Annotated in this window: 56 protein-coding genes (2 of these 56 running past the window's edge); 44 read left to right on the forward strand and 12 right to left on the reverse strand. The window is 67.4% G+C overall.

Annotation, left to right across the window (positions count from 1 at the left end; genetic code table 11):
• The 3 genes in view from HWX87_RS23790 to HWX87_RS23800 are tightly spaced (at most 48 nt apart) and all read left to right on the forward strand, a layout consistent with a single transcriptional unit that may run on beyond the window.
• Positions 1–762, forward strand: partial view of a D-alanyl-D-alanine carboxypeptidase family protein gene (locus tag HWX87_RS23790; RefSeq protein WP_176049572.1) — the 3' portion only. 549 nt of this gene lie to the left of the window's left edge; only the last 762 of its 1,311 coding nucleotides appear in the window; its start codon lies beyond the left edge, outside the window; its stop codon occupies positions 760–762.
• Between the two features lie 48 nt (positions 763–810).
• The gene (locus HWX87_RS23795) at positions 811–1,737 is read left to right on the forward strand and encodes a D-amino acid aminotransferase (RefSeq protein ID WP_176049573.1); all 927 of its coding nucleotides are present in this window, start codon (positions 811–813) and stop codon (positions 1,735–1,737) included.
• The gene (locus tag HWX87_RS23800) at positions 1,737–2,045 is read left to right on the forward strand and encodes a YbeD family protein (RefSeq protein WP_011353335.1); all 309 of its coding nucleotides are present in this window, start codon (positions 1,737–1,739) and stop codon (positions 2,043–2,045) included. Before HWX87_RS23795 ends, HWX87_RS23800 begins: the two co-directional genes overlap by 1 nt.
• On the opposite strand, the gene HWX87_RS23805 is transcribed toward HWX87_RS23800, so the two are convergent.
• A complete protein-coding gene (locus tag HWX87_RS23805; RefSeq protein WP_176049574.1) occupies positions 2,029–3,021 on the reverse strand; it encodes a transcriptional regulator GcvA in 993 nt (330 codons plus the stop codon). The genes HWX87_RS23800 and HWX87_RS23805 overlap by 17 nt on opposite strands.
• Before the next feature lie 102 nt (positions 3,022–3,123).
• On the opposite strand from HWX87_RS23805, the gene HWX87_RS23810 reads away from it, so the two are divergent.
• From HWX87_RS23810 to HWX87_RS23835, 6 genes are all read left to right on the forward strand, one after another.
• Positions 3,124–3,450, forward strand: coding sequence for a DUF2917 domain-containing protein (locus tag HWX87_RS23810; RefSeq protein WP_176049575.1), 327 nt, complete (start codon positions 3,124–3,126; stop codon positions 3,448–3,450).
• A gap of 83 nt (positions 3,451–3,533) precedes the next feature.
• Positions 3,534–4,280, forward strand: a complete 747-nt coding sequence (gene lipB, locus HWX87_RS23815) for a lipoyl(octanoyl) transferase LipB (RefSeq protein WP_176049576.1) — start codon at positions 3,534–3,536, stop codon at positions 4,278–4,280.
• Positions 4,273–5,265, forward strand: a complete 993-nt coding sequence (gene lipA / locus HWX87_RS23820; RefSeq protein WP_176049577.1) for a lipoyl synthase — start codon at positions 4,273–4,275, stop codon at positions 5,263–5,265. Before lipB ends, lipA begins: the two co-directional genes overlap by 8 nt.
• A 252-nt stretch (positions 5,266–5,517) precedes the next feature.
• Positions 5,518–6,534 (forward strand): taurine ABC transporter substrate-binding protein, encoded by a 1,017-nt coding sequence (gene tauA, locus HWX87_RS23825; protein ID WP_176049578.1) that lies wholly within the window; start codon positions 5,518–5,520, stop codon positions 6,532–6,534.
• A gap of 28 nt (positions 6,535–6,562) precedes the next feature.
• Positions 6,563–7,360: an ATP-binding cassette domain-containing protein gene (locus tag HWX87_RS23830; RefSeq protein WP_176049579.1), complete on the forward strand. Its 798-nt coding sequence runs from the start codon at positions 6,563–6,565 to the stop codon at positions 7,358–7,360.
• Positions 7,360–8,319: an ABC transporter permease subunit gene (locus HWX87_RS23835; protein WP_176049580.1), complete on the forward strand. Its 960-nt coding sequence runs from the start codon at positions 7,360–7,362 to the stop codon at positions 8,317–8,319. The genes HWX87_RS23830 and HWX87_RS23835 overlap by 1 nt, the downstream gene beginning before the upstream one ends.
• A 54-nt stretch (positions 8,320–8,373) precedes the next feature.
• Here the strand turns inward: HWX87_RS23835 and ggt are convergent, their stop codons facing one another.
• Together ggt and HWX87_RS23845 are read right to left on the reverse strand one after the other, a co-directional pair.
• Complete coding sequence (gene ggt, locus HWX87_RS23840; protein WP_176049581.1) at positions 8,374–10,248, reverse strand: gamma-glutamyltransferase; 1,875 nt, start codon at positions 10,246–10,248, stop codon at positions 8,374–8,376.
• A gap of 71 nt (positions 10,249–10,319) precedes the next feature.
• On the reverse strand, positions 10,320–11,282 hold the full coding sequence (locus HWX87_RS23845; protein WP_176049582.1) for a LysR family transcriptional regulator: 963 nt from the start codon (positions 11,280–11,282) through the stop codon (positions 10,320–10,322).
• Between the two features lie 248 nt (positions 11,283–11,530).
• On the opposite strand from HWX87_RS23845, the gene HWX87_RS23850 reads away from it, so the two are divergent.
• The 9 genes from HWX87_RS23850 (at position 11,531) to HWX87_RS23890 (ending at position 24,656) form a co-directional block, all read left to right on the forward strand.
• Positions 11,531–13,663, forward strand: coding sequence for a 3-hydroxyacyl-CoA dehydrogenase NAD-binding domain-containing protein (locus HWX87_RS23850; protein WP_176049583.1), 2,133 nt, complete (start codon positions 11,531–11,533; stop codon positions 13,661–13,663).
• A gap of 29 nt (positions 13,664–13,692) precedes the next feature.
• Entirely contained in the window at positions 13,693–14,901 is a 1,209-nt protein-coding gene (locus HWX87_RS23855) for an acyl-CoA dehydrogenase family protein (RefSeq protein WP_176049584.1), read from the forward strand.
• Between the two features lie 14 nt (positions 14,902–14,915).
• Positions 14,916–16,052 carry an acyl-CoA dehydrogenase family protein gene (locus HWX87_RS23860; RefSeq protein ID WP_176049585.1) on the forward strand — a complete coding sequence of 379 codons (1,137 nt, stop codon included), beginning with the start codon at positions 14,916–14,918 and terminating at the stop codon, positions 16,050–16,052.
• Between the two features lie 30 nt (positions 16,053–16,082).
• Positions 16,083–17,288: a CaiB/BaiF CoA-transferase family protein gene (locus tag HWX87_RS23865; protein ID WP_176049586.1), complete on the forward strand. Its 1,206-nt coding sequence runs from the start codon at positions 16,083–16,085 to the stop codon at positions 17,286–17,288.
• A 123-nt stretch (positions 17,289–17,411) separates the two neighbouring features.
• Positions 17,412–17,717 carry a DUF485 domain-containing protein gene (locus HWX87_RS23870; RefSeq protein ID WP_176049587.1) on the forward strand — a complete coding sequence of 102 codons (306 nt, stop codon included), beginning with the start codon at positions 17,412–17,414 and terminating at the stop codon, positions 17,715–17,717.
• An 11-nt stretch (positions 17,718–17,728) separates the two neighbouring features.
• Positions 17,729–19,414 (forward strand): cation acetate symporter, encoded by a 1,686-nt coding sequence (locus HWX87_RS23875; protein ID WP_176049588.1) that lies wholly within the window; start codon positions 17,729–17,731, stop codon positions 19,412–19,414.
• A 353-nt stretch (positions 19,415–19,767) separates the two neighbouring features.
• A complete protein-coding gene (locus tag HWX87_RS23880) occupies positions 19,768–21,057 on the forward strand; it encodes a dicarboxylate/amino acid:cation symporter (RefSeq protein ID WP_176049589.1) in 1,290 nt (429 codons plus the stop codon).
• A gap of 4 nt (positions 21,058–21,061) precedes the next feature.
• Positions 21,062–23,131, forward strand: a complete 2,070-nt coding sequence (locus HWX87_RS23885) for an ATP-binding protein (RefSeq protein ID WP_244137735.1) — start codon at positions 21,062–21,064, stop codon at positions 23,129–23,131.
• A gap of 169 nt (positions 23,132–23,300) precedes the next feature.
• On the forward strand, positions 23,301–24,656 hold the full coding sequence (locus HWX87_RS23890; protein WP_176049661.1) for a sigma-54 dependent transcriptional regulator: 1,356 nt from the start codon (positions 23,301–23,303) through the stop codon (positions 24,654–24,656).
• 104 nt (positions 24,657–24,760) lie between these two features.
• On the opposite strand, the gene HWX87_RS23895 is transcribed toward HWX87_RS23890, so the two are convergent.
• A complete protein-coding gene (locus HWX87_RS23895) occupies positions 24,761–25,297 on the reverse strand; it encodes a TlpA disulfide reductase family protein (RefSeq protein WP_124819691.1) in 537 nt (178 codons plus the stop codon).
• Positions 25,298–25,458: 161 nt separating this feature from the next.
• Here HWX87_RS23895 and HWX87_RS23900 point away from each other — a divergent pair, with 161 nt between their 5' ends.
• Positions 25,459–26,031 (forward strand): hypothetical protein, encoded by a 573-nt coding sequence (locus tag HWX87_RS23900; RefSeq protein ID WP_176049590.1) that lies wholly within the window; start codon positions 25,459–25,461, stop codon positions 26,029–26,031.
• A 333-nt stretch (positions 26,032–26,364) separates the two neighbouring features.
• On the opposite strand, the gene HWX87_RS23905 is transcribed toward HWX87_RS23900, so the two are convergent.
• Complete coding sequence (locus HWX87_RS23905; RefSeq protein ID WP_176049591.1) at positions 26,365–27,963, reverse strand: YifB family Mg chelatase-like AAA ATPase; 1,599 nt, start codon at positions 27,961–27,963, stop codon at positions 26,365–26,367.
• A gap of 261 nt (positions 27,964–28,224) precedes the next feature.
• Positions 28,225–28,476, reverse strand: coding sequence for an accessory factor UbiK family protein (locus HWX87_RS23910; RefSeq protein WP_006489451.1), 252 nt, complete (start codon positions 28,474–28,476; stop codon positions 28,225–28,227).
• A 355-nt stretch (positions 28,477–28,831) separates the two neighbouring features.
• Here HWX87_RS23910 and HWX87_RS23915 point away from each other — a divergent pair, with 355 nt between their 5' ends.
• The 7 genes from HWX87_RS23915 to ptsP all read left to right on the forward strand — a co-directional run bounded on the left by HWX87_RS23915 (position 28,832) and on the right by ptsP (position 36,260).
• Positions 28,832–29,170: a P-II family nitrogen regulator gene (locus tag HWX87_RS23915; protein ID WP_006398175.1), complete on the forward strand. Its 339-nt coding sequence runs from the start codon at positions 28,832–28,834 to the stop codon at positions 29,168–29,170.
• A 37-nt stretch (positions 29,171–29,207) separates the two neighbouring features.
• Entirely contained in the window at positions 29,208–30,722 is a 1,515-nt protein-coding gene (locus tag HWX87_RS23920; RefSeq protein ID WP_176049592.1) for an ammonium transporter, read from the forward strand.
• Between the two features lie 245 nt (positions 30,723–30,967).
• Positions 30,968–32,257: a glutamate--cysteine ligase gene (gene gshA, locus HWX87_RS23925; RefSeq protein ID WP_176049593.1), complete on the forward strand. Its 1,290-nt coding sequence runs from the start codon at positions 30,968–30,970 to the stop codon at positions 32,255–32,257.
• A gap of 27 nt (positions 32,258–32,284) precedes the next feature.
• Positions 32,285–33,241, forward strand: coding sequence for a glutathione synthase (gene gshB / locus HWX87_RS23930; RefSeq protein ID WP_176049594.1), 957 nt, complete (start codon positions 32,285–32,287; stop codon positions 33,239–33,241).
• Between the two features lie 231 nt (positions 33,242–33,472).
• Complete coding sequence (locus HWX87_RS23935; RefSeq protein ID WP_176049595.1) at positions 33,473–33,943, forward strand: PTS fructose transporter subunit IIA; 471 nt, start codon at positions 33,473–33,475, stop codon at positions 33,941–33,943.
• A 73-nt stretch (positions 33,944–34,016) separates the two neighbouring features.
• Entirely contained in the window at positions 34,017–34,286 is a 270-nt protein-coding gene (locus HWX87_RS23940) for an HPr family phosphocarrier protein (RefSeq protein WP_011353292.1), read from the forward strand.
• Positions 34,287–34,487: 201 nt separating this feature from the next.
• On the forward strand, positions 34,488–36,260 hold the full coding sequence (ptsP, locus tag HWX87_RS23945) for a phosphoenolpyruvate--protein phosphotransferase (protein WP_176049596.1): 1,773 nt from the start codon (positions 34,488–34,490) through the stop codon (positions 36,258–36,260).
• Between the two features lie 68 nt (positions 36,261–36,328).
• Here the strand turns inward: ptsP and HWX87_RS23950 are convergent, their stop codons facing one another.
• The 3 genes from HWX87_RS23950 to gpmA form a co-directional block, all read right to left on the reverse strand.
• Positions 36,329–37,081, reverse strand: a complete 753-nt coding sequence (locus HWX87_RS23950) for a HesA/MoeB/ThiF family protein (RefSeq protein ID WP_176049597.1) — start codon at positions 37,079–37,081, stop codon at positions 36,329–36,331.
• A 105-nt stretch (positions 37,082–37,186) separates the two neighbouring features.
• On the reverse strand, positions 37,187–38,734 hold the full coding sequence (locus HWX87_RS23955; RefSeq protein WP_176049598.1) for a S41 family peptidase: 1,548 nt from the start codon (positions 38,732–38,734) through the stop codon (positions 37,187–37,189).
• Between the two features lie 256 nt (positions 38,735–38,990).
• Positions 38,991–39,737: a 2,3-diphosphoglycerate-dependent phosphoglycerate mutase gene (gpmA, locus tag HWX87_RS23960; RefSeq protein WP_176049599.1), complete on the reverse strand. Its 747-nt coding sequence runs from the start codon at positions 39,735–39,737 to the stop codon at positions 38,991–38,993.
• Between the two features lie 134 nt (positions 39,738–39,871).
• Between gpmA and HWX87_RS23965 the strand changes: the two genes are divergently transcribed.
• The 5 genes from HWX87_RS23965 (at position 39,872) to HWX87_RS23985 (ending at position 42,782) form a co-directional block, all read left to right on the forward strand.
• Entirely contained in the window at positions 39,872–40,294 is a 423-nt protein-coding gene (locus HWX87_RS23965) for a rhodanese-like domain-containing protein (protein WP_124452157.1), read from the forward strand.
• Positions 40,291–40,551 (forward strand): glutaredoxin 3, encoded by a 261-nt coding sequence (gene grxC / locus HWX87_RS23970; RefSeq protein ID WP_176049600.1) that lies wholly within the window; start codon positions 40,291–40,293, stop codon positions 40,549–40,551. Before HWX87_RS23965 ends, grxC begins: the two co-directional genes overlap by 4 nt.
• A gap of 107 nt (positions 40,552–40,658) precedes the next feature.
• On the forward strand, positions 40,659–41,141 hold the full coding sequence (secB, locus tag HWX87_RS23975) for a protein-export chaperone SecB (RefSeq protein WP_011353285.1): 483 nt from the start codon (positions 40,659–40,661) through the stop codon (positions 41,139–41,141).
• A gap of 25 nt (positions 41,142–41,166) precedes the next feature.
• On the forward strand, positions 41,167–42,165 hold the full coding sequence (locus tag HWX87_RS23980) for an NAD(P)H-dependent glycerol-3-phosphate dehydrogenase (protein ID WP_176049601.1): 999 nt from the start codon (positions 41,167–41,169) through the stop codon (positions 42,163–42,165).
• 92 nt (positions 42,166–42,257) lie between these two features.
• Positions 42,258–42,782, forward strand: a complete 525-nt coding sequence (locus tag HWX87_RS23985; RefSeq protein ID WP_176049602.1) for an O-acetyl-ADP-ribose deacetylase — start codon at positions 42,258–42,260, stop codon at positions 42,780–42,782.
• Positions 42,783–42,816: 34 nt separating this feature from the next.
• Here the strand turns inward: HWX87_RS23985 and trmL are convergent, their stop codons facing one another.
• Positions 42,817–43,287 carry a tRNA (uridine(34)/cytosine(34)/5-carboxymethylaminomethyluridine(34)-2'-O)-methyltransferase TrmL gene (gene trmL / locus HWX87_RS23990; RefSeq protein WP_176049603.1) on the reverse strand — a complete coding sequence of 157 codons (471 nt, stop codon included), beginning with the start codon at positions 43,285–43,287 and terminating at the stop codon, positions 42,817–42,819.
• A gap of 105 nt (positions 43,288–43,392) precedes the next feature.
• Entirely contained in the window at positions 43,393–44,190 is a 798-nt protein-coding gene (locus HWX87_RS23995; RefSeq protein WP_176049604.1) for a phosphoribosyltransferase family protein, read from the reverse strand.
• A gap of 81 nt (positions 44,191–44,271) precedes the next feature.
• Here HWX87_RS23995 and HWX87_RS24000 point away from each other — a divergent pair, with 81 nt between their 5' ends.
• From HWX87_RS24000 to HWX87_RS24035, 8 genes are all read left to right on the forward strand, one after another.
• Positions 44,272–45,237 (forward strand): methyltransferase domain-containing protein, encoded by a 966-nt coding sequence (locus HWX87_RS24000; RefSeq protein WP_176049605.1) that lies wholly within the window; start codon positions 44,272–44,274, stop codon positions 45,235–45,237.
• Between the two features lie 195 nt (positions 45,238–45,432).
• A complete protein-coding gene (locus HWX87_RS24005; RefSeq protein WP_059233125.1) occupies positions 45,433–45,957 on the forward strand; it encodes a DUF2244 domain-containing protein in 525 nt (174 codons plus the stop codon).
• Between the two features lie 57 nt (positions 45,958–46,014).
• Positions 46,015–47,616 (forward strand): cytochrome c oxidase subunit II, encoded by a 1,602-nt coding sequence (gene coxB / locus HWX87_RS24010; protein WP_176049606.1) that lies wholly within the window; start codon positions 46,015–46,017, stop codon positions 47,614–47,616.
• Positions 47,617–47,659: 43 nt separating this feature from the next.
• A complete protein-coding gene (gene ctaD, locus HWX87_RS24015) occupies positions 47,660–49,267 on the forward strand; it encodes a cytochrome c oxidase subunit I (protein ID WP_021163746.1) in 1,608 nt (535 codons plus the stop codon).
• Positions 49,268–49,347: 80 nt separating this feature from the next.
• Positions 49,348–49,488 carry a cytochrome oxidase small assembly protein gene (locus tag HWX87_RS24020; RefSeq protein ID WP_006760728.1) on the forward strand — a complete coding sequence of 47 codons (141 nt, stop codon included), beginning with the start codon at positions 49,348–49,350 and terminating at the stop codon, positions 49,486–49,488.
• A 35-nt stretch (positions 49,489–49,523) separates the two neighbouring features.
• Entirely contained in the window at positions 49,524–50,132 is a 609-nt protein-coding gene (locus HWX87_RS24025; RefSeq protein WP_059233127.1) for a cytochrome c oxidase assembly protein, read from the forward strand.
• 16 nt (positions 50,133–50,148) lie between these two features.
• The gene (locus HWX87_RS24030) at positions 50,149–50,349 is read left to right on the forward strand and encodes a DUF2970 domain-containing protein (RefSeq protein ID WP_021163748.1); all 201 of its coding nucleotides are present in this window, start codon (positions 50,149–50,151) and stop codon (positions 50,347–50,349) included.
• Between the two features lie 152 nt (positions 50,350–50,501).
• A complete protein-coding gene (locus tag HWX87_RS24035) occupies positions 50,502–51,359 on the forward strand; it encodes a cytochrome c oxidase subunit 3 (protein WP_059233128.1) in 858 nt (285 codons plus the stop codon).
• A gap of 174 nt (positions 51,360–51,533) precedes the next feature.
• Here HWX87_RS24035 and HWX87_RS24040 read toward each other — a convergent pair whose 3' ends face one another.
• Entirely contained in the window at positions 51,534–51,743 is a 210-nt protein-coding gene (locus tag HWX87_RS24040) for a twin transmembrane helix small protein (RefSeq protein ID WP_174952993.1), read from the reverse strand.
• An 84-nt stretch (positions 51,744–51,827) separates the two neighbouring features.
• Between HWX87_RS24040 and HWX87_RS24045 the strand changes: the two genes are divergently transcribed.
• The 5 genes in view from HWX87_RS24045 to HWX87_RS24065 are tightly spaced (at most 60 nt apart) and all read left to right on the forward strand, a layout consistent with a single transcriptional unit that may run on beyond the window.
• Complete coding sequence (locus HWX87_RS24045; RefSeq protein WP_244137737.1) at positions 51,828–52,538, forward strand: SURF1 family protein; 711 nt, start codon at positions 51,828–51,830, stop codon at positions 52,536–52,538.
• 60 nt (positions 52,539–52,598) lie between these two features.
• The gene (locus tag HWX87_RS24050; protein WP_176049608.1) at positions 52,599–53,225 is read left to right on the forward strand and encodes a cytochrome C oxidase subunit I; all 627 of its coding nucleotides are present in this window, start codon (positions 52,599–52,601) and stop codon (positions 53,223–53,225) included.
• Positions 53,226–53,250: 25 nt separating this feature from the next.
• The gene (locus HWX87_RS24055) at positions 53,251–54,363 is read left to right on the forward strand and encodes a COX15/CtaA family protein (protein ID WP_176049609.1); all 1,113 of its coding nucleotides are present in this window, start codon (positions 53,251–53,253) and stop codon (positions 54,361–54,363) included.
• 8 nt (positions 54,364–54,371) lie between these two features.
• Positions 54,372–55,274, forward strand: a complete 903-nt coding sequence (gene cyoE, locus HWX87_RS24060) for a heme o synthase (protein WP_176049610.1) — start codon at positions 54,372–54,374, stop codon at positions 55,272–55,274.
• 18 nt (positions 55,275–55,292) lie between these two features.
• Positions 55,293–55,553, forward strand: partial view of an SCO family protein gene (locus HWX87_RS24065; protein WP_176049611.1) — the start only. It continues 357 nt past the right edge of the window; 261 of the gene's 618 nt are visible here — the first part of the coding sequence; its start codon is at positions 55,293–55,295; its stop codon lies off the right edge, out of view.

Consider the following 55,553-nt stretch of genomic DNA (forward strand, 5'->3'; position numbering starts at 1 on the left):
AGCGAAGGGCAGTTCGTCACGCTGATGAACGACGAGGCGCAGCGCCTCGGCATGAAGGGGACGCACTTCGCCGACGTGAACGGCATGCCCGACCCGAACCACTACACGACGGCCGGCGACCTCGCGAAGCTGTCCGCGCACCTGATCCGCGATTTTCCGCAGTACTACAGCATCTTCTCGGAGAAGGAATTCAAGTACAACAACATCCGCCAGGGCAACCGCAACCGCCTGCTGTGGCTGGATCCGACGGTCGACGGCCTGAAGACGGGCCATACGCAGGCGGCCGGCTACTGCCTGATCGCGTCGGCGAAGCGCGCGATTCCGGGTGTGGACGGCCAGCGCCGCCTGGTGTCGGTGATGATGGGCGAGCAGAAGGAAGGCGAGCGCACGCAGGACAGCATGAAGATGCTGAACTACGGCTACAGCGCATTCGATTCGGTGCGCCTGTTCAAGGGCGGCCAGGCGATGTCGACGCCGCGCATCTACAAGGGCAAGGAAAACACCGTGCAGGTCGGCGTGAAGGGCGACCAGTGGGCGACCGTGCCGCGCGGCCTCGGCGACAAGGTCAAGACCGAAGTCGACGTGAACGCGCCGCTGATCGCGCCGCTCGCGGAAGGCCAGCAGGTCGGCACGGTGAAGATCGTCGCCGACGGCAAGACGCTGTCCGAATTCCCGGTCGTCGCGCTGCAGGCGGTGCCGGAAGCGGGTATCTTCGGGCGTATCTGGGACTCGATCCTGCTGATGTTCAGCAAGAAGAAGTAAGCACGACGGGCCTTTGTTTTTACGACTTCATCCCCATCTGTCATTGCTATGAGCCAAGCCGAATTCGAACCGATCGTCTACCTCAGCGTCTCGGCGCAGGAGGAACTGGTGCCGCTGTCGGAAGCCCGTGTCCCGGTGCTCGACCGCGGGTTCATCTTCGGCGATGGCGTGTATGAAGTCGTCCCCGTTTATGCCCATGACGGCGCGCACGTGCCGTTCCGGATCGACCAGCATCTGGCGCGGCTCGCGCGCAGCCTGAAGAAGATCGGCATCGACGATCCGCACGACGCGGCCGGCTGGCGCGCGTTGATCGAGCGCGTGGTCGAGGCCAATGCCGAAGGCCTCGGCGACGGCAACGCGCTCGTCTACCTGCAGGTGACGCGCGGCGTCGCGAAGCGCGGCCACGCGTTCCCCGCGAACGCGGTGCCGACGGTGTTCGCGATGACGAGCCCGCTGCGCCTGCCGCCGGAAGAAGAGCGCGCGAAGGGCGTGCGCTGCGTGACGGCCGAGGATCGCCGCTGGCTGCATTGCGACATCAAGTCGATCTCGCTGCTCGGCAACGTGCTGATGGCGCAGCATGCGGCGGAACACGATGCGTTCGAGACGCTGCAGTTGCGCGACGGCTACCTGACCGAAGGTTCGTCGTCGAACGTGTGGATCGTGAAGAACGGCGAGCTGCTCGCGCCGCCGCGCAGCAACAAGATCCTCGAAGGGATCCGCTACGCGCTGATCGAGGAGCTGGCCGACGCATGCAAGATCCCGTTCGTCGCGCGCGAGATCAGCGAAGTGGAGTTGCGCGCGGCCGACGAGATCATGATCACGTCGGCCACGAAGGAAGTGCTGCCCGTCACGTCGCTCGACGACCTGCCCGTCCAGGGCGGCAAGCCGGGCCCCGTGTTCGCGGCGTTGTATGACGCGTACCAGCGTGCGAAGGCACGCGAGTTTGAACAGTTTGACCTAACCCGGAGAAAATGATGAGCGAACCGACCAAAACCATCGAGGTGACCGGCGCGATCGATACCCGGAAGGAGTCGCTGCTGGAGTTTCCGTGCGATTTCCCGATCAAGATCATGGGCAAGGCGCACCCGGAGTTCAAGGACACGATCTTCAAGGTCGTGGCCGTTCACGACAACGAGATCGATGTCGAGAAGATCGAGGAGCGCGCGTCGAGCGGCGGCAATTACACCGGCCTCACGATCACCGTGCGCGCGACGAGCCAGGAACAGCTCGACAACATCTACCGCGCGCTGACCGGCCATCCGATGGTCAAGGTCGTACTCTGAGCGAAAGCGCCTTCCATCCTCCTTCCTGCGCGCACTCGGCGGGGGTCTTCCCCGCCGCGCGCCGCGCGTCCAGCTCGTCGCACAGCCGCTTGAATTCGGCGACTTCCTGAAGCAGCCAGGTCCTGAACGCCTGCACGCGCGGCGTGTTCAGAAGCGGCGGCGGACACACGAAAAAATAGTGCCACGGGCTCGGCCCGTCGATGTCGAACAGGCGCACGATGCGCCCGTCGAGCAGGTCGTGTACTGCGAGCGAGCGGCGCACCAGCGCGATGCCCTGGCCGTCGATCGCGGCCAGCAGCAGGTTCGACGAATCCTGGTACAGAATCCCCCGTTTCGGCTCGGTCAGCGTCTTGAGTCCGGCCGCGTCGAACCATGGCCGCCACAGCTCGTCATCCGAGCGCAGCAGGTTGTAGTGCGCGAGGTCGGCAGGCGTTTGCGGCAGCTTGCCGCCGTTCAGCGTCGGCGAGCACGCCGGAAAGAACACCTCGTCGAACATCGGCTCGACATGCAGCCCCGGATAGTTGCCATGGCCGAAGCGGATCGCGAGGTCGACGTCGTCGCGTGCGAAATCGGTGAGCGAGTTGGTCGACTGCAGCTCGACGTCGATTTCCGGGTGCCGCTCGATGAACGAGCCGATGCGCGGCGTGATGAAGCGCGCGGCGAACGACGACAGCATCGACACCACGAGCCGCCGGTCGCGGTCGCTCGCGCGCACGTCGCGCGTCGCGTCGGCGATCACCATCAGCGCGGTGCGGATCTGCTGCGCGTAGCGCATGCCGGCGTCGGTCAGGCACAGCCGCTTGCCGTTGCGCGTGAACAGCTGCACGCCGAGTTCCTCTTCGAGCGCGCGAACCTGGTGGCTGACCGCGCCGTGCGTGACGTACAGCTCGTCGGCGGCGCGCGAGAAATTCTCGTGACGGGCGGCGGCTTCGAACGCGCGAATCGCGTTCAGCGCAGGTAGCTGGCGGAGGTCCATTTGCTAATTTTCCTCACATCGACGTGAAAATTGGTCGTTTTGTCGGACGCCTTGAAGTGACTACGATTGTAGCCATCGAAGCATTTATTGGCGGAGGCGATCATGCAAGAAATTTCTTCAAGCATCACGTTCGAAATCCCGGTGGGCGAAACGGTGCCGATGAAGGTGCAACGCAGCACGCGGCTGATCGTTCAATGCGGGCCGGTCTGGGCCACGCGCAGCAACGACGTCGACGACTACTTCCTGGTCGATGGCGAAACGCTGAAGCTGCGCCGCGGCGAGCGGCTGTGGCTCAGCGCGGAAGGCCGGGAGGGCGCGCGCGTCGCGTTCTCGGTGTCGCGGCCGCCCAGGGAAGTGGCGCTCGGCGGGCTGGCGCGCCTGCGCGAACGCGTAACCGCGCTGATCCACGACGGCTGGCGTACGGTCTGACCTTCATTTCATCCGACGGATACTGACAATCCGTCCCTTTCCAAGCCCGGCGAGACCCATGGGTTTTCGGTAAACTACCGCCCATGTCCGTTTCGCCGGTTTCCATCGTGTCCACGCCTGTCGCCGTTTCCGCATCGCCCGCCGACTCCCCGGCCCAGCCGGTCACCGTGCGCTGGCGGGGCCTCGAGGCCTACGAGACGAGCTTCGACGCGATGCGCGCGTTCACCGACACGCGCACGGCCGACACCGGCGACGAGATCTGGGTGGTCGAGCATCCGCCCGTCTACACGCTCGGCCAGGCCGGCGACCCGGCCCACCTGCTGGTGGCCGACAGCGGCGTGCCGCTCGTGAAGGTCGACCGCGGCGGACAAATCACCTACCACGGCCCCGGCCAGATCGTCGTCTACCTGCTGCTGGACCTGCGCCGGCGCAAGCTGATGGTGCGTACGCTCGTGACGAAGATCGAGGAGGCCGTGATCGAAACCCTCGCGGCGTATAATCTCGCTTCGGTCCGCAAGGCGGGCGCGCCCGGGATCTACGTGGCGTCCGGCGTGCACGAGGGCGCGAAAATCGCGGCCCTCGGCCTGAAGATCCGCAACGGCTGCAGCTATCACGGGCTGAGCCTGAACGTGAAGATGGATCTGCGCCCGTTTCTTGCGATCAACCCGTGCGGCTATGCCGGACTGGAAACTGTCGACATGGCGAGCCTCGAGGTTGCCGCCGACTGGAACGACGTCGCCCATACGCTGGTGCGCCGTCTGATCGCCAACCTCGACGGCGCATCCGCGGCCGCCGACAAGCCGCAGGCACTGGAACAATCGAATGACTGACGTTACCGCTTCTCCCGCACCGGCCGATTCGGCCGCCCCCGCTGCGTACGATCCGACCGCCAAGCAGAAGGCGCAGGCGAAGACGGCGCGCATCCCGATCAAGGTCATTCCGATCGAGAAGCTGAAGAAGCCCGAGTGGATCCGCGTGAAGGCGGCCACCGGCAGCTCGCGCTTCAACGAGATCAAGACGATCCTGCGCGAGCACAACCTGCATACGGTGTGCGAGGAAGCGAGCTGCCCGAACATCGGCGAATGCTTCGGCAAGGGCACCGCGACGTTCATGATCATGGGCGACAAGTGCACGCGCCGCTGCCCGTTCTGCGACGTCGGCCACGGCCGTCCCGATCCGCTCGACGCGGATGAACCGAAGAACCTCGCGCGCACGATCGCCGCGCTGAAGCTCAAGTACGTGGTGATCACCAGCGTCGACCGCGACGACCTGCGCGACGGCGGCGCCGCCCACTTCGTCGAGTGCATCCGCGAAACGCGCGCGCAGTCGCCGGACACGCGCATCGAGATCCTGACGCCGGATTTCCGCGGCCGTCTCGATCGCGCGATCTCGATCCTGAACGCCGCGCCGCCCGACGTGATGAACCACAACCTCGAAACGGTGCCGCGCCTGTACAAGGAAGCGCGCCCGGGTTCGGACTACGCGCACTCACTGAAGCTCCTGAAGGACTTCAAGGCGCTGCATCCGAACGTCGCGACGAAGTCGGGCCTGATGGTCGGCCTCGGCGAGACGGAAGAGGAAATCCTGCAGGTGATGCGCGACCTGCGCGCGCACGACGTCGACATGCTGACGATCGGCCAGTACCTGCAGCCGTCCGAGCACCACCTGCCGGTGCGTGCGTACGTGCATCCGGATACCTTCAAGATGTACGAGGAAGAGGCGTACAAGATGGGCTTCACGCACGCGGCCGTCGGCGCGATGGTGCGGTCGAGCTATCACGCCGATCTGCAGGCGCACGGGGCAGGCGTGGTCTGAGCGTCGCGATCCCGCTGCTGTCTCACGCAGTCGAAAAAAGCCCGCAGCGATGCGGGCTTTTTTGTTGGTGCTGCCGCCATCCGTGCTCCTGCACGGCAACCGCCACCCGACCGGACACGCGATCCGGTCGAACGTGGAAAGCAAAGCTGAAACGGCATCGATAGCTTCGCAGGATAAGTTCGCTCCCGCCGCGCGCAAAGCTCCTATAGTCGGCTCTCCCGCAGCATTGCCCGCATTCCGAAGGAGAGCCGCATGTCCCGTTTCAGCTTCATCCGCCGCGCCGTCGTCGCGCTGACCGCCTTTGCCGCGCTCGGCGCGGCGCACGCCGAATCGCGCGAAGTCGTGATCGCGTACCAGGACATGGTCGTGCCGTGGCGCTACGCGCAGGCGAGCGGTGAAGTCGAAAAGGCGACCGGCTACAAGGTCACGTTCCGCAAGCTCGACAGCGGCGCTGACGTGATCCGCGCGCTTGCGTCGGGCTCCGTGCAGCTCGGCGAAGCCGGGTCGAGCCCGATCGCGGCGGGTCTCTCGCAGGGGCTCGACATCTCGCTGTTCTGGGTGCTCGACAACATCAACGACGCCGAGGCGCTCGTCGCGCGCAACGGCTCGGGCGTCACGAACCTCGCAGCGCTGAAGGGCAAGAAGATCGGCGTGCCGTTCGTGTCGACCTCGCACTTCCATACGCTCGTCGCGCTGCAGGCCGCGGGCGTCAATCCGAACGACGTGAAGATCGTGAACCTGCGTCCGCCCGAAGTCGCGGCGGCGTGGGCGCGCGGCGACATCGACGCGACCTATATCTGGGATCCGGTGCTCGCGAAGGTCAAGCAGTCGGGCACCGTGCTCACGACCTCGGGCCAGGTTGCGAAGGAAAGTGGCAAGGCGACCTTCGACGGCTTCGTCGTGAGCCGCAAGTTCGCGCGCGAGAACCCCGAGTTCGTCACGCGCTTCGTGAAGGTGCTCGCGGCCGCCGATGCCGACTACCGCGCGCATGCGGCTGCCTGGAAGGTCGGCTCGCCGCAGGTCGCCGCGGTCGCGAAGGTATCGGGCGCGAACGCACAGGACGTGCCGGCCAGCCTCGCGCTCTACGCATTCCCGACGGCGGCCGAGCAGGCGTCGCCGACGTGGCTTGGCGGCGGCGCGCAATCGGGCGCCGCGAAGTCGCTCGCGGCCACGGCCACGTTCCTCAAATCGCAGGGCACGATCCAGACGGTGCTCGCCGACTATTCGGCCGGCGTCGATCCGCAGTTCGTGCAGAAGGCCGCACGCTGAGCGCGGCGATCATCATGGAGTCCCGAGCATGAGCACGCTGGAAGTCCGGCAGGTATCGGTTGCCTATCCGGGTGAGCGCGGCAGGCCGACGACGCAGGCGCTCGCACGCGTCGACCTGCGCATCGATGCCGGCGAGTTCGTCGTCGCGCTCGGCGCGTCCGGCTGCGGAAAGACGACGCTCCTGAACTGCATGGCCGGCTTCGTCGCGCCGACGACGGGCGACGTGCGCGTCGACGGCGTGCCGGTCACGGGCCCCGGCGCCGATCGAGGCGTCGTGTTCCAGAAATACGCGCTGCTGCCGTGGCTCGACGTGCTCGACAACGTCGCGCCCGGGCTGCGTTTCGCGCGCGTGTCGAAGGCCGAGCGCGAAGCGCGGGCGCGGCAGATGCTCGCGCTCGTCGGGCTCGAGAACCATGCGCGTGCGCGCGTGTACGAGCTGTCGGGCGGGATGCAGCAGCGTGTCGGCATCGCGCGTGCGCTCGCGAGCGATCCGCGCGTGCTGCTGATGGACGAGCCGATGGGCGCGCTCGATGCGATGACGCGCGGCACGATGCAGGCGCTCGTGCTCGACGTGTGGGCGCGCACCGGCAAGACGGTGTTCTTCATCACGCACGACGTCGAGGAGGCGCTGTTCCTCGCGACACGTCTCGTCGTGATGACGCCGGGCCCCGGCCGTATCGCGGAAACGTTCGAGCTGCCGTTCGCGCGTCGCTACGTCGAGTCGCGCGATGCGCGCGCAGTGAAATCGTCACCGGACTTCATCGCGTGGCGCGAGCGGCTGATCGCGTACCTGCATCGCGACGAGGCGGTTGCGGAGCCTGCGTGATGAACGAACTCGCGCGGCACGGCGTGGCCATCGGGCGCGGCCGGAACAGTACTTTGCACAGGCAGGACAGCATGAGCACGCAGGATTCGTGGACGGCCGATCGCACGGCCGCGGGTTTCGAACAGGGTGACCGCACGCGGCCTCAGGCGGCGCGTCGTGCGCCGTCGTCGCGCCGCTACCGGCTGCCGGGAGAAGGGAAGACCGCAGGACTGAGCGCGGCGACGGTCGCGGCGCTGGCCGTGCTGTGGTGGGTCGCGACGCACCGGCAATGGTTGCCGCCGCTGTTCCTGCCCGCACCGGAAGCCGTGTGGGCGGCGTTCGTCGATGCGTGGCACGGCCGGATCCAGGGCGGCCTGCCGCTATCCGAGCATCTGTTGTGGAGTGCGGCGCGCGTGTTCGGCGCATTCCTGCTGGCGACTTCGATCGGCGTGCCGGCCGGCATCCTGATGGGCGTGAGCCGCATCGCGCGCGGCGTGCTCGATCCGCTGCTGGAGTTCTACCGGCCGCTGCCGCCGCTCGCGTACCTGCCGCTCGTCGTGATCTGGTTCGGCATCGACGAGACGGCGAAGCTCGTCGTGATCTTCCTCGCGTGCTTCGCGCCGATCGCGATGGCCGCACGCGCCGGCGTGCGCGCGGCGACGGTCGAGCAGATCAACGCCGCGTACTCGCTCGGCGGCAGTTTCGCGCAGATCGTGCGCCACGTGGTGCTGCCGGCCGCGCTGCCGGAGATCCTCACGGGGCTGCGGATCGCGATCGGTTTCGGCTGGACGACGCTCGTCGCGGCCGAGATGGTCGCCGCGACGGCCGGGCTCGGGCAGATGGTGCTCAACGCATCGAGCTTCCTGCGTACGGACATCGTCGTGATGGGGATCCTGATCATCGGCGCGATCGCATGGCTGTTCGATCTCGCGATGCGGTGGGTCGAGCGGCGGATCGTGCCGTGGAAGGGGCGGGGCTGACGTCACGCAGGCAGCACGGGCGACGCACACACACGCCGCTTCTGGCCGCCGCGCTCAATCCCCCATCGCAATCCCTTCCCGGCGCGGATCCGCACCGCCGAACCACACCGTCTGCCCCTGAACGTTCAGCCGCTGGATTCCCTGCAGCCCCGAGTTCATCTCGACGACCTGCACGTCGTGCCCGCGGCCCTTCAGCCCGTCGGCGAGCCCGTCCGACACGCGGCCGCGTTCCAGTTGCGTCGGCCCGTTCATCGACCCGAAGTTCGGCAGCGCGATCGCCTGCTGCATCGTCATGCCCCAGTCGAGCACGCCGACCAGCGTCTTCGCGACGTGGTTGATGATCGCGGGGCCGCCGGCCGAGCCGACGACCATCGTCACCTGTCCGGTCTTCTTGTCGAACACGAGTTCCGGCGACATCGCCGAGCGCGGCCGCTTGCCCGGCTGCACGCGGTTCGCGACCGGCCGGCCGTTGTCGTTCGACACGAACGAGAAGTCGGTGAGCTGGTTGTTCAGCATGAAGCCGCGCACCATCAGCCGCGAGCCGAATGCATCCTCGACGCTCGTCGTCATCGACAGCGCCTGGCCGTAACGGTCGACGATCGCGATGTCGGACGTCGACGGCAGTTCGGGGCTGCGGTCGTCGGCCATCGCGAGCGTCGCGCCCTGCGGCGCGCCGGCCTGCGCGACGCCCATGCTGTTGTCGCCGATCAGTCGCGCGCGCTGCGCGAGGTAGGTCTTGTCGGTGAGGCTCGCCCAGTTGCCGCCCGGCAGCGGCACGAAATCGGGATCGGCGACATAACGCGCACGATCCGCATACGCGAGGCGGCCGGCTTCGCTGAACAGGTGCGCGGCGAACGGCGTCGGCTCGTAGCCGACATCGTTGCGCACCGGCTTCTGCGCGCCGATCTGCTGCCAGTCGGGCATCGCCTCGAGGATGCCGAGCATCTGCGCGATCGTGAGCCCGCCCGACGACGGCGGCGGCATCCCGCACACGACCGAGCGCCGATAGTCGGCGCACAGCGGCGTGCGCACCTTCGCCTTGTAGCGCGCGAGATCCTGCAGCGACAGCAGGCCAGGGTTGGTCGGATGCTTGCGCACCTTCGTGACGATGTCGCGCGCGATCGCGCCGCTGTAGAACGCGTTCGCGCCGCGGTCGGCGACCTGGCGCAGCACGGTCGCGAGCGCGGGGTTCTTCAACACCGTGCCGGCCGCCTTCGGCGTGCCGTCCGCGTTGTAGAAGTACGCGCGCGCGGCCGGGTCGTTCTTCAGGTACTTGTCGTTCGCGATCAGCGTCGCGAGCCGCGGGCTGATCGTGAAGCCGTGCTCGGCGAGTCGGATCGCCGGCTGGAACAGCCGGCGCCACGGCAGCTTGCCGTGCGCGCGGTGCGCGGCGTCGAGCATGCGCAACACGCCCGGCGTGCCGACCGAACGCCCGCCGACGACACCTTCGTAGAAGCTCATCGGCTGGCCGGTCGGCCCGTAGAACAGGCGGTCGGTCGCGGCGGCCGGCGCGGTCTCGCGGCCGTCGTAGGCCTGCGTCGCCTTGCCGTCGAAGTACAGCAGGAACGCGCCGCCGCCGATCCCCGACGATTGCGGCTCGACGAGCGCGAGCACCATCTGCGTGGCGATCGCCGCGTCGATCGCGGTGCCGCCCGCCTTCAGCATGTCGTAGCCGGCCTGTGTCGCGAGCGGATTCGCGGCCGCGATCATGAAGTGCTGCGAGGTCCAGCCCGGTTTGTCGGTCCAGCCGGACGCCAGTTCGGGCGCGTGAAAGCCGGGCAGCGGGACGGCCGCGCCCGAGGCGGGAGCGACCGGGACGACGGCGCCCGACGGCGCGGACGGGGACGTGCAGCCGGCGTTGAACGCGACGAGCGCGACGGCGGCAAGCAGCGTCCAGGGACGCGAAGGCGGGCGAATCCGGTCGAACATTGAACCCTCGGCAGCAGTGAATTCGAATGAGGCGATGGCGCCGGCGCAACGCGGCTGCCGGCCCCGGCGCGCTATTGTCGCTGCGCCGCCGGCGGATTGTCATCCGACAGAAAACCCTGACGAATCCCGCCGGGCCCGCCCCGGCCGGTCTTTCCGGCCTGTTCGAGGATGAACTCTATGAACGTCGACGTCGCGCGCGTGTGGTGCCGGTTCGGCATGTACAGCATGTACATGTGCGTGCCGAAGATGCTGAGCCGGTACGCGTCGAGCGACGTGACGACGGTGCCGCGCCGCATGTCGTCCTGCATCACGTAGTCGGGCACGATGCCGACGCCGATCCCCGCGAGGATCGCCTGGCGCAGGAACAGGAAGTTCTCCGAAATCAAGGTGGGCTCGAGCAGCACCTCGTGGCGCTCGTCGCCGAGATACGCGGCGATCCGCAACTGCCGCCCCATTACCGTCGCGGTGACGACCGGCGCGGCGGCCAGCGCGCCGAGGCTCGACGGCATCCCGTGCGCGGCGGCAAACGCGGCCGACGCGCACGCGACGTAGCGCACCGCGCCCATGTCGCGCGCGACGAGGTTCTGCGGCGGTTCGGGCATCACGCGCACCGCGATGTCGATCTCGTCGCGCATCAGGTCTTCCACGCGGTTCTCGAACACGACGTCGAGCACGATGCCCGGGTGCAGCCGCTTGAACGCGAGCAGCCACTCGGACATCACCATCTGCCCATAGCCGCTCGGCACCGACAGGCGCACGCGGCCCTGCAGGTCCTGGCCGAGCGTCGTCACCGATTCCTGCGCGGCGAGCAGCTCGTTGCGGATGCGCCGGCCGTGCTCGTACAGCTTCAGCCCGATCTCGGTCGGCTCGATGCGCCGCGTCGTGCGCCGCACGAGCTGCTGGCCGATCGAGCGTTCGAGCTGGTTCAGCCGGTAACTGACGTTCGCGCGGCTCATCTTGAGCCGCTGCGCGGCCTTGCTGAGATTGCCGGCGTCGAGGATCTCGACGAGCAGCGTCAGTGCGTTCAGGTCCATGCTCTCGCTCCTGATCCGTCCCGTTTAACGGTCGGAAAGCATCCAGTGTCAAGTCAGACTTGACAGCTTGTAAAACGGAGAGGGAATTGTCAATGAATCTCGATCAATCGAGAATCGAGTCATGCCCGGCGTACGGCCGGATCTTGTCCCGCTTCGTGCGGGACCGGGGCTGGTGCCGCGGCGCCGCTCGCGTGGCCGCGAGTCACGAACCGGCGTCGACGCACTTGCCGCCGCGTCAAGGAGACACGATGAATTCACCCGCTTCCCCCATCAGCCCGACGAGCACGGTCACGCGCGAGCGCCGCGACAAGGTGCTCGTCGTCACGATCGACCATCCGCCCGTCAATGCACTGTCCGCCGACGTGCGGCGCGGCCTTGCCGACGCGCTCGACGCCGCGCAGGCCGACGACGCGATCCGCGCGGTGCTGATCGTCGGCGCCGGCCGCAACTTCATCGCGGGCGCCGACATCCGCGAATTCGGCAAGCCGCCGGTGCCGCCGTCGCTGCCCGACGTGTGCGAGCGGATCGAATCGGGCACGAAGCCGGTCGTGGTCGCGCTGCACGGCGCGACGCTCGGCGGCGGGCTCGAAGTCGCGCTCGCCGCGCATTACCGGCTGGCGGTGCCCGGCGCGAAGCTCGGGCTGCCCGAGGTCACGCTCGGCCTGCTGCCCGGCGCGGGCGGCACGCAGCGCGCGCCGCGCCTGATCGGTGCGAAGGCCGCGCTCGACCTGATGCTGACGGGCCGCCATGCAAGCGCCGAGGAAGCCCTCGCGCTCGGCCTCGTCGACCGCGTCGCGCACAGCGACGACACGCTCGCCGAAGGCCTCGCCTACGCGCAGGAACTCGTATCGCTCGGCGCACCGGTGCGCCGCACGCGCGATGCGCAGGGGCTGGCCGACCGCGCGGCCGCGCAGGCCGCGATCGACGCGGCGCGCGCGGAGCTGCCGAAGAAATCGCGCGGACTGTTCTCGCCGGCGAAGATCGTCGACGCGGTCGAGGCCGCGCTCACGCAGTCGTTCGACGCGGGGATGAAGTTCGAACGCAGCCTCTTCCTGCAATGCATCGACAGCCCGCAGCGCGCGGGCCTCGTGCATGCGTTCTTCGCGGAGCGCGAAGCGGCGAAGGCGCCCGAGGCGCGGCGCGCGAGCGCGCGGCCGGTCGAGCGGATCGGCGTGGTCGGCGGCGGCACGATGGGCGCGGGCATCGCGGTCGCGGCGCTCGACGCCGGGCTGCCGGTGACGATGATCGAACGCGACGAAGCGTCGCTCGCGCGCGGCCGCGCGCATGTCGAGAAGGTGTACGACGGCCTCGTCGCGAAAGGGCGGATGACGCCGGCCGCGCACGCGGCGCGGCTCGCGCGCTTCAAGGGCAGCACGTCGTACGACGCGCTCGCGCAGGCCGATGTCGTGATCGAAGCCGTGTTCGAGGACATGGCCGTGAAAAAGGCCGTGTTCGCCGAACTCGCACGCGTGTGCAAGCCGGGCGCGGTGCTGGCGACCAACACGTCGTATCTCGACATCGACGAACTGGCCGCGAGCATCGACCGGCCGGCCGACGTGATCGGCCTGCATTTCTTCTCGCCGGCCAACGTGATGAAGCTGCTCGAGATCGTCGTGCCGGCGCGCGTGAGCGCGGACGTCGTCGCGACCGCGTTCGCGCTGGCGAAGCAGTTGAAGAAGACGCCGGTGCGCGCCGGCGTGTGCGACGGCTTCATCGGCAACCGGATCCTCGCCGTCTATCGCACGGCGGCCGACTACCTGATGGAAGACGGCGCGTCGCCGTACCAGATCGATCGCGCGGTGCGCGAATTCGGCTTCCCGATGGGACCGTTCCAGGTCGTCGACCTCGCGGGCGGCGACATCGGCTGGGCGACCCGCAAGCGCCGCGCGGCGACGCGCGACCCGCGTGCGCGCTACGTCGGGATTTCCGACCGCCTGTGCGAGCGCGGCTGGTTCGGGCAGAAGACTTCACGCGGCTACTACCTGTACCCGGACGGTGCGCGCGTCGGTACGCCGGACCCGGAAGTCGACGCAATCGTCGCGGAAGAGCGTGCGAAGAAGGGCGTCACGCCGCGCACGTTCACCGACGACGAGATCACGCGCCGCTACCTCGCCGCGATGATCAACGAAGGCGCGAACGTCGTGCACGAGAAGATCGCGCTGCGCCCGCTCGACGTCGACGCGGTGTTCCTCTACGGCTACGGCTTCCCGCGCTATCGCGGCGGCCCGATGCACTACGCGGACACGGTCGGCCTCGCGAACGTGCTCGCCGATATCCGCGCATTCGCGAAGGAAGATCCGCTGTTCTGGAAGCCGTCGCCGCTGCTCGTCGATCTTGTCGCGCGCGGCGCGGATTTCGCGAGCCTGAACCGCATCGACTGAACGCCAACCGCATTCGCCACGGACCGAAGATGGACCTCAATTTCACTCCCGAAGAGGAAGCCTTCCGCACGGAAGTGCAGCGCTTCCTGCAAGCCGAACTGCCCGAGCGCATTGCGCGCAAGGTGAAGGGCGGCCTGCACCTCACGCGCGACGACATGCGCGCATGGCACGCGATCCTCAACGCGCGCGGCTGGCTCGCGAGCCACTGGCCGAGCGAATACGGCGGCCCCGGCTGGAGCGTCGCGCAGAAGTTCCTGTTCGACAACGAATGCGCGCTCGCGGGTGCGCCGCGCATCGTGCCGTTCGGCGTGAACATGCTCGGGCCCGTGCTGATCAAGTACGGCAACGAAGCGCAGAAGCGCCGCTGGCTGCCGCGCATCCTCGACGGCACCGACTGGTGGTGCCAGGGCTACTCGGAGCCGGGCGCCGGTTCCGATCTCGCGGCGGTGAAGACGAGCGCGGTGCGCGGGCTCGACGCGCAGGGCGAGCACTACGTCGTGAACGGCCAGAAGACGTGGACCACGCTCGGCCACTACGCGAACATGATCTTCTGCCTCGTGCGCACCGCGACCGACGTGCGCAAGCAGGAAGGCATCAGCTTCCTGCTGATCGACATGAACACGCCAGGCGTCGAAGTCCGTCCGATCATCACGCTCGACGGCGAGCACGAGGTGAACGAGGTGTTCTTCACCGACGTGCGCGTGCCGGCGGAGAACCTCGTCGGCGAGGAGAACCGCGGCTGGACCTACGCGAAGTACCTGCTCACGTACGAGCGCACCAACATTGCCGGAATCGGCTTCTCGACGGCCGCGCTCGACCGGCTGCGCGCGGTCGCCGCGAAGGTGACGAAAAACGGCCGGTCGCTCGCGGACGATCCGTTCTTTGCGGCGCGCGTCGCGCGTGTCGAGATCGAGCTCGAGAACATGCGCACGACGAACCTGCGCGTGCTGGCCGCGGTCGCGGGCGGCGGCGCGCCGGGCGCGGAAAGCTCGATGCTGAAGATCCGCGGCACGCAGATCCGCCAGGAGATCACGGCGCTGATGCGGCGTGCGATGGGGCCGTATGCGCAGCCGTTCGTCGACGAAGCGCTCGATGGCGACTACGACGGCGAGCCAGTCGGCCCGGAAGACGCCGCGAGCGCCGCGCTGCAGTATTTCAACAACCGGAAGCTGTCGATCTTCGGCGGCTCGAACGAGATCCAGAAGAACATCATCGCGAAGATGATGCTCGGGCTGTAACGAGGGACGCGACGATGGATTTCCAGCACACAGAAGACCGCCGGATGCTGGCGGACACGTTGAACCGCTTCATCGCCGAACAGTACGCGCTTCCCGTGCGCGATCGCATCGCGCAGTCGGCCGAAGGCTTCGATCGCGCGATGTGGCAGCGCTTTGCCGAACTCGGCACGGTCGGCGCGCTGTTTCCCGAAGCCGACGGCGGTTTCGGCGGCGCGGGCTTCGACATCGCCGTGGTGTTCGAATGCCTCGGGCGCGGGCTCGTCGTCGAGCCGTTTCTCGGCGCACTGCTGGCCGGCCGCGCGCTGTCGCTCGCCGGCGGCGACGCGCATCGCGACAAGCTCGCGGCGCTGATCGACGGCAGCGCGAGCGCGGCATTCGCGCACGACGAGCCGGGCTCGCACTACGAGCTGACGACCGTGCGCACGCGCGCCGAACGATCGGGCGACGGCTGGGTGCTGACGGGCGCGAAGGGCGTCGTCGACCAGGCCGCGCAGGCGGCGTTCTTCGTCGTCAGCGCACGCGTGTCGGGCGCCGATGACGATGCGGCCGGCATCGGCCTGTTCGTCGTGCCGGCCGACGCACCGGGCGTCTCGCTGCGCGACTACCGGAAGATCGACGGCGGCCGCGCGGCGGAAGTGCGCTTCGAGCGTGTCGCGCTGTCGGCCGATGCGGCGCTCGGCGCGCACGACGGCGAAGCGGGCGCCGGGTTGCTCGAACGCGTGCTTGGCTACGGTCTGCTTGCGCTGTCGGCTGAAGCGCTCGGCGCGATGGATGTCGCGAAGGAGCACACACTCGAGTACCTGCGCACGCGCAAGCAGTTCGGGCTGCCGATCGGCAGCTTCCAGGCGCTGCAGCACCGGATGGCCGACCTGCTGCTCGAAGTCGAGCAGGCGCGCTCGGCCGTGATCAACGCGGCCGCGCAGCTCGACGCGCCGCGCGTGGTGCGCGAACGCGCGCTGGCGGCGGCGAAATACAGCATCGGCCGGATCGGCACGCTCGTCGCCGAGGAGAGCATCCAGCTGCACGGCGGGATCGGGATGACGTGGGAGCTGCCGCTGTCGCATTACGCGAAGCGCCTCGTGATGATCGATCATCAGCTCGGCGACGAGGATCACCATCTCGCGTGCTACATCGCGCTGTCGAAACAGTAAAGGCGCACAGCGCGAATGGAGGAGACAAGGATGACGAACGAACCGCGCGCGTTGCCGCTGGCCGGCGTGAAGGTGCTCGATTTCTCGCGCGTGCTGGCAGGCCCGTGGTGCGCGATGGTGCTCGCCGATTTCGGCGCGGAAGTGATCAAGGTCGAGCATCCGGCGCGCGGCGACGATACGCGCGACTGGGGCTTGAGGATCGGCGACACCGAAACGACCTACTTCAACAGCGTGAACCGCAGCAAGCGCTCGATCTGTCTCGACCTGCAGACCGACGAAGGGCGGCGGCTCGCGCGCGAGCTGGCCACGCAGGCCGACGTGGTGCTTCACAACTTCAAGTTCGGCGGCGCGGAAAAGCTCGGGCTCGGCTACGACGCGCTGGCCGAACTGAATCCGCGCCTCGTGCACTGCGCGATCTCCGGCTACGACCGGTCGGGCGCCGAAGCCGCGCGGCCCGGCTACGACCTCGTCGTGCAGGGCGAGGCCGGGCTGATGGCGCTGAACGGCGAGGCCGGCCAGCCGCCGCTGAAGTTCGGCGTCGCGGCGGTCGACCTGTTCACCGGCATGTACTCGGCGCAGGCGATCCTCGCCGCACTGTACGAACGCCATGCAACCGGGCGCGGACGGTGCATCGAGATGGCGCTGTTCGACTGCGGGCTGATGATCACCGCGTACTACGGGCTCGACGCGCTGCTGATGGGTGAAGATCCGCCGCGCTACGGCAACGCGCATCCGTCGATCGTGCCGTACGGCGTGTTCGACGCGGCCGACGGCCCGCTGGTGATCACGGTCGGCAACAACACGCAGTTCGCACGCTTTTGCGATGCGATCGAGCGGCCCGATCTCGCGGCCGACGCGCGCTACAAGACCAACCTCGGCCGCTCGGAGAATCGCGCCGACCTGCTGCCCGAGATTCGTCGTGAACTTGCACGCCGGTCGCGCGCGACGTTGCTCGCTGCGCTCGCCGACGCGGGCATTCCGTGCGGCGAAGTGCTCGGGCTGCACGAAGCGCTGAAGTCGGAACGCGCGACGAGCGCGGGGCTCGTCACGCGGCAGCCGCATCCGGTCGCGGGCGGCGTCGACGTGCTTGCACCGCCGTACCGCTTCGACGGCGCACGGTTGCCGGTGCGCGGCGCGCCGCCGGTGCTCGGTGCCGATACGGATGCGGTGCTCGGCGGCTGGCTCGGGATGTCGGCCGACGAGGTCGCGCGGCTGCGAGCGGATCGGGTGGTCTGATCACACGCCCACGCACGGGCACGACACAACACGTTGCACCGCCGCGGCGCGGGCGGACCGGTTGACGCGCTATCGATCCACAAGACAACCCTCGCGCAACGACGCGCTGGAAATGGAGACACCATGGAGTTTTCCGTCATCGAATCGGTCACGGCGCGCCGCGACTACCAGCAGCTCGTGCGCGCGCGGCGCCGCTTCAGCTTCACGCTGACGGCGCTGATGATCGCGACCTACTACGGCTTCATCCTGCTCGTCGCGCTCGCGCCGCACGTGCTCGCGGCGCCGCTGTACCGCGGCGCGACGACGACCGTCGGAATCGCCGCGGGCGTCGCGATCATCCTGGTCGCGATCGGCCTGACCGCGTGCTACGTGCTGCGCGCGAACCGCGCGTTCGACCGCCGGGTCGACGCGATCCTCGGACGTTCGTGATGGAGGCCCGGATGCGACATTCATCGATCGCGCTCGGCGCGCTTGCCGTTCTCGTTTCCTCCGCCGCGCACGCGGTATCGGTCGCGGGCCCGATGCCCGACAAGGTCGAACTGAACCCCGTCGCGATCGGGATGTTCTTCGCGTTCGTGTTCGCGACGCTCGCGCTCACGCGCTGGGCCGCGCGGCGCACGCGCTCGACACGCGACTTCTACACGGCCGGCGGCGGCATCACCGGGCTGCAGAACGGGCTCGCGATCGCGGGCGACTACATGTCGGCCGCGTCGTTCCTCGGGCTGTCCGGCATGGTGTTCATGTTCGGCTTCGACGGGCTCATCTACTCGATCGGCTTCCTGGTCGGCTGGCCGTTCGTGATGTTCCTGATCGCCGAGCCGCTGCGCAACCTCGGCAAGTTCACGTTCGTCGACGTCGTCGCGTACCGCTTCGCGCAACGGCCGATCCGGCTGCTGACGTCCGCAAACGCACTGACGATCGTCGTGCTGTACCTCGTCGTGCAGATGGTCGGCGCGGGCAAGCTGATCCAGTTGCTGTTCGGGCTGTCGTATGGCACGGCCGAACTGATCGTCGGCGTGTTGATGGTCGTCTACGTGTTCTTCGGCGGGATGACCGCGACGACCTGGGTGCAGGTGATCAAGGCCGTGCTGCTGCTGTGCGGCGCGACGCTGCTCGTCGTGCTCGCGCTCGCCGAATTCGGTTTCAGCATCGACGAGATGTTCCGTCGTGCAGTGGCCGTGCATCCGGGCGCGCTGTCGATCATGGGGCCCGGCAAGCTGATCCGCGATCCGGCCAACGCGCTGTCGCTCGGCATCGCGCTGATGTTCGGCACGGCCGGCTTCCCGCACATCCTGATGCGTTTCTTCACGGTGCCGAACGCGAAGGAGGCGCGCAAGTCGGTGCTCTACGCGACCGGCTTCATCGGCTACTTCTACCTGCTGACCTTCGTGATCGGCTTCTCGGCGATCGTGCTGCTCGCGCAGCATCCGGAATTCTTCAAGCTGGGCGCCAACGGCTCGTTCAACCTGACGCACGACCTGCTCGGCGGCTCGAACATGGTCGCGGTGAAGCTCGCGCAGGCGGTCGGCGGGAACTGGTTCTACGGCTTCATCGCGGCCGTCACGTTCGCGACGATCCTCGCAGTGGTCGCGGGCCTGACGCTGGCCGGCGCGACGACGATCTCGCACGACCTGTATGCGCAGATGTGGGCGCGCGGCAAGCCCGACGAGCGCCTCGAGATGCGCATCTCGCGCGCGGCGACGATCGTGCTGTCGGCCATCGCGATCGGGCTGTCGATCCTGTTCGAGCACGTGAACGTCGCGTTCATGGTCGGGCTCGTCGCGGCGGTGGCCGCGAGCGCGAATTTCCCGGTGCTCGCGATGTCGATCTTCTGGCGCGGGATGACGACGCGCGGCGCGGTGCTCGGCGGCGTCCTCGGTCTCGGGTCGGCGGTGGTGCTCACGGTGCTGTCGAAGTCGGTGTGGGTCGATGTTCTGCACCACGCGCACGCCCCGGTGTTCCTCGACAACCCGGCGCTCGTGTCGGTGCCGCTCGCGTTCGTCGGGATCGTCGTCGGCTCGCTCGCGGATCGCAGCGAGCGCGCACGGCGCGAGCGCGACGCGTTCGCGCAGCAGGAGTTTTATGCGCAGACGGGGGTGCTGGCGGGCGAGGCCGTACAACACTGATTCATCTGAAGAATCCACCCATCCGTCCGAATCCCCGGACGGAAATTTTCCGGAAATCCGGAATCCCGGATTTCCTTGCCTGCCGCATTATGAGAAATACAATGAAAACAACGGTTTGAGGGGTTACGGGAACCTGGCATCGACCTTGCGATATAAAACGCACGGCCATCCCCCGGCCGAACTACTACAGCAAGCAAGGAGACAACCGATGACCACTGCCTTCCTCCCCCTTCGGACGTCCTGAGGCATCGCTTGTTGCGGCACGGCAGCCGCGCGGGCGAGTGACTCCCCTGACATTCGTCCGCGCGCGTGACGCCGTTTCCATCGGCTCATCTACATCAGCAGGAACCATCGTGAAGAAGAAACCCTTCTACAAAGTGCTCTATGTGCAGGTGATCTTCGCCATCATCGTCGGCGTGATCCTCGGCCATTACTACCCGGCGCTCGCCACCGACATGAAGCCGCTCGGCGACGGCTTCATCAAGCTGATCAAGATGGTGATCGGTCCGATCATCTTCTGTACGGTCGTCACCGGCATCGCCGGCATGGAGGACATGAAGAAGGTGGGCCGCGTCGGCGGCAAGGCGCTGCTGTACTTCGAGATCGTGTCGACCTTCGCGCTGCTGCTGGGCCTCGCGGCCACGCACATCCTGCGTCCGGGCGTCGGCTTCAACATCGATCCGGCGACGCTCGACGGCAAGGCCGTCGCGTCGTACGCAGCGAAGGCGCACGGACAGTCGACGGTCGACTTCCTGATGCACATCATCCCGAACACGATGGTCGATGCGTTCGCGCAGGGTGAAATCCTGCAGATTCTGCTGATCGCGCTGCTGTTCGGCAGCGTGCTCGCGCACCTCGGCGAGCGCGGCCGTGTCGTCACCGACTTCATCGACGGGCTCACGCGCGTGCTGTTCGGCATCGTGCACATCGTCACGACGCTCGCTCCGATCGGCGCGTTCGGCGCGATGGCGTTCACGATCGGCAAGTACGGCGTCGGCTCGCTGGTGCCGCTGCTCAAGCTGATCGGCACGTTCTACCTGACGTCGGTCGTGTTCGTGCTCGTCGTGCTCGGCGCGATCGCGCGCTTCACGGGCTTCTCGATCATCCGCTTCGTGTCGTACATCAAGGAAGAGCTGCTGATCGTGCTCGGCACGAGCTCGTCGGAAGCCGCGCTGCCGCAGCTGATGGAAAAGCTCGAGAAGGCAGGCTGCTCGCGTTCGGTCGTCGGCCTCGTCGTGCCGACCGGCTATTCGTTCAACCTCGACGGCACCAACATCTACATGACGATGGCCGTGCTGTTCATCGCGCAGGCGACCAACATCGAACTGACGTGGATGCAGCAGCTCACGCTGCTGGCGGTCGCGATGCTGACGTCGAAGGGCGCGAGCGGCGTGACGGGCGCGGGCTTCATCACGCTCGCCGCGACGCTGGCCGTCGTGCCGACGATCCCGCTGTCGGGCATGGTGCTGATCCTCGGCATCGACCGCTTCATGAGCGAATGCCGCGCGCTGACCAACATCGTCGGCAACGGCGTCGCGACGGTCGTCGTGTCGGCATGGGAGAAGGAACTCGACCGCAACAAGCTGCGCCAGGCGCTGAAGGGCGGCGGCGAAGTCGCGCCGACCGAGACGGCCGGCGTCTGATGTCATGAAGGAGCAGGCGGCGGCGCCGTCCGCCGGCAGCGCGGCACGCGGCGATCGGCGCGTGGATGCGGAGGCCTATGACACAATAGACGATCCGCATCGCCAGGAAGCCTCGACCGTGACGCGCCGCCTGCTCATCCTCGTCGTGCTTGCCGCCGCGCTCGTCGCGGCGTGCACGCTGACGTGGACGATCACCTGGCGGCGCGGCGTCGCCGAGCTGCAGCGCAACGCCGCGGTGCGCGTCGACCGCACTACCAACGCGCTCAAGAGCACGCTCGACCGCTACGAGTCGCTGCCTTATCTGCTCGGAAGCCATCCGTACGTGCAGGACCTGCTCGCCGAGCCGAAGCGCGGCGACTACACCGCGCGCGTCAACCGCTATCTCGAAGATCTCAACGAACACGCACACGCGACCGTCACCTACGTGATCGGCGCGGACGGCCTGTGCGTCGCCGCCAGCAACTGGCGCGCGCCCGACAGCTTCGTCGGGATCGAATACCGCTTCCGCCCGTATTTCGTCGACGCGATGAACGGCCAGGTCGGCCGCTTCTTCGGGATCGGCACGATCTCGCGCGACCCCGGCTACTACATCTCGCAGCCCGTGTGGCGCGACGGCAAGATCGCGGGCGTCGTCGTCGTGAAGCTCAATCTCGAATGGTTCCAGGGCGCCGATGCGTCCGAGCCGCTCGTCGTCGCCGACGATCACGGTGTCGTGTTCCTGTCGTCGGTGCCCGCGTGGAAGTACCACACGCTGCGCCCGCTCACGGGCCCTGTCGCCGCGTCGATCTACGAGACGCGCCAGTACGCGCAGCAACCGGTCACGCCGCTGCCGCTGCGCATCGAGCAGACGCTCGGCGCCGATGCGGAGATCGTGCGCCTCGGCCCCGGCCGGCGCGCGCCGCGTTTCCTCGCCAGCAAGCGCCGGATCGGCGAGCCCGACTGGCTGCTCGTCACGCTCGCGCCGATCGCGCCCGTCGACACCGATGCGCGCAACGCGACGATCGTCACGGGCTTCGGCTTCGTGTCGGTTGCGCTGCTCGCGTTCTACTGGCGGATGCGCCGCGCGCGCGTGCGCGAAATGATCCGCGGCCGCGCGCTGTTGCAGCAGGCGTACGCGGAGCTGAACCGGCGCGTCGAGGAGCGCACGGCCGACCTGTCGGAAGCGAACGAGCAGTTGCAGAAGGAAGTCGGCGACCGGATCCACGCGGAGCAGGAGCTGCGCGCCGCGCATGACGAACTCATCCAGGCGAGCAAGCTCGCCGCGCTCGGCCAGATGGCGGCCGGCATCACGCATGAACTGAACCAGCCGCTCGCGGCGCTGCGCAGTTTCTCGGACAACACGCGCGTGTTGCTCGATCGCGGCGAGCAGGCGGCCGCGCGCGAGAACCTCGAGGCGATCGCGGCGCTCACCGAGCGGATGGGCAAGATCACGAATCAGCTGAAGCTGTTCGTCGGCCGCGCGAAGCCGCGCAACGAGCGGGCGCTCGTCGTGCGCGCGCTGCGCAGCGTGCTGTCGCTGCTTGGCGAGCGCCTGAGCGGCGTCGCACTCACGCTGACGCTGCAGGACGCGACCATGTCGCCTGCGCACGATGAGCCGCTCGACCTGGCGCTCGACTATCCGGCGCTCGTTGCACGTTGCGAGGATTTGCGCCTCGAACAGGTGCTGATCAACCTGCTCGGCAACGCGCTCGACGCGGTGGCCGGTGTCGCTGCGCCGGCGATCGAAGTGACGATCGCGGTGTCGGCCGCGACGCTCGCGGTCGAAGTGCGCGACAACGGCTCCGGCATTGCGCCGGACCTGCTGCCGCGGTTGTTCGAACCGTTCTTCACGACGAAGGAAATGGGGCGCGGGCTCGGCCTTGGCCTCGCGATCTCGTCGTCGATCGCGAGCGACGCGGGCGGCGCGCTGACCGCGCGAAACGCGCCGTCGGGCGGCGCGCTGTTCGTCTTGACGCTGCGGCGCGCACGCACGCATCATCCGGACTCCGTGTCCGAGCCGGCGGGTTCGCCAGGGCCTGTTCACGCTGATGACGGGCTTGCGAACGTGCCTTTCCGCTCGCAGTGCAAGGAGTGAGGCGCGCCGTTTGCGTATTTCTTGCGCTCGGCCCTTCTGGTGGCCAGCGCAAGCCCGTCATCAGCGTGAACAGGCCCCAGACCCGTCGCAGGCCCGGTCGGCGCACGACCGGCATCAACGCAGCCGCGCGCGAGACCGTCGCGCGGCCTGTCAGGAGCAAGTGAGTACGATGGCCAACCGGCTGCAAGTGATCTATATCGAAGACGATGCGCTCGTTCGCCGGGCGAGCGTGCAGAGCCTTCAGCTGGCGGGCTTCGACGTCGCCGGCTTCGAGTCGGCCGAAGCGGCCGAGAAGGCGATCGTCGCGGATACCGCCGGCGCGATCGTCAGCGACATCCGGCTGCCCGGCGCGAGCGGGCTCGAGGTGCTCGCGCAGTGCCGCGAGCGCGTGCCCGACGTGCCGGTGATTCTCGTCACCGGTCACGGCGACATCTCGATGGCCGTGCAGGCAATGCGCGACGGCGCGTACGACTTCATCGAAAAGCCGTTCGCGGCCGAGCGCCTGATCGAGACGGTGCGCCGTGCGCTGGAGCGCCGCGAGCTCGTGCTCGAGAACCACGCACTGCGGCGCGAGCTGGCAGGGCAGAACGTCGTCGCGCCGCGCATCATCGGCCGCAGCCCTGCGATCGAGCAGGTGCGCAAGCTGATCGCGAACGTCGCGCCGACCGATGCGTCGGTGCTGATCAACGGCGACACGGGTGCCGGCAAGGAGCTGATCGCGCGCAGCCTGCACGAGCTGTCGCCGCGCCGCGACAAGCCGTTCATCGCGGTGAATTGCGGCGCGCTGCCCGAGCCGATGTTCGAATCGGAGATGTTCGGCTACGAGTCCGGCGCATTCACGGGCGCGGCGAAACGGCGCGTCGGCAAGCTCGAATATGCGTCCGGCGGCACGCTGTTCCTCGACGAAATCGAAAGCATGCCGCTCGCGCTGCAGGTGAAGCTGCTGCGCGTGCTGCAGGACGGCGTGCTGGAGCGGCTCGGCTCGAACCAGCCGATCCGCGTGAACTGCCGCGTCGTCGCGGCCGCGAAGGGCGACATGAGCGAGCTCGTCGCGGCCGGCACGTTCCGGCGCGACCTGCTGTACCGGCTCAACGTCGTGACGATCGCGCTGCCGCCGCTCGCGGAGCGCCGCGAGGACATCGTGCCGCTGTTCGAGCACTTCATGCTCGATGCGGCCGTGCGCTACGCGCGTCCCGCGCCGGTGCTGACCGACCGGCAGCGCGCGAGCCTGATGCAGCGCGACTGGCCCGGCAACGTGCGCGAGCTGCGCAACGCGGCCGACCGCTTCGTGCTCGGCGTGGCCGACATGCCGCAGGAAACGGGCGCGGGCGGCGACGATGCCGACAACGACCAGACGCTGAAGGAGCGCATCGAGCAGTTCGAGCGCGCGGTGATCGCCGAGGCGCTGAACCAGACGGGCGGCGCGGTCGCCGCGACGGCCGACCGGCTGCATGTCGGCAAGGCGACGCTGTACGAGAAGATGAAGCGCTACGGGCTGTCGGCGAAAGGCGAAACCGAGCGCTGAAAAGCAAACGGACCGTAGAGCCGGGTTGCCCGGTCGTACGGTCCGTTGGTGCGGGACGGGCGCGGCGTGCCGCCCTTCGAGCCGGATCCCGGATCTGGCGGCGCTCAGGCCGCGTTGCTGTCGAGCGCCTTCTTGAGCAGCGCGTCGAGTTCCGCGAACTGCGGTGCGCCGACGTAGCGCTTCAGGATCTTGCCGTCCTTGTCGACGACGAAGGTCGTCGGCGTGAGCTGCACGTTGCCGAACTGTTTCGCGACGCTGCCGTCGTCGAGCGCGACCTTGAACGGCAACTGGCGCGTCTGCGCGTAGTTCGCGACGTACATCGGCGGATCGTAGTTCATCGCGACCGCGACGAATTCCAGACCCTGGCCCTTGAAGCGATTGTAGGTATCGACCATCTGCGGCATTTCCTGCATGCAGGTCGCGCAGCTCGTCGCCCAGAAGTTCACGAGATAGACCTTGCCCTTCAGGTCGCCTGCGGTCGAGACCTTCTGGCCCGACAGCAGCGTGAACGTCGCGTCCGGCACGCTGGATTTGCCGTTGAACGCGAAGAAGCCGGCGACGGCGATGGCCGCGACGACGGCAGCCGCGACGATGTAGCGGACGGGGCCGGCACTGCGGCGGGCGGGAGGCGTGGTGTTCATCTGGTGCTCTCGGAGTCGGTCGATGACGCGGGTCGATGCAAAGGACGTCGAAATTCGGCGCTCATTTTAACGCGAATGCGGCGCGCGCACCGGCCGCCGCCATGCATCCCGGTTTTCAGGTTCGGCGGATAATGCCCGTTTTTGCCTGCCCGACTCACGCCATGCCGAAGGAAGTCATCGATTCGTTGCGCCCCCTTTTTCGTCCGCTGCGACACTTCGCCGCGCTCGCCTGCGTGAGCGCCGCGCTGGCCGCGTGTTCGCCGTCGTTCGACTGGCGTACGCTGCACAACGACGCCGGCTACACGATCGACCTGCCGGCGAAGCCGACCGTCGAGGAGCAGCCGGTGGCGATCGGCGGCACGTCGATGCCGATGCGGATGCAGGCCGCGCACGTCGACGGCGCGGTGTTCGCGGTCGGCACGCTGACGCTGCCCGATGATCGCGACGACACGCGCCGCGCCGCGCTCGAATTCCTGCGCGCCGGGCTGTCGCGCAACCTCGAAGGCGCGCCGCAGACGGTGCCGGTGCCGGTGCCGCTCGCGGCCGGCGGCGCGGTGAACGGGATCGAGCTGCGCATCGCGGGAGCGGCTGCCGGCGGCGATCGCGCACGCAAGACGATCGTCGCACGGCTTGCCGCGCGCGGCCGGCACGCGTACCAGGCCGTCGTGATCGCCGACGGGTCGCTCACGCAGGAGCAGCTCGACCAGTTTTTCGGCTCGTTCAAACTCGATTGATCACGGCCGTCGAGGGTGCCCCGACACTCTGTGACAATTGAAAGTTCATTCGCAGCTTTCGACGCTAGTGACCGGATTTTGCGAGGTTTTTTCGACTATCCACAGCGCATGTGGATAACTTTGTTGAAAAGTTGCCCGGATTTCCCGCTGAGCCGCGCCGGACGGCCCTCCGGCCCGTTTGGTTGTTCTCTCGGTGTTTGAGAAAAATCAATAAAAACAATGGGATACGGACTCCCTCTCGAAAAGGTGCCGGCGAGCCCCGATCCGGGGCCGGATTCGTGAAATTGTGCATAAGTCAAGTCTTGACAGCCGGATTTTGTCCTCCGAGGGCGCTCAGAGCGCCGTGAGCGCGCGCCGATAGCGGATCGCCTCGGCGATCTGCGCGGCCGTCGGCAGCGGGTCGCCGGCCAGGTCGGCGATCGTCCGCGCGACCTTCAGCACGCGGAAATACGCACGCGCCGACCAGCCGAAGCGCTCGCCGGCTTCGCGCAGCAGCCGCTCGCCTTCGTCGGTCGGCCGGCACAGGTCGTCGGTCTCGCGGCCGCTCAGCATGTGATTCGTCTTGCCCTGCCGGTCGAGCTGCAGCGCCCGCGCCTGGGCGACGCGTGCGGCCACCGCCGCGCTCGGCTCGCCGGGCGCCGCCGTGCGCGATGCGAGTTCGGCCGGCGACAGCGCGGGCAGGTCGATCTGGATGTCGATGCGGTCGAGCAGCGGCCCCGACAGCTTGCGCAGATAACGCGCGGCGACGTCCGGCGAGCAGCGGCAGCGCCCGGACGGATCGCCGTGCCAGCCGCACGGGCACGGGTTCATCGCGGCGATCAACTGGCACGCGGCCGGGAAGTCGGCCTGCTGGGCCGCGCGCGAGATCGTGATGCGGCCGGCTTCCAGCGGCTCGCGCAGCATTTCGAGCACGTGCCGGTCGAATTCGGGCAGCTCGTCGAGAAACAGCACGCCGAGGTGCGCGAGCGTGATTTCACCCGGCTGCGGCGGATTGCGGCCGCCGACCAGCGCGGCGGCGCTCGACGAATGATGCGGCGAACGGAACGGCCGTCGGCGCCACTGCGCGGGCGAGAAGCCGAGGCGGCTCGCGGACAGGAGCGCCGCCGACGTCAGCGCCTCGTCGTCGGTCAACGGCGGCAGAAGGCCGGCCAACCGCGCGGCCAGCATCGACTTGCCGGCCCCTGGCGGCCCGACCATCAGCATGTGATGACCGCCCGCGGCGGCGACTTCGAGCGCGCGCCGGGCGCCACGCTGGCCGACCACGTCGGCGAGGTCGGGCGCGGCCGGCGCAGGCAGGCCGTCGAGGCAGGGCGCCGCGACCGGCGTGAGCCGCCCGTCAGGCGCATCGGCGAGGTGCGCACACAGCGCGGGCAGGTCGCGTGCGCCGAACACGGTCACGCCCGGCACGAGCGCGGCCTCGGCCGCACTGTCGAACGGCAGATAGAGTTCGGGCGCTTGTGATGCCGCCGCGGTTCCCTGCGTCGTGACGGCGTCCGGGCCCGAGCCAAATCCCGATCCTGATTCGCCCGCACGCCAGTCCCGCGCGGCGCCGCACGCCATCGCGAACGCACCGCGCATCGGCCGCAGCGCGCCCGTCAGCGACAGTTCTCCAGCGAATTCGCGGCCGGCCAGCGCGTCGGCCGGGATCTGGCCGTTCGCGGCAAGGATGCCGAGCGCGATCGGCAGGTCGAACCGGCCCGACTCTTTCGGCAGATCGGCCGGTGCGAGATTGACCGTGATGCGGCGCACGGGAAATTCGAAGCCGCAGTTCTGCAGCGCGGCGCGGACGCGCTCGCGGCTTTCGCGGACTTCGAGATCGGGCAGGCCGACGATCGAGAACGACGGCAACCCGTTGGCGAGATGGACTTCGACGGTAACGTCCGGCGCGCGGCCGGACGCGGGCGCGCGACTGCGCACCACGGCAAGCGACATGGCGAGGCTCCTGTAAGCAGACGGACGACGGCCGTTCGGGGCCGCATGCCGCGGGAATCGGAGAATTCGGTGCGCGCGTGCCGGCGTGGCGCGGGGAAAGAGCGAGGGACTGCGGAACGACGAACTGCGAAGAACGATGGACTGCGAAGAGCGGGGGGCTGCGAGGAACGACGGACTACGGGGAGCGGTGGAACACTTTCGGGGCGGCGGGCGCGGGCCGCGCGAGGCGGCCCGCGCCCGACCTTGCGGCCGGGTGGGGCGTCAGGCCTGCGGCGCGGCGAGCTTCTGCTCGAGTTCCGCGACGCGCTTTTCGAGTTCCTCGAGGCGCACGCGGGTGCGGGCGAGCACCTGGGCCTGCGTGTCGAATTCCTCGCGCGTGACGAGATCGAGCTTCGAGAAGCCTTGCGACAGCATGGCCTTCACGTTGCGCTCGACATCCTTGGCCGGCGAGTTTTTCAGCAGGTCGCTGACACGCGACTGCAGATCGTTGAAAACGTCGCTGGGTTGCTTCATGTGATTCCCCTTCCTTGCACAAAAAATGTGCATCTTCAGTTGCGTACGTGCCCATGATGCACGCATGACCGGAAATGGTGCGCCGGGGGCGCGAATTCCGGGCATGGCGCCGGCATGGGTGAATGGCCCGGCGATCCGGGACGTGCGTGCACTCTAGCAACGTTCCTTTCGCCGCGCCAGCAAACCGGGCCACGTTGGCCATTCGGCCGGGCTTCCGCGCCTTACATCGCGGGATGCGACCCCGTTCCCGAGCCCTTCGAGACGGTGCTCGGACGAACATGGCATGCGAGTTGCTGAGGAGAGTCCGTTACATCATTCCAACCAATTCGACGGGACAACCCAGCGAGAGGACTTCATGAAACTCATTACCGCAATCATCAAGCCGTTCAAGCTCGATGAGACGCGCGAGGCGCTGTCGGCCCTCGGCGTCTCCGGCATCACGGTGACGGAGGTGAAAGGGTTCGGGCGCCAGAAGGGGCACACCGAGCTGTACCGCGGCGCCGAATACGTGGTCGATTTCCTGCCGAAGATGAAGATCGAGGCGGCCGTGTCGGACGATCTCGTCGACCAGGCGGTGGAAGCGATCGAGCGGGCCGCGCGCACCGGCAAGATCGGCGACGGCAAGATCTTCGTCACGCCGATCGAGCAGGTAATCCGGATTCGCACCGGGGAGACCGGCGCTGACGCGCTGTAACAGAACAGACAAGACAAGCGACAAGAGGAAACCCAAGATGCGCAAACTTTTGATGTCCCTGCTGATGGCCGGCTCGCTGATTGCGGCTGGCGTCGGCCCCGCGCTCGCCGACGACGCGGCGTCCGCCGCGGCTGCGTCCGCGCCCGCCGCCACGGCTTCCGACGCATCGGCCGCTGCTGCGCCGGCCGCTTCGGCACCGGCTGCCACCGACGCATCCGCGACTGCCGCTGCCGCCGCACCGGCGTCGGGCGCCACGGACGCATCGGCTGCCGCCGCCGCGTCCGCGCCGGCCGCACCGGCTGCCCCGACCGCACCGTTCTCGGTCGATTCGTCGAAGATCAGCGCCGGCGACACCGCGTGGATGCTGACCTCCACCGCGCTCGTGCTGTTCATGACGATCCCCGGCCTCGCGCTGTTCTACGCGGGCATGGTCCGCAAGAAGAACGTGCTCGCGACCGTGATGCAGAGCTTCGCGATCACCGCGGTGATCACGGTGCTGTGGACGGTGATCGGCTACAGCCTCGCGTTCACGCCGGGCAACGGCTTCATCGGCGGCCTGTCGCGCACGTTCCTGCACGGGATGAACTACATCCACGGCGACAAGGCGACGACGCTGACCGTCAGCCACCTGGCGCCGACGATTCCGGAATCGGTCTACTTCGTCTACCAGATGACGTTCGCGATCATCACGCCGGCACTGATCTGCGGCGCGTTCGCCGACCGGATGAAGTTCTCGGCGATGCTCGTGTTCATGACGCTCTGGTCGCTGATCGTCTATGTGCCGATCGCGCACATGGTGTGGGAGCCGACCGGCTGGCTGTCGTCGGACGGCGTGCTCGACTTCGCGGGCGGCACGGTGGTGCACATCAACGCCGGTATCGCGGGCCTCGTGTCGTGCCTGATGCTCGGCAAGCGCGTCGGCTTCGGCCGTGAATCGATGGCGCCGCACAACCTGGTGCTGACGATGATCGGCGGCTCGATGCTGTGGGTCGGCTGGTTCGGCTTCAACGCGGGTTCCGCGGTCGCGGCCGACGGCCGTGCCGGTTTCGCGATGCTGACGACGCAAGTCGCGACGGCCTGCGCGGCGCTCGGCTGGATGTTTGCCGAATGGCTCACGCACGGCAAGCCGTCGGTGCTCGGCATCGTGTCGGGTGCGGTCGCGGGTCTGGTTGCGATCACGCCGGCGGCCGGTTTCGTCGGCGTGCCGGGTGCGCTGGTGATCGGTATCGCCGCGGGTGTCGTGTGCTTCTGGTCGGCGACGTGGCTGAAGTCGAAGCTCGGCTACGACGATTCGCTCGACGCGTTCGGCGTGCACGGCGTGGGCGGGATTCTCGGCGCGTTGCTGACGGGCGTGTTCGCGGTCAAGGACATCGGCGGCGCCGACGGCAGCCTGCTGCTGCAGGCGAAGGGCGTGCTGATCACGCTGGTCTACAGCGGCGTGCTGAGCTTCGTGCTGCTGAAGCTGATCGACATCACGATGGGCCTGCGCGTGTCCGAAGAGGAAGAGCGCGAAGGCCTCGACGTGGTGCTGCACGGCGAGCATGTCGAATAAGTCATAAGGATGACCGGCGGGCCGCCGCAAAGACGGCGCCCGCCACTGAATGAGCGCAGCGACTTCGGCCCGCCCCACCCGGCGGGCTTTTTTTCTCCTGTCACCCACTGCCGTAGCGCATAACCCTTCGCGCTATCGGGTCAATAGCCGAAAACTTCCTCCAAACCCTTGCGAAGCCGGGAACAATCCCCAAATGGGCAGGGCAATTGCTCTACAATCTTCATTCTCCCGCTCGCGAGTGATTCATGGTTCCCCACCTCGTTACCGCGTTGAACGGTCCGCTGCTCGAGCTCGAGCAGAAGATCCTCGACGCGACGCCTGCAATCGAACGCTGGTTCAGGCTCGAATGGCAGGAACACACCCCGCCGTTCTATTGTTCGGTGGACCTGCGCAACGCCGGCTTCAAGCTGGCGCCCGTCGACGCGAACCTGTTCCCCGGCGCGTTCAACAACCTGCCGTCCGAAGTGCTGCCGCTTGCCGTGCAGGCGGCGATGGCCGCGATCGAGAAGATCTGCCCGGACGCGAAGAACCTGCTCGTGATTCCCGAGCTGCCGACCCGCAACGCGTTCTACCTCGAAAACGTCGCGCGCCTCGCGACGATCATGCGCCAGGCCGGCCTGAACGTGCGTTTCGGCTCGCTCGACCCGAGCATCACCGACATGACGCCGATCACGCTGGCCGACGGCCAGAAGATCGTGCTCGAACCGCTCGAGCGTTCGCAGCGCCGCCTCGGCCTGAAGAATTTCGATCCGTGCTCGATCCTGCTGAACAACGACCTGTCGGCCGGCATCCCGGCCGTGCTGGAAAACCTGCACGAGCAGTACCTGCTGCCGCCGCTGCACGCGGGCTGGGCCGTGCGCCGCAAGTCGACGCATTTCTCGTGCTACGACGACGTCGCGAAGAAGTTCGCGAAGATGGTCGGCGTCGATCCGTGGATGGTGAATCCGTATTTCTCGCACGTGGAAGGCGTCGACTGGCAGGCGCATGAAGGCGAGCAGGCGCTCGCCGACGCGATCGACGGCGTGCTGAAGAAGATCGCGCGCAAGTATCGCGAATACGGGATCAGCGAGAAGCCTTACGTCGTCGTGAAGGCCGACGCGGGCACGGCGGGGCGCGGCGTGATGACCGTGCACGACGCGGCCGAGATCGGCCGGATGTCGAAGGCCGAGCGCGCGCAGATGGCCGAGTCGAAGGCCGGCCTCGCGGTGCGCGACGTGATCGTGCAGGAGGGCGTCTATACGTTCGAGCGCGTCGGCGACGAAGTGGCCGAGCCTGTGGTGTACATGATCGACCGCTACGTGGTCGGCGGTTTCTACCGCACGCACGGCGGCCGCGAGCGCGACCAGAACCTGAACGCGCCCGGCATGCACTACGTGCCGCTCGGCTTCGAGCACACCGCGCTGCCGGATGCCGGCGCGAAGCCGGGTGCCGCGCCGCCGAACCGTTTCTACATGTACGGCGTCGTCGCGCGGCTGTCGCTGATCGCGTCGTCGATCGAACTGGAAAAGACCGATCCCGAAGCCATCCAGGTATAACGGACCTTCGCTACGTACAGGACCCGCATGGACATTCTCTTTATCGCCGACCCGCTCGAGCGCTTCAAGATCTACAAGGATTCGACCTACGCGATGATGGCCGAGGCCGCGCGCCGCGGGCATGCGGTGTACGCATGCGAGCCGAACCACCTCGCGTGGACGGGTTCCTCGGTCGAGGCCGACGTGCGGCGCATCACGTTCGTCGGCGAACTGGACGACCTGCATCGCGAGACCTGGTTCGACGCGGGCCCGGTCGATGCGCGCCGTCTCGAATCGTTCGGCGCGGTGCTGATGCGCAAGGATCCGCCGTTCGACATGGAGTACGTGACGTCGACCTGGCTGCTCGAACTCGCCGAGCGCGCGGGTGCCCGCGTGTTCAACAAGGCGCAGTCGATCCGCGACCATTCCGAGAAGCTCGCGATCGGCGAGTTTCCGCAGTTCGTCGCGCCGACACTGGTCACGCGCGACGCGAAACGGCTGCGCGCGTTCCACGCCGAGCACGGCGACGTGATCCTGAAGCCGCTCGACGGGATGGGCGGGATGGGCGTGTTCCGCGTGAAGCCGGACGGCATGAACCTCGGTTCGATCATCGAGATGCTGAGCCACGATGGCACGCGCTCGGTGATGGCGCAGAAATTCATTCCCGAGATCAAGGCCGGCGACAAGCGCATCCTGCTGATCGGCGGCGAGCCCGTGCCGTATTCGCTCGCGCGGATTCCGCAGGGCAGCGAGGTGCGCGGTAATCTGGCCGCTGGCGGGCTGGGCGTTGCGCAGCCGCTGACGGCCCGCGATCGCGAGATCGCCGAGACGCTCGGCCCGGTGCTCGCGTCGCGCGGGCTGCTGCTGGTCGGCCTCGATGCGATCGGCGACTGGCTGACCGAGGTGAACGTCACGAGTCCGACGTGCTTCCGCGAGATCATGGAGCAAACGGGCTTCGACGTCGCCGCGATGTTCATCGACGCGCTGGAGCGTGCGGCCGGGTAGGCCGCATTCCGCGCAACCCCGGCGGCGGCCGCGCAGGTCCCCCGTCGCCGGAGCAGCTTGACCGGCCTGCTACAATGCCCGCTTGCCCGGTGCCGTGATCGGTGCACCGAAGGCCCGGCGGTCGGGCCGATACTGTTGCAAGGCTGAACATGAAACGTTTCCCACACTCGCTACGCTCATTGCCCCGCCGCGGGGTGTCGGCCCGCCAGGGGCGGCCGGGAGCGATCTGACATGGCCGGGATCCTGATCATCGCGCACGCCCCGCTCGCCACCGCGCTGCGGGATTGCATCGCGCACATCTACGGCGGCGTACCCGCGCGCATCGGCTGCATCGACGTGATGCCGGACAACGATCCGACCCAGGTGATGGCGTTCGCGCACGCGGAACTCGCGCGGCTCAAGGAAGAGAACGGCGTGATCGTGCTGACCGACATGTACGGCGCGACGCCCGCGAACATCGCCGGCCAGCTCGCGAAAATCGACAACGTGCGCGTGCTGGCGGGGGTGAACCTGCCGATGCTCGTGCGGGCCGTCTGCTACCGCACCGTACCGCTCGACAAGCTGGTCGACAAGGCGCTGTCCGGCGGCGCGAAGGGCGTCCACGAGGTGTCGTCCGGCACGCCGCCGCCGCCGTCGGAAACCGGCTGCGGCCAGTGCGCGCCGATTCCGCCCGAACCGCAGCCGCGCACCGAATCGCACTGATTACCCGTTTTCCGTTTCAGACAACACCGCCGACGCGCGCCGCCGGCGGCCCCGACCGACCCGACCGAGAATCATGCTTCAACAAGAAACCACCATCGTCAATAAATTGGGGCTCCATGCGCGCGCATCGGCCAAGCTCACGCAACTGGCCGGCAACTTCCAGTCGGAAGTCTGGATGACGCGCAACGGGCGCAAGATCAATGCGAAGAGCATCATGGGCGTGATGATGCTGGCGGCCGGCATCGGCAGCACCGTGACGATCGAGACCGAAGGGTCCGACGAGCAGGAAGCGATGGACGCGCTGCTGAAGCTGATTGCCGACAAGTTCGGCGAAGGCCAGTGATCGCCACGCGGGATCGTTGCCGTTTCCAGTCGGAATGCCGCGTTTTTCGCGGCATTTTTTTCGTCGGCAGCATTGATGCGAAATGCGCAATGCTGCGGTGCATGCAGTCAGCAGGGAGTCGCGGAATTTATAATCGCTAACCGGGGTCATAAGCGCATCGCAGCAGTGTGCCGCGGCTTTACTTGTACAGAGGAGGTGCGCGTGTCCTTCACGCTGCAAGGCATTCCCGTCTCACGTGGTATCGCGATCGGGCGAGCGTATCTGATCGCGCCGGCGGCGCTCGACGTCGCCCATTACCTGGTCGAGGCACCCCAGATCGACGCCGAGGTCGAGCGCTTCCGCACGGCGCTCGACGTCGTGCATCACGAACTCGAAGCGTTGCGCGCCGACCTGACCGACGACACCCCGAGCGAAGTCGCCGCATTCATCGACGTCCACGCGATGATCCTGAGCGACGAGATGCTCGTGCAGGAAACCATCGACCTGATCCGCACGCGCCGCTACAACGTCGAATGGGCGTTGACCGAGCAGCTGGAGCTGCTCACGCGTCATTTCGACGACATCGAGGATGAATACCTGCGCGAGCGCAAGGCCGACATCGAGCAGGTGGTCGAGCGCGTGCTGAAGGCGCTCGCCGGTGCGCCGTCCGCATCGCAGGCACTGGATCGCGCGGCCAAGAACGGCACGAACGAGATGATCGTCGTCGCGCACGACATCGCGCCGGCCGACATGATGCAGTTCAAGACGCAGTCGTTCCAGGCATTCGTCACCGACCTCGGCGGGCGCACGTCGCACACGGCGATCGTCGCGCGCAGCCTCGGCATCCCGGCCGCGGTCGGCGTGCAGCATGCGAGCGCGCTGATCCGCCAGGACGACCTGATCATCGTCGACGGCGACCAGGGCATCGTGATCGTCGATCCCGCGCCGATCGTCCTCGAGGAATATTCGTACCGCCAGTCCGAGAAGCTGCTGGAGCAACGCAAGCTGCAGCGTCTGAAGTTCTCGCCGACGCAAACGTTGTGCGGCACCAAGATCGAGTTGTACGCGAACATCGAGCTGCCCGACGACGCGAAGGCGGCCGTCGAGGCCGGCGCGGTCGGCGTCGGCCTGTTCCGCTCCGAGTTCCTGTTCATGCATCAGAAGGAGATGCCGGAAGAAGAGGAGCAGTTCGCCGCGTACAAGCGCGCCGTCGAGTGGATGAAGGGCATGCCGGTGACGATCCGCACGATCGACGTCGGCGCGGACAAGCCGCTCGAAGCGCTCGACGAAGGCTACGAGACGGCGCCGAACCCGGCGCTCGGCCTGCGCGCGATCCGCTGGAGCCTGTCCGAGCCGCAGATGTTCCTCACGCAGCTGCGGGCGATCCTGCGCGCGTCGGCGTTCGGCCAGGTGAAGATCCTGATTCCGATGCTCGCGCACGCGCAGGAGATCGACCAGACGCTCGACCTGATCCGCGAGGCGAAGCACCAGCTCGACGACGCGGGGCTCGCCTACGATCCGAACGTGCGCATCGGCGCGATGATCGAGATTCCGGCCGCGGCGATCGCGCTGCCGCTGTTCCTGAAGCGGTTCGATTTCCTGTCGATCGGCACGAACGACCTGATCCAGTACACGCTCGCGATCGATCGCGCGGACAACGCGGTCGCGCACCTGTACGACCCGCTGCACCCGGCCGTGCTGCACCTGATCTCCTATACGCTGCGCGAAGCGAAGCGCGCGGGTGTGTCGGTGTCGGTATGCGGGGAGATGGCCGGCGATCCGGCGCTCACGCGCCTGTTGCTCGGGATGGGGCTCACCGAGTTTTCGATGCACCCGAGCCAGTTGCTCGTCGTGAAACAGGAGATCCTGCGCGCGCACCTGAAGGCGCTCGAGAAGCCGACGGCCGACGTGCTGGCCGCGTTCGAGCCGGAAGAAGTGCAGGCGGCGTTGCAGCGCCTGTCTGTCGCCGTGCCGCGCGCGGATGCGGCGGCCTAGGCGTTCCCGCCGCCGCTAACTGTAGCGGCGTGTCACGCGTGCGCCGTTCGGCGTATGCCCGTCGCGCGTCAGTGCCGGCCCCCGCAGACGGGGCAGTCGGCCTGGCGCGCGATTTTCATCGTCGTCCACTCCATCCGCAGCGAATCGAGCATCATCAGCCGCCCGTTGAGCGTCCTGCCGATGTCGCCGATCACGCGCAGCGCTTCGGCGGCCTGCATCGCGCCGATGATGCCGACCGTCGGTGCGAACACGCCCATCGTCGCGCATGCGACTTCCTCGAACGGCTGGTCTTCCGGGAACACGCACGCATAACAGGGCGCGGCCGGATCGCGGAAGTCGAACGTGCTGATCTGGCCGTCGAAACGCAGCGCGGCGCCCGACACGAGCGGCACGCCGTGCGCGACGCACGCGCGGTTGATCGCGTGGCGCGTCGCGAAGTTGTCGGTGCAGTCGAGCACGACGGTCGCGCGCGGCACGTGCGCATCGAGCCAGGCATCGTCGACGCGCTCCGCGACCGCATGCACCTGCACGCCGGGATTCAGTTGCGCGAGCGTGTCGCGCCCCGATTCGACCTTGCTGCGGCCGACCGATGCCGTCACGTGCAGGATCTGCCGCTGCAGGTTCGTGAGGTCGACCGTATCGGCGTCGACGAGCGTGATCGTGCCGACGCCCGATGCCGCGAGGTACATCGCGGCGGGCGAGCCGAGGCCGCCCGCGCCGACGACGATCGCATGCGCATCGAGAAAGCGCTGCTGCGCCTCGATGCCGATTTCGTCGACGAGGATGTGTCGGGAGTAGCGCAGGAGTTGATCGTCGTTCATGGGGAGTCGTGGGCGAGGCGGGCGGACGTTTCGTTATTCTAGGCGCGCATGAAAAACGGGCCATCGCGGTCTTCCCGCGATGGCCCGTCGGATGCCGGCCGGCGCTTACTTCGGCGCCGACGCGGGCTTCGGTGCGGAAGCCGGCTTCGCGCTCGCGCCCGATGCCTTCGGGGCCGTGGCGGCCTTGCCGGCCGGGCCCTTCGTGCTGTCGGCGAGCAGCGACTTCGATTCCTGCACCGGCTTGCCTTCGAGCTTGTTGAGCGCCTGCTGCATCATGAAGTCGTCGGCGCTGCCGAACTCGATCGGCTTGCGATCGCGATCCTTCTGGCGTTGCTCCGGCGTCTTCTTGTCGTTCTGCTCTTCGAGGACGCGCAGCTGATCCATCCGGCGCTGCTCGCGCTCTTCCTGTTCCTTCTTCTCGTTCGGATCCTGCGTGTTCGCGAGGTGGTTCGTGTAATCGACCTCGCGCGTCACGAGCACGTCGTCCGGATCGCCGTCCGCGTACTGATCGACCGGCACGTCCGGCGTGATGCCCTTGTTCTGGATCGAACGGCCGCTCGGCGTGTAGTAGTACGCGGTGGTCAGGCGCAGCGCGGTGTCGGCCGTCATCGGGCGGACCGTCTGCACCGAACCCTTGCCGAACGTCGTCTTGCCCATGATCTGCGCACGCTTCGAATCCTGCAGCGCACCGGCGACGATTTCCGACGCGGACGCGGAATACGCGTTCGTCAGCACGATCATCGGCACGGTCTTGAAGACCGGCGGCAGGTTCTTCAGCGGATCGCCGTCGAAGGACGGCAGGCGATAGTTGTCGTACGTATCGCGGTAGACCTGCTTCGAATCGGGGATCTGGCCGTTGGTCGACACGACGACCGAGTCGGGCGGCAGGAACGCGCCGGCCACGCCGACCGCGCTCTGCAGCAGGCCGCCGCCGTTGTTGCGCAGGTCGAGGACGAGGCCCTTCAGGTTCGGCTGCTGGCGTGCGATGTCCTGCAGCTTCTGCGCGAGATCGGGCGTCGTGCGCTCCTGGAAGCTCGTGATGCGGACATACGCGTAGCCCGGATCGAGGATCTTCATCTTCACGCTCTGGACCTTGATGATCGCGCGCGTGACCGTGACCGGGAACGTGCGGTCGTCGCTCTTGCGGAAGATCGTCAGCGTGACCTTGGTGCCCGGCTCGCCGCGCATCTGCTTGACGGCCTTGTCGAGCGTCATGCCGCGCACCGGCTTGTCGTTGATGCGCGTGATCAGGTCGCCCGGACGGATGCCGGCGCGGAATGCCGGGGTATCTTCGATCGGCGAGATCACCTTGACGAGGCCGTCTTCCTGCGAGATCTCGATGCCGAGACCCGCGAAGCGGCCCTTCGTCTGCTCCTGCAGCTCGTCATAGTCGGTCTTGTCGAGGAACGACGAGTGCGGGTCGAGGCTCGACACCATGCCCTTGATCGCCGCCGTCAGCAGCTTCTTGTCGTCGACCGGTTCGACGTACTCGCGCTTGATCTGGCCGAAGACTTCCGCGAACAGGCGGAGCTGGTCGAGGGGAAGCGGCGCCGTGGCGGTCTGCTCGGCCGATGCGGAAACCTGCAGCGTGGCGAACACGCCCGTGGCGAGGCCCGCGGCAATCAGGCCGATGTTCTTCAATTTCATTCGCATAGAGATCTGGTGCGGTCGGGAAGCGCGTGGCGGTAGCGGGGATGTAGCGGACAAGTATAACTGTTCGTCCGATGACTCAGTGGAACGGCGCGAAAAGCGTCGAAAAGGGCCTGGAGCAAGCCCGGCAGGGCACCGCCGGACGCGCTGCGGGTTCGAAAGCGGATTCGACAGCGCCGGCGCCGCGAAGGTTCGCGCGGCGCGCCTGACGGTGGCCGGACACGCCGCGCCGGACGCGGCACGCCCGGCGCGACGGGCGTCAGCCCGCCTTGCCCTGCTTCGCGACGGCGGCCTGCGCCTGCGCGATCGCTTCCTGGTCGCCGAGGTAATAGTGCTTGATCGGCTTCAGGTTCTCGTCGAGTTCATACACGAGCGGCACGCCGTTCGGAATGTTCAGGCCGACGATGTCGCTGTCCGAGATGCCGTCGAGGTACTTGATCAGCGCGCGCAGCGAGTTGCCGTGCGCGGCGATCAGCACCTGCTTGCCGGCACGGACGGCCGGCGCGATCGACTCGTTCCACAGCGGCAGCACGCGCGCGACCGTGTCCTTCAGGCACTCGGTGAGCGGCAGCTGCTCGCGCGGCACCTTCGCGTAGCGCGGGTCGTTGAACGGCGCGCGCTCGTCGGTCGGCTCCAGCGCGGGCGGCGGCGTGTCGTAGCTGCGGCGCCACACAAGCACCTGGTCGTCGCCGAACTTCGCGGCAGTTTCCGCCTTGTTCAGGCCGGACAGCGCGCCGTAGTGGCGCTCGTTGAGGCGCCACGAATGGACGACCGGCAGGTACATCTGGTCCATCCGGTCCTGCACGTGCCACAGCGTGCGGATCGCGCGCTTGAGCACCGACGTGTACGCGATGTCGAACGTGTAGCCGGCCTCCTTGAGCAATTCGCCGGCCTGATAGGCCTCGTTGCGACCCTGTTCGGTCAGGTCGACGTCGACCCAGCCGGTGAAGCGGTTTTCCTTGTTCCACGTCGATTCGCCGTGGCGGATGAGAACGAGTTTGTACATGGATCTTGCGGTCGGTAGTGAAGGAAGCGGGGCGCATCGCACGGGACCCGACCGGGGCCCGCCATCGCGCAAGACGGTTATTTTATAATGGCGGGATTGTCCTCATCCGATTTCTCTTTTTCCGGCGGAATTCCGTGACGTTCTTTACCGATTACACGAACCTGGCCCTTATCGCGATCCTGGTGGTCTCCGGCGGCCTGCTGGCCTGGCCTGCACTGCGCCGCGGCCGTGGCGGCCTGTCGGCCGCAGAGGCGACGCAACTCATCAACCGCCGCAACGCGATCGTGATCGACGTGCGCGCCGCGGCCGATTTCGCTGCCGGCCACCTGCCGTCGGCGCGCCAGGTCGCCGCGGGCGAGATCGGCGCGAAAATTGCGCAGGTCGCGAAGAACAAGAGCACGCCGGTGCTGCTCGTCTGCCAGAACGGCCAGCAGTCGCAGAAGGCGGCGCGCGAGGTCGAGGCGGCGGGTTACGCCGAGGTGCACGTGCTCGAGGGCGGCGTGGCCGCCTGGCAGCAGGCCGGGATGCCGGTCGTCAAACAAGGAGTGGCGAAGTGAGCAAGGTTTTGATGTACAGCACGCAGGTGTGTCCGTATTGCATGCAGGCCGAGCGCCTGTTGAAGCTGCGCGGTGTCGAGCAGATCGAGAAGGTGCTGATCGATCGCGATCCGGCCCGCCGCGAGGAAATGATGACGCGCACGGGGCGCCGCACGGTGCCGCAGATCTATATCGGCGACACGCACGTCGGCGGCTACGACGATCTGTCGAAGCTCGACCGCGAAGGCGGGCTCGTTCCGCTTCTGCAAGCGGCCTGATTAGGGCAGAATGGCCGCCGGCCGCGCCGCGGCTTGGGCGCCCAGGATTCATCCGCGGCGGCCGGCGAGAAGCCGGGCCGCCCCGTCACCACTTTTAGGGAAACACCATGTCCGACGTCGAAAACCAACCGTTCTTCAATATCCAGCGCGTCTACCTGAAGGATATGTCGCTCGAGCAGCCGAATTCGCCGGCGATCTTCCTCGAGCAGGACATGCCGTCGGTTGAGGTCGAAGTCGACGTGAAGGCTGACCGCCTCGCGGAAAGCGTGTTCGAGGTCGTCGTGTCGGGTACCGTCACGGCGAAGGTGAAGGACAAGGTCGCGTTCCTGATCGAAGCGAAGCAGGCCGGCATTTTCGACATCCGCAACATTCCGGACGAACAGCTCGACCCGCTCGTCGGCATCGCGTGCCCGACGATCCTGTTCCCGTACCTGCGTTCGAACATCGCCGACGCGATCACGCGCGCAGGCTTCCCGCCGATCCACCTGGCGGAAATCAACTTCCAGGCGCTGTACGAGCAGCGTCTCGCGCAGCTTCAGCAGCAGGCCGGCGCAGCAGCAGGCGCGCCGAACGGCACGACGCTGAACTGACGTTTCACTCGGACCGGTGCTGGGTATGAAAGTAGCCGTTCTCGGCGCCGGTGCCTGGGGCACCGCGCTCGCGGGCCATCTGGCCGCGCGGCACGATACGCTTCTGTGGGCGCGCGACGCCGCGCTCATCGCCGGGCTGCAGGCCCGGCACGAAAATTCCCGCTATCTGGACGGCATCGCGCTGCCTGACGCGTTGCGCTACGACGCCGATCTCGGCGTCGCGCTCGCGCATGGCGCCGCGGACGACGCGCTGTGCGTGATCGCCGCGCCGGTGGCCGGGCTGCGCACGCTGTGCCACGCGATGCGCGACGCAGGCTGCGTGCCTGCGCATATCGTCTGGGTCTGCAAGGGCTTCGAGGCCGATACGCATCTGCTGCCGCACCAGGTGATCGCGGCCGAGCTGCCCGAACAGCAGAGCAACGGCGTGCTGTCGGGCCCGAGCTTCGCGCGCGAGGTCGGGCAGTCGCTGCCCGTCGCGCTGACGGTGGCGAGCGCGTCGGCCGCGTGCCGCGAGCGCACGCTTGCCGCGTTCCATCATGGCGCAATGCGGATCTATACGGGCGACGACGTGGTCGGCGTCGAGGTCGGCGGCGCGGTGAAGAACGTGCTGGCGATCGCGACCGGCATTGCCGACGGCCTCGGTCTCGGGCTGAACGCGCGCGCCGCGCTGATCACGCGCGGCCTCGCCGAAATGTCGCGGCTCGGCGTCGCGCTCGGCGGCCGCGCGGAAACCTTCACGGGCCTCACGGGCCTCGGCGACCTGATCCTCACCGCGACGGGCGACCTGTCGCGCAACCGCACGGTCGGCCTGCAGCTGGCGGCCGGCCGCACGTTGAACGACATCCTCGGTGCGCTCGGCCACGTGGCCGAAGGCGTGCGCTGCGCGCAGGCCGTGCTGGCGCTCGCGCGCGCGCAGTCGATCGAAATGCCGATCACCGAAGCCGTATGCGGCGTGCTGTTCGACGGCATCGCACCGCGCGACGCGGTCAGCGGCCTGCTGCGGCGCGACGCGCGCGCCGAGTAGCGCGAACCGGCGCTGCCCGGTGCGGTTGCGCCGGGCGTGCGGCGCCAAAGCGGACTACGCTTGAACAGTCTCCGGCGTTCCGGGAGGGTGTCATGCTGCAGATCGGTTCCACCACGCTCGACGCGCAGGTCGTCGACATCACGACGCTCGATGTCGACGCGATCGTCAACGCCGCGAACGGCTCGTTGCTCGGCGGAGGCGGCGTCGACGGCGCAATCCACCGCGCGGCCGGCCCCGGCCTGCTCGCCGAGTGCCGCACGCTCGGCGGCTGCGACACGGGCGACGCGAAGCTCACGCGCGGCCACGCGCTGCCGGCGCGCTACGTGATTCACGCGGTCGGCCCCGTGTGGTACGGCGGCGGGCGCGGCGAGGCCGACCTGCTCGCGTCGTGCTACCGGCGGGCGATCGAGCTGGCCGAGGAGGTCGCCGCGACGTCGATTGCGTTTCCCGCAATCAGCTGCGGAATCTACCGTTATCCGGTCGAAGAGGCCGTCGGCATCGCGGTGGGCGCCGTCGCCGACATGCTGCCGCAGGCGCCGAGCCTCGCACGCGTGGTGTTCGCGTGCTTTTCCCCCGACATTTACGACCTGTATCGCGTGCGGCTCACGCGGGCCTGATGCATTCCGCGTCGCGGGTTGCGCCCGGCGAGCGTCAGGCGCCGCCTTCGAAGCCGGCCTGGCGCCACGCCTCGAATACGACCACCGCGACCGTGTTCGACAGGTTCAGGCTGCGGTTGTCCGGCCGCATCGGCAGGCGCACGCGCTGTTCGTTCGGAAAGCGTTCGAGCAGATCGGCGGGCAGGCCGCGGGTTTCCGAGCCGAACACGAACCAGTCGCCCGGCAGGAACGCATGATCGTGGAAGCGGCCCGAGCCGCGTGTCGTGAACGCGAACATCCGCGCGGGATCGGGCGCTTCGGACGCGACGAACGCATCCCAGTCGCGGTGCACGCGCATCTGCGCATACTCGTGATAGTCGAGGCCGGCGCGGCGCATCCGCGCGTCGTCGAGCGGAAAGCCGAGCGGTTCGATCAGGTGCAGGTGCGCGCCCGTATTGGCGCACAGGCGGATCACGTTGCCGGTGTTCGGCGGAATTTCGGGGGCGACGAGGACGACGTTGAACATGTTTCGGTTTGGCTGGGCCGGCCAGGGCGGCGCAACGTGCGCGTTCCCGGCCGGCCGGTTCGTGACGGCCGCGGCCACGTTGGCGCGGCCGGCCTCTCTATCTAATTAATCCCTGGCGGTGCGCAGCGCAACCAGATTCGTCACGCGCGCGGCGCCCGCCGCCTTCAGCGCGTGCGCGGCCGCCGCGAGCGTCGCGCCGGACGTCATCACGTCGTCGACGAGCGCGACGTGGCGGCCGGCGACTTCGCCGGCTACCGCGAACGCGGCCATCACGTTGTCGCGCCGTGCCTGCCGGTCGAGCCGCGACTGCGGCGCCGTGTCGGCGACGCGCGCGAGCAGTGACGCGCTCGCGCGCACGTCGAGCCGGCGTGCGAGCGGGCGCGCAATCGCCCACGCCTGGTTGTAGCCGCGCGCGACGAGCCGCCGGTGCGACAGCGGCACCGGTGCGACCAGGTCGAAACGGCCCGCGCCGTGCGTATCGTCGACCAGCCGCGCGAGCCGGGCCGCGAATTCGGCGCCGAGTGCGAGTCGCGCATGAAACTTCAGGCCGCGCGCGAGCCCGTCGAGCGGCGCGCGGTAATCCGCGAGCGCGAGCGTTGCGTCGAACGGCGGCGGGGCGGTGCGGCACGCGTCGCACCGGTACGCGGCCGGGTGGCCGGCGCCGGTCCGGCCGCCACCGCGCGAACGCGTCTGCCCGGCACCTAGCGGCAGCGCGCAGACATCGCAGCGCAATCGCGCTTCATTCCAGTACGCGGCGTCGCAAGCATCGCATATCACGGCGTGTGACAAATTGCCGCACAGTGCGCAGCGATTCGGCAGCGCGACCGCGGCGACCTTCACGGCCAGCACGCGAACCTGCGACAAAACGACGCGCATCGTGCGCTCGGCGGAACTGCGGTTCATCGCAACACTCCTGCCACCCCGCCTCAATGAAGCTTCCGGGGCGAGCGAGTATACTTCGGGCTCTTCGCCAGTGTGCCCGACATGTCCCCAGCTTCGACTTCCACCGGCCGTCCGGCCAATGACGCCAGGCGCTTGCGGCGGATCTTCGACCGCCGTGCCGCCACGTTCGACGCGGTCGCGTTCCTGCCGCGCGAGATCGCGCAGCGGATGAACGAGCGTCTCGAATACATCAAGGTGAGCCCCGCCGCCGTGCTCGATGCCGGCTGCGGCCCGGGCGACGACCTGCCGGCGCTGCGTGCGCGCTTTCCGGAAGCCCCCGTGTTCGGCGTCGACCTGTCCGGCGCGATGCTCGCGCGGGCCGGTCAGCGCGAGGTCGAGCAGACCAACTGGCGCCGCTGGCTGCCGGCGTCGCTCGGTCGCGCGCTGGGCCAGCGCGGCCCGCGCGTCGCGCAGGCCGACTTCGCCGCGCTGCCGTTCCCGGGCGGCGCGTTCGACCTGATCTGGTCGAATCTCGCACTCCACTGGCATTCGCGCCCCGATGCGGTGCTGCCCGAATGGCAGCGCGTGTTGCGCGTGAACGGCCTGCTGATGTTCAGCACGCTCGGCCCCGACACGCTGCGCGAGCTGCGCGCGGCCTGTGCGGACGCCGAAGCGGCGCTGGGCATGGCCCCGCCGGCCGCGCGCGTCATCGATTTCGTCGACATGCACGACCTCGGCGACATGCTCGTCGAGAGCGGCTTCGAGATTCCCGTGATGGATCAGGAAGTGCTGACCGTTACCTACAAATCCCCCGATTCCCTGCTGGCCGACGTGCGCCGCTGGGGCGCCTATCCGTTCGAGCGCATGGCGCCGCAGCACGCGACGCGGCGCTTTCGCGCGGCGCTCGGCGACGCGCTGGAGGCGCGCCGGCGCGAGGACGGCACGATTCCGCTGACCTTCGAGGTGATCTACGGCCACGCATGGAAGGCCGTACCGCGCACGACCGCCGAAGGGCACGGGATCGTGCGCATCGAGGATATCGGCAAGGGGCGTCCGAAGAATCGGTAAAGCGGTAAAGAGGGGTTTTGTTATGTCTGAAATTAGCGGCGCAAAGCGGGGTCGAATTAGCGCGAAAAACGGCCGAAAAGCTTGTCGCGCTTGGCTTGCGGGGCGATAGGCGCTTGCTTGTGGATGCCATTGAACCCGCCTATAATGCGTCAGCTTGTCGTCCCGGGGTCCCCGCAATACGGGGCGACGAGTCCGATGCAGGCATGCATCGCATGCCATTCGCGTGAGGCGGCGATGGAAGCAGCGAGGGTTTTGGCGGAGACGACGAACGGCGAGCCGGTCCTCGAAGACTGGCTGATGAAACGCAACTGTTCGGTGTCGCCACGCCAGTTCGTGCTGTTTTACGCGTCGCTCGCGGGCTTCTCGCTGGTGATCGCGACGTTGCTGATGTGGAGAGGGGCCTGGCTCGTCATGCCCTTTACCGGAATCGAGTTGCTGGCGGTGGGTGTCGCATTTGCGGTCTATGCTCGCCATGCGGTCGATTACGAGCGCATCAGGCTGTTTCCGCATCGGCTCGTGATCGAGCGGATGGATGCGGAGCGGCTCACGCAGATCGAATTCAACCCGCGCTGGGTGCGGGTCGAGCCGGGTGCGACGCCACGCGATCCGATTCGACTGGTATCGCGCGGGCAGACCGTCGTAATCGGGCAGCATCTCGCGCAGTACAAGCGTGCGCAGTTCGCCGACGAACTGCGCGTGTCGCTCAGGCGCTGCGGCTGACGAGGCGCGGGCACCGGCCGGAAACAGGCCGGCGACTTGCGACGGGGGAGGGTTTGAATGGAAATTTTGGGTAAGGATGCTATGAAAACAATCAAGCGAGCCCTCGCGGGCGTGCTGGCATGCAGCGGATTGCTCTTTGCCGGTGCGGCCCTGGCGGTCGGTGATAGCCCGGGCGGCCCCCGTGTCAACGAGATCAACTTTCAGCCGCCTGTCACGAAGATCGCCGAGGAGCTCTACGATCTCCACACGATGATGCTGATCCTGTGTACGGTGATCTTCGTCGGCGTGTTCGGCGTGATGTTCTATTCGATCTTCGCGCACCGCAAATCCAAAGGCCACAAGGCCGCCAATTTCCATGAAAGCACGACCGTCGAGATCATCTGGACGATCGTGCCGTTCGTCATCGTCGTGCTGATGGCGCTGCCGGCGACGAAGGCCGTCGTCGCGATGAAGGACACGACGAACGCCGATCTCACGATCAAGGTCACCGGCTACCAGTGGAAGTGGGGCTACGACTACGTGAAGGGCCCGGGCGAGGGCATCGGCTTCCTGTCGACGCTGAGCACCCCGCGTGACGAAGTGATGGGCAAGAAGCCGATCACCGACACCTATCTGCAGGAAGTCGACAACCCGCTCGTCGTGCCGGTCAACAAGAAGATCCGCATCATCACGACCGCGAACGACGTCGTCCACTCGTGGTACGTGCCCGCGTTCGGCGTGAAGCAGGATGCGATCCCCGGCTTCGTGCGCGACACCTGGTTCAAGGCCGACAAGGTCGGTACGTTCCGCGGTTTCTGTACCGAGCTCTGCGGCAAGGAACACGCGTACATGCCGGTCGTCGTCGAAGTCCTGTCGGACGACGACTACGCGAAGTGGGTCACCGCGCAGAAGGCCAAGCTGGCCAGCGCCGCAGTCGATCCGAACAAGGTCTACACGATGGCTGAACTCGTCGCGCACGGCGAGGAAGTCTACAAGGCGAACTGCGCGGCCTGCCACCAGGTGAGCGGCAAGGGCCTCGGCGCATTCCCGGCCATGGACGGCAGCCCGATCGTGAACGGCCCGATCGCCGGCCACGTCGAGCGCGTGCTGCACGGCAAGGGCGCGATGCCGTCGTGGGCGTCGCTGTCGGATCTCGACATCGCCTCGGTCATCACGTACGAACGCAACTCGTGGGGCAACCACAAGAACGACCTGCTGCAGCCGAAGCAAGTGGCTGATGCGCGCAACGGCAAGATGCCGGAAGACGCGGCGGGCGCGGCAGCGGCAGCCGCACCGGCGGAAGCGGCTTCGGCGCCGGCGCAAGCTGCGTCGGGCGCCGCCGGGCAGCCGGCAGCAGCGGCATCGGCCGCGCTGTCGACGGTCTATTTCGAAACGGGCAAGAGCGTGCTGCCGGCCGACGCGAAAGCGGCGATCGCCGCTGCGGCCGACTATGCGAAGGCACATCCGGACGCGAAACTCGCGCTGTCGGGTTTCACCGACAAGACGGGCTCGGCCGACGCGAACGCCGAACTGGCGAAGCATCGTGCACAGGCCGTGCGCGATGCGCTGAAGGCAGCAGGCGTGGCGGAAGACCACATCATCATGAAAAAGCCGGAAACGATCACGGGCGGGGCTGACGCTAAGGAAGCCCGGCGGGTCGAGATCGGTCCGGCGGCTTGACGTGTCGCTGAGTTAGTCGACGTATTCGCATTAGGAGATTCTCATGTCTAGCATCGGGCACGACGTAGCCGCGGACCACGCGCACGACGACCACGCGCACGAAATGCCGCACGGCTGGCGGCGCTGGCTGTTCGCCACCAACCACAAGGACATCGGTACGCTGTACCTGCTGTTCTCGTTCATCATGTTCCTGTCGGGCGGCGTGATGGCGCTCGGCATCCGTGCCGAGCTGTTCGAGCCGGGCCTGCAGATCATGCGTCCGGAGTTCTTTAACGAACTCACGACGATGCACGGCCTGATCATGGTGTTCGGCGCGATCATGCCGGCGTTCGTCGGCTTCGCGAACTGGATGATTCCGCTGCAGATCGGCGCATCCGACATGGCGTTCGCGCGGATGAACAACTTCAGCTTCTGGCTGCTGCCGGTCGCGGCCGTGCTGCTGGTCGGCTCGTTCTTCGCGCCGGGCGGCGCGACGGCTGCCGGCTGGACGCTGTACGCACCGCTGTCGACGCAGATGGGCCCGGGCATGGACTTCGCGATCTTCGCGGTCCACATCATGGGCGCATCGTCGATCATGGGCGGGATCAACATCGTCGTGACGATCCTGAACATGCGCGCACCGGGCATGACGCTGATGAAGATGCCGATGTTCGCATGGACGTGGCTGATCACGGCGTACCTGCTGATCGCGGTGATGCCGGTTCTGGCAGGCGCGATCACGATGGTGCTGTTCGACCGCCACTTCGGCACGTCGTTCTTCAACGCGGCAGGCGGCGGCGACCCGGTGATGTACCAGCACATCTTCTGGTTCTTCGGCCACCCCGAGGTGTACATCATGATTCTGCCGGCGTTCGGGATCGTGTCGCAGGTGATCCCGGCGTTCGCACGCAAGACGCTGTTCGGCTATAGCTCGATGGTGTACGCGACGGCTTCGATCGCGATCCTGTCGTTCATGGTCTGGGCGCACCACATGTTCGCGACGGGCATGCCGGTCACCGGCCAGCTGTTCTTCATGTACGCGACGATGCTGATCGCGGTGCCGACGGGCGTGAAGGTGTTCAACTGGCTCGCGACGATGTGGCGCGGCTCGATGACGTTCGAAACCCCGATGCTGTTCGCGATCGGCTTCCTGTTCGTGTTCACGTTCGGCGGCCTGACGGGCCTGATGCTCGCGATGGCGCCGCTCGACATCCAGTATCACGGTACCTACTTCGTGGTGGCGCACTTCCACTACGTGCTGGTGGCCGGGTCATTGTTCGCGCTGTTCTCGGGCTGGTACTACTGGGCGCCGAAGTGGACGGGCTGGATGTACAACGAGACGCGCGGCAAGATCCACTTCTGGGCGTCGATGATCTTCTTCAACCTGACGTTCTTCCCGATGCACTTCGTCGGTCTCGCCGGCATGCCGCGTCGTTATGCGGACTACCCGGCGCAGTTCACGGACTTCAACCAGGTCGCGACGATCGGCGCATTCGGCTTCGGCCTCGCGCAGGTGTACTTCCTGTTCGCGGTCGCGCTGCCGGCCTACCGTGGTGGCGGCGAACTGGAAAAGGCGTCGGACAAGCCGTGGGATGGCGCGACGGGCCTCGAGTGGACGGTGCCGAGCCCGGCTCCCTTCCACACGTTCGAGCAACCGCCGCACGTCGAGTAAGTTTCACCCCGCGTTCCGCCGCTGCCTGCCGCGCAGGCAGGCGCGGCGGGCGCGGAATCGAGATTTCAGCGAAGTTTCAGATGAACCGGAATCCACAAGAAAGACGAACGCCCGAGCAGATTCGCGCGGGCAACAAGCGGCTCGGCCTCATCCTGCTCGTCATCGCCGCCGTTTTCTTTGTGGGTGTCGTGATCAAGCAGTGGTGGCTGTCCACTCACTGATGCAGCAACAGACGCAGTAGCGAGGAAGTAGTCGTATGTCGAAGCCGGAAGAGGGCGCCGTCGATCGCGCGTTCAATCGTTCGATGCTGGTGAAGCTCTTCGTCGTGGCCGGGCTGATGTTCGGTTTCGGCTTCGCGCTGATCCCGATGTATCGGGCGATCTGCCAGATCACCGGCATCAACAACCTGGTGCAGCGCGATGTCAGCGAGCGCGAGGTGAAGAACTCGCAGGTCGACACCAGCCGCACGGTGTCGGTCGAGTTCGATGCGAACGCGCGCGGGCCGCTCGGTTTCAAGCCGGAGCACAACAGCCTCGACGTGCACCCGGGCGAACTGACGACGATCGTGTACGACGTGACGAACGGGCAGGGCCGGCCGGTCGTGGCGCAGGCGATTCCGAGCTACGCGCCGAAGCAGGCGACGGAGTTTTTCAAGAAGATCGAGTGCTTTTGCTTTACGCAGCAGACGCTGGCCGCGAACGAATCGCGCAAGATGCCGGTGGTGTTCGTGATCGATCCGAAACTGCCGAAGGATGTGAAGACGATCACGTTGTCGTACACGTTCTTCGAGCTGAATACGCCGGCCACGCCGGCGCCGGCGCAGCGGAGCACCGCGGCGCAGGGCGCGGCGAAGCCGGACGCATGACGACGGAGGCGGGGCGATGACGGAGGTCAAGCGGGGCGGGTCGTTCGGCCAGGCGCTGAAAGCCGTGCTGTGGTCGTTCTTCGGGGTGCGCAAGCGGCGCGACCTGGAGGCCGATGCGACGCAACTGAATCCGCTGCACGTGCTGATCGTCGCGTTGCTCGCGGCCGGCGTGTTCATCGGCGTGCTGATCCTGATCGTGCGTGCCGTCGTGGGCTGAGGCGCGCGGCTAGCGGCCCGCGGTCACGAAAGAATGCAGTGCGCAGCGCCACGGCGCTGCGTGCAGGAAAGAGCGGTAGCAGTCGTGCCGCGCAAGAAATAAAGCCGGAGCGGTTTCCGGTACACAAATTGGACAGAAGTGGAGAATCAAGCATGAGCGGTCAAAACCAGACCCCGTACTATTTCGTGCCGCATCCGTCGCACCATCCGATCAGTGCGGCCATCGGCCTGCTGGTCATGCTCGGATCGGCGGCGCTGTGGATCAACGGTCACGACTGGGCGCCGTTTACGGCGCTGCTCGGCCTGCTGTGGTTGCTCTTCACGCTGTATCACTGGTTCGGCGACGCGATCGCCGAATCGGAAGGCGGTCATTACGGCAAGAACGTCGACAAGTCGTACCGCTGGAGCATGAGCTGGTTCATCTTCTCGGAAGTGATGTTCTTCGGCGCGTTCTTCGGCGCGCTGTTCTATGCGCGTGAAATCGCGCTGCACCAGCTCGGCAGCCTCGACTACAAGCTGATCTGGCCGGACTTCTCCGCCGTGTGGCCGAACGAAGGCCCCGCCGCGCTCGCCGGTCACTTCAAGACGATGGGCCCGTGGCCGATCCCGACGCTGAACACCGCGTTCCTGCTGTCGTCGGGCGTGACGCTGACGATCTCGCACCATGCACTGCGTGACGATCATCGCAAGAAGGCGATCGCCTGGCTGGCTGCGACGCTCGCGTTCGGTATCTGCTTCCTGTTCCTGCAGGGCTTCGAGTACTACCACGCGTACAACGAACTGAACCTGACGCTGAACTCGGGTGTGTACGGTTCGACGTTCTTCCTGCTGACGGGCTTCCACGGTTTCCACGTGTTCCTCGGCGGCACGATGCTCGCGGTGGTGCTGGTGCGGATGATCCGCGGCCACTTCAAGCCCGATCATCACTTCGCATTCGAAGGCGCCGCGTGGTACTGGCACTTCGTCGACGTCGTCTGGCTCGGCCTGTACGTCGTCGTCTACTGGCTGTAAATGGAACGACGGCCCGCGCAGCAATGCGCGGGCCGTTTTCATTGGTGTCGTGGGCGCGGCAGCGAGGCTGCGAGCGACACCACCCTGGCGCCGCCGCGACTCAGTCAGGCGGCGCTTTTGCTTGGTGGCGCGGCCGTGCGGCGAAATGTCACAGCGGCCGCGGCGTCGAATCGATCAACGCCCGATCGGCAGGCCGGTCGAATGGATCCAGCCCATCCGGTTCGCGATCAGGATGAGCAGGAACAGCGACACCGACAGCCCGACGCGGGTGGCGAGCGACCAGACCATGCGCTTCGTGTGGCCGCGGTCGTGCATCATGAAGTAGAGCGCCGAGCCCATGCTGGCAATGATGAGGACGAAGGCGATGGGAACGAGGATGTGCATGACACGAACCGGACGACGGCAATTCGAAAGGAAGAGGATAATTATCGCACTTCGCTTTCGCGCACGTGCCGGGCGGGCCGCATGATGAAGATTCGCTGGCTGCCCGCGCTGCTGATTCTCGTCGTCGTCGCCGTGACGATCCGGCTCGGCTTCTGGCAGCGCGACCGCGCGCACCAGAAGGAAGCGCTGCAGGCGAGCATCGCGCGCTACGAGCAGGCGTTGCCCGTCGATGTCGGCGCGCAGCCGATGCCGCTCGCGTCGATCGAGTTTCATCGCGTGCGGGCCAAGGGCCGGTTTCTGCCCGAGCAGGCGGTGTTCCTCGACAATCGGCCGTATAACGACCAGCCGGGTTTTTACGTCGTGATGCCGTTTAAACTCACGGGCGGCGGTGTCGTGCTCGTGAATCGCGGCTGGCTGCCGCGCAATATTTCCGATCGCACGGCGATCGAGCCGTTCGCGACGCCGGCGGGCGACGTGGAGATCGTCGGCATCGCGCGTGCCGACGCATCGCGTGCGTTCGAGCTGGGTGAAGGCGGGTCGGCCGCGCACCAGAAGATCCGGCAGAACCTGGACGTCGCCGGGTATGCGAAGGAAACGGGGCTGCCGCTGCAGCCGTTCGTGATCCAGCAGACCAGCGACGACGGCGACAAGCTCGTGCGCGACTGGCCGGCGGCGACGACCGGCGTCGAGCGCAATTACGGTTACATGTTTCAGTGGTGGGCGATGGCGGCTGCCGCGCTCGGCTTCGGCCTGTACGCCGCGCGGCGTGCGGCGAAGAAGTCGGCCGGCGCATGAGCGCCATGCCAGGACGCGGCGCTGGCGCCGCGGGTTCGTTTCGAGAGGTCTGATTTGTCCATGCAATCTTCCCGTCAGGGTCCGGCCGCTGCGCCGATCTCGCCTGCGGCCCGCAAGCGCGGCCGCTGGATGCTCGTGCTGCTGGGTCTCGTGTGCGCCGCGCCGATGATCGCGTCGTATTTCACCTATTACGTGATCAAGCCGAAGGGCGGATCGACGAACTACGGCACGCTGATCGAGCCGCAGCGCCCGATTCCGGCCGATCTGCAGGTGACCGACGAAACCGGCAAGACCGTGCCGCTGTCGTCGCTGCGCGGCGTGTGGCTGTTCGTGATGACCGACAGCAGCGCGTGCGACGACGCATGCGCGCAGAAGCTCTATTTCATGCGCCAGATCCGCGTCACGCAGGCGGGCGAGCGGCACCGGATCACGATGGTGTGGCTGCGCAGCGATGCCGGCGCGATGCCGCAGAAGGTGCTCGACGCGTACCCGGACACGCGCCGGCTCGTCGCCGATCCGGCAGCGGTTGCCGCATGGCTGCCGGCCGACACCGGCACGAAGGACAGCGACCACATCTACATGGTCGACCCGAACGGCAACCTGATGATGCGGTTCCCGAAAGACCCGAATCCCAGCAAGATCAAGTCGGACGTGACGAAGCTGCTGAAGTGGTCGAGCATCGGTTAAGGCAAGAGAACGAGGCACCATTCCGATGTCGTATCTACTGCAACTCGGCCTGATCGGCTTCTGCATCGCGCTGCTGCCGCTGTCGTACGTGTGGGTGAAGGCCGACGACAACAAGTTTCGCAAGCTGGTGTGGATCACCACCTTCCTGACGCTCGACCTCGTGATGTTCGGCGGCTTCACGCGCCTGACCGATTCGGGGCTCGGCTGCCCGGACTGGCCCGGCTGCTACGGCACGTCGTCGCCGTTCATCGCGCACGCCGCGATCACGGCCGCACACCAAGCGATGCCGACGGGCCCCGTCAGCATGTCGAAGGCGTGGATCGAGATGATCCACCGCTATTTCGCGATGGCGATCGGCGTGCTGATCATCGCGCAGGTCGTGATCGCATGGGCCGCGCGCCTGCGCCGCCGCCCGCTGCACGTGTCGCCGTGGTGGCCGACGAGCCTGCTGCTGCTGATCCTCGTGCAGGGCGCGTTCGGCGCGTGGACGGTCACGATGAAGCTGCAGCCGGTGATCGTCACGATCCACCTGCTGCTCGGCCTCACGCTGCTCGGCACGCTTGGCTGGCTCGCGGCGCGGCAGACGCCGCTGCCGTCCCATGACCCGGAGGCCGGGCGCTACCGTGCGGCCGCGCTCGCGGCGCTCGTGCTGCTGGTCGTGCAGATCGCGCTCGGCGGCTGGGTGAGCACCAACTACGCGGTGCTCGCATGCACCGACTTCCCGACCTGCAACGGCCAGTGGATCCCGCCGATGGACTTTGAGCACGGCTTCCACCTGTGGCGCGCGCTCGGGATGACGAAGGACGGCGAGGCGATCACGCAGGACGCGCTGGTCGCGATCCACTGGACGCACCGCACGTTCGCGTTCGTCGTGGTCGCGTACCTGGTCGCGTTCGCACTGAAGATGCGCCGCTTCGAATCGCTGCGGCGGCCCGCGAACGGCGTGCTGCTGGTCGTGCTGCTGCAGTTCGTGACGGGCCTGACCAACATCGTGCTGCAGTGGCCGCTGCCGGTCGCCGTCGCGCACAACGGCGGGGCCGCGATCCTGCTGCTGCTCGTCGTCATGTTAAACTTTCGCATCCTTTCAAGCCGCCCCGGCCGTGTCGCGCAGCCCGCGCGCGACGCCGCCCCGGCGTGACCGTCCCCATGCAAAGCACCCTCTCCCAATCGCCCGGTAGCCGCTTCTCCCAGTACATGGCGCTGACGAAGCCGCGTGTCACGCAGCTCGCGGTGTTCTGCGCGGTGATCGGCATGTTCCTCGCGACGCCGGGCATGGTGCCCTGGCATGTGCTGATCGGCGGCACGGTCGGCATCTGGCTGCTGGCCGGCGCCGCGTTCGCGATCAACTGCCTCGTCGAACAGAAGATCGACGCGATGATGCGCCGTACCGCATGGCGCCCGTCCGCGCGCGGCGAGATCACGACGCCGCAGATCCTGCTGTTCTCGGCGCTGCTGGGCAGCGTCGGCGCATGGACGCTCTATACGTTTACGAATCCGCTGACGATGTGGCTGACGATCGCCACCTTCGTCGGCTACGCGGTGATCTACACGCTGCTGCTCAAGCCGATGACGCCGCAGAACATCGTGATCGGCGGCGCATCGGGCGCGATGCCGCCGGCGCTCGGCTGGGCCGCCGTCACCGGCGCGGTGCCGGGCGACGCGTGGATCCTCGTGCTGATCATCTTCGTGTGGACGCCGCCGCATTTCTGGGTGCTCGCGCTGTATCGCCGCAAGGATTACGAGAACGCGGGGCTGCCGATGCTGCCCGTCACGCACGGCGAGAAGTTCACGCGGCTGCATATCCTGCTGTACACGGTGATCCTGTTCGCGGTCACGCTGATGCCGTTCATCTCCGGGATGAGCGGGGCCGTCTACCTGACGAGCGCGGTGCTGCTCGGCGCGGTGTTCCTCGCGTATGCGTGGAAGATCTACCGCGACTATTCGGATGAACTTGCCCGCAAGGCCTTCCGCTACTCGATCGTCTACCTGTCGCTGCTGTTCGCCGCGCTGCTCGTCGATCACTACGCACGCCCGTTGCTCGGCGTGTAACCGCACGGTTTGAACGCAATGCTCCATTCACGGTTCGGGCGCCGCGCGCGCCAAGGCTGGATGCTCGCGTGCGCATTCACGGCAGCGCTGCTGCTCGCCGGATGCGACAACGCGCCGAAATTCCAGAATCTCGACATCACCGGCAACACGCAGTTCGGCAGCGACTTCTCGCTGCCCGATACGGCCGGCAAGGTGCGCACGCTCGGCGATTTCAAGGGCCGTGCGGTCGTGATGTTCTTCGGCTATACGCACTGCCCGGACGTGTGCCCGACGACGATG

The organism is Burkholderia sp. BCC1644 (genome assembly GCF_902833225.1).
GTDB lineage: Bacteria > Pseudomonadota > Gammaproteobacteria > Burkholderiales > Burkholderiaceae > Burkholderia.

Bases quoted from the DNA above. Each gene is read 5' to 3' on its own strand.
- HWX87_RS23795 (WP_176049573.1), top strand. From the start codon at position 811: ATGAGCCAAGCCGAATTCGAACCGATCGTCTACCTCAGCGTCTCGGCG.
- HWX87_RS23800 (WP_011353335.1), top strand. From the start codon at position 1,737: ATGAGCGAACCGACCAAAACCATCGAGGTGACCGGCGCGATCGATACC.
- HWX87_RS23805 (WP_176049574.1), bottom strand. From the start codon at position 3,021: ATGGACCTCCGCCAGCTACCTGCGCTGAACGCGATTCGCGCGTTCGAA.
- HWX87_RS23810 (WP_176049575.1), top strand. From the start codon at position 3,124: ATGCAAGAAATTTCTTCAAGCATCACGTTCGAAATCCCGGTGGGCGAA.
- lipB (WP_176049576.1), top strand. From the start codon at position 3,534: ATGTCCGTTTCGCCGGTTTCCATCGTGTCCACGCCTGTCGCCGTTTCC.
- lipA (WP_176049577.1), top strand. From the start codon at position 4,273: ATGACTGACGTTACCGCTTCTCCCGCACCGGCCGATTCGGCCGCCCCC.
- tauA (WP_176049578.1), top strand. From the start codon at position 5,518: ATGTCCCGTTTCAGCTTCATCCGCCGCGCCGTCGTCGCGCTGACCGCC.
- HWX87_RS23830 (WP_176049579.1), top strand. From the start codon at position 6,563: ATGAGCACGCTGGAAGTCCGGCAGGTATCGGTTGCCTATCCGGGTGAG.
- HWX87_RS23835 (WP_176049580.1), top strand. From the start codon at position 7,360: ATGAACGAACTCGCGCGGCACGGCGTGGCCATCGGGCGCGGCCGGAAC.
- ggt (WP_176049581.1), bottom strand. From the start codon at position 10,248: ATGTTCGACCGGATTCGCCCGCCTTCGCGTCCCTGGACGCTGCTTGCC.
- HWX87_RS23845 (WP_176049582.1), bottom strand. From the start codon at position 11,282: ATGGACCTGAACGCACTGACGCTGCTCGTCGAGATCCTCGACGCCGGC.
- HWX87_RS23850 (WP_176049583.1), top strand. From the start codon at position 11,531: ATGAATTCACCCGCTTCCCCCATCAGCCCGACGAGCACGGTCACGCGC.
- HWX87_RS23855 (WP_176049584.1), top strand. From the start codon at position 13,693: ATGGACCTCAATTTCACTCCCGAAGAGGAAGCCTTCCGCACGGAAGTG.
- HWX87_RS23860 (WP_176049585.1), top strand. From the start codon at position 14,916: ATGGATTTCCAGCACACAGAAGACCGCCGGATGCTGGCGGACACGTTG.
- HWX87_RS23865 (WP_176049586.1), top strand. From the start codon at position 16,083: ATGACGAACGAACCGCGCGCGTTGCCGCTGGCCGGCGTGAAGGTGCTC.
- HWX87_RS23870 (WP_176049587.1), top strand. From the start codon at position 17,412: ATGGAGTTTTCCGTCATCGAATCGGTCACGGCGCGCCGCGACTACCAG.
- HWX87_RS23875 (WP_176049588.1), top strand. From the start codon at position 17,729: ATGCGACATTCATCGATCGCGCTCGGCGCGCTTGCCGTTCTCGTTTCC.
- HWX87_RS23885 (WP_244137735.1), top strand. From the start codon at position 21,062: ATGAAGGAGCAGGCGGCGGCGCCGTCCGCCGGCAGCGCGGCACGCGGC.
- HWX87_RS23890 (WP_176049661.1), top strand. From the start codon at position 23,301: ATGGCCAACCGGCTGCAAGTGATCTATATCGAAGACGATGCGCTCGTT.
- HWX87_RS23895 (WP_124819691.1), bottom strand. From the start codon at position 25,297: ATGAACACCACGCCTCCCGCCCGCCGCAGTGCCGGCCCCGTCCGCTAC.
- HWX87_RS23900 (WP_176049590.1), top strand. From the start codon at position 25,459: ATGCCGAAGGAAGTCATCGATTCGTTGCGCCCCCTTTTTCGTCCGCTG.
- HWX87_RS23905 (WP_176049591.1), bottom strand. From the start codon at position 27,963: ATGTCGCTTGCCGTGGTGCGCAGTCGCGCGCCCGCGTCCGGCCGCGCG.
- HWX87_RS23910 (WP_006489451.1), bottom strand. From the start codon at position 28,476: ATGAAGCAACCCAGCGACGTTTTCAACGATCTGCAGTCGCGTGTCAGC.
- HWX87_RS23915 (WP_006398175.1), top strand. From the start codon at position 28,832: ATGAAACTCATTACCGCAATCATCAAGCCGTTCAAGCTCGATGAGACG.
- HWX87_RS23920 (WP_176049592.1), top strand. From the start codon at position 29,208: ATGCGCAAACTTTTGATGTCCCTGCTGATGGCCGGCTCGCTGATTGCG.
- gshA (WP_176049593.1), top strand. From the start codon at position 30,968: ATGGTTCCCCACCTCGTTACCGCGTTGAACGGTCCGCTGCTCGAGCTC.
- gshB (WP_176049594.1), top strand. From the start codon at position 32,285: ATGGACATTCTCTTTATCGCCGACCCGCTCGAGCGCTTCAAGATCTAC.
- HWX87_RS23935 (WP_176049595.1), top strand. From the start codon at position 33,473: ATGGCCGGGATCCTGATCATCGCGCACGCCCCGCTCGCCACCGCGCTG.
- HWX87_RS23940 (WP_011353292.1), top strand. From the start codon at position 34,017: ATGCTTCAACAAGAAACCACCATCGTCAATAAATTGGGGCTCCATGCG.
- HWX87_RS23950 (WP_176049597.1), bottom strand. From the start codon at position 37,081: ATGAACGACGATCAACTCCTGCGCTACTCCCGACACATCCTCGTCGAC.
- HWX87_RS23955 (WP_176049598.1), bottom strand. From the start codon at position 38,734: ATGCGAATGAAATTGAAGAACATCGGCCTGATTGCCGCGGGCCTCGCC.
- gpmA (WP_176049599.1), bottom strand. From the start codon at position 39,737: ATGTACAAACTCGTTCTCATCCGCCACGGCGAATCGACGTGGAACAAG.
- secB (WP_011353285.1), top strand. From the start codon at position 40,659: ATGTCCGACGTCGAAAACCAACCGTTCTTCAATATCCAGCGCGTCTAC.
- HWX87_RS23980 (WP_176049601.1), top strand. From the start codon at position 41,167: ATGAAAGTAGCCGTTCTCGGCGCCGGTGCCTGGGGCACCGCGCTCGCG.
- HWX87_RS23985 (WP_176049602.1), top strand. From the start codon at position 42,258: ATGCTGCAGATCGGTTCCACCACGCTCGACGCGCAGGTCGTCGACATC.
- trmL (WP_176049603.1), bottom strand. From the start codon at position 43,287: ATGTTCAACGTCGTCCTCGTCGCCCCCGAAATTCCGCCGAACACCGGC.
- HWX87_RS23995 (WP_176049604.1), bottom strand. From the start codon at position 44,190: ATGAACCGCAGTTCCGCCGAGCGCACGATGCGCGTCGTTTTGTCGCAG.
- HWX87_RS24000 (WP_176049605.1), top strand. From the start codon at position 44,272: ATGTCCCCAGCTTCGACTTCCACCGGCCGTCCGGCCAATGACGCCAGG.
- HWX87_RS24005 (WP_059233125.1), top strand. From the start codon at position 45,433: ATGCAGGCATGCATCGCATGCCATTCGCGTGAGGCGGCGATGGAAGCA.
- coxB (WP_176049606.1), top strand. From the start codon at position 46,015: ATGGAAATTTTGGGTAAGGATGCTATGAAAACAATCAAGCGAGCCCTC.
- ctaD (WP_021163746.1), top strand. From the start codon at position 47,660: ATGTCTAGCATCGGGCACGACGTAGCCGCGGACCACGCGCACGACGAC.
- HWX87_RS24020 (WP_006760728.1), top strand. From the start codon at position 49,348: ATGAACCGGAATCCACAAGAAAGACGAACGCCCGAGCAGATTCGCGCG.
- HWX87_RS24025 (WP_059233127.1), top strand. From the start codon at position 49,524: ATGTCGAAGCCGGAAGAGGGCGCCGTCGATCGCGCGTTCAATCGTTCG.
- HWX87_RS24030 (WP_021163748.1), top strand. From the start codon at position 50,149: ATGACGGAGGTCAAGCGGGGCGGGTCGTTCGGCCAGGCGCTGAAAGCC.
- HWX87_RS24035 (WP_059233128.1), top strand. From the start codon at position 50,502: ATGAGCGGTCAAAACCAGACCCCGTACTATTTCGTGCCGCATCCGTCG.
- HWX87_RS24040 (WP_174952993.1), bottom strand. From the start codon at position 51,743: ATGCACATCCTCGTTCCCATCGCCTTCGTCCTCATCATTGCCAGCATG.
- HWX87_RS24045 (WP_244137737.1), top strand. From the start codon at position 51,828: ATGAAGATTCGCTGGCTGCCCGCGCTGCTGATTCTCGTCGTCGTCGCC.
- HWX87_RS24050 (WP_176049608.1), top strand. From the start codon at position 52,599: ATGCAATCTTCCCGTCAGGGTCCGGCCGCTGCGCCGATCTCGCCTGCG.
- HWX87_RS24055 (WP_176049609.1), top strand. From the start codon at position 53,251: ATGTCGTATCTACTGCAACTCGGCCTGATCGGCTTCTGCATCGCGCTG.
- cyoE (WP_176049610.1), top strand. From the start codon at position 54,372: ATGCAAAGCACCCTCTCCCAATCGCCCGGTAGCCGCTTCTCCCAGTAC.